This is a genomic window from Pontibacter saemangeumensis, from assembly GCF_039541895.1.
Taxonomy (GTDB): domain Bacteria; phylum Bacteroidota; class Bacteroidia; order Cytophagales; family Hymenobacteraceae; genus Pontibacter; species Pontibacter saemangeumensis.
The window spans coordinates 1-44,820 of the sequence record NZ_BAABHC010000024.1 but is presented as its reverse complement, the minus strand read 5'-3'; the positions used below and the strand labels follow the sequence as shown (position 1 = coordinate 44,820).

The following is a 44,820-nucleotide window of genomic DNA, read 5'->3' as shown; positions in this document are numbered from 1 at the left end:
GCGTCAGAGGCGGTAGCCGCAATGGCAATAGTGGCTGGCGCGGTGAAAGTTGAATTGTTGGCAGGAGAAGAGATAGAAACAGATGGGGCTTGGTTTACCGGAGTTGCCCTAGTGTTAAACACCACATCAACCCAGTAGTTACTGGCCGCAAAGTTATTGTTCGGAAAGGCAGGCGAGTTTGTATAGCGGTAGACGCCGTTCGGGCCATCTGTGCCATTCTGCAGACCTATAAGCGGCCCGTTGGCAACGGCCTGGCTAAACCCATTATCATTTGAAGAGTAATACCCGGCACTACTGTGATAAGAAATAATATAGGTTGTATTTTCTGTTACAGATACGGGAGAAGAAAAATCCACTTGCTGCCAACCTGAGGCTGTTTCATTAGTAAACGTAGCCTGCGCAAGTAAGGTACCGGTACTGTTGTAGAGCTGCCCTATGTGGGTGCCCGTGTTGCCGATCTGCTTGAAGAAGCGAATACCGGTGATAAAGCCGCCAACAGTTGTACGGAACTTCATTCCTAACTGCAACCCTTGTCCGTCATTCTGTAGTGAGCCAGAAGGGGTATCTGATGTTTGGAAAACAGTACAAGGGCATGTAGCTGATGAAGTACCAGAAATACTCACATTCACAGTTATAGGTGAACTGAGATTACCCGAATCATCAAACGCCCGACTTTTTATTGTAGCAAGTCCCTGAGCTGTAGGCGTCCAGTTGATTGTCCAGTTAGTAGTGCCGTTAGCCAAACGCCAAGTATTACCGCCGTCTGTAGATATTTCTACCCCAGCCACCACATTGGCATCTGAGGCTGTTCCATTGATTGTCACATTTGAACCAGCTGACAGATTGGCTCCCTCTGATGGAGATGATATGAATGTGGCGGGCGCTTGTGTATCCGTTGAAGCCGTTGCAGCCACTAATCCGGATTGTATGGTGCCCGGCTGCGCACCCATATCCGCAAACAAGTTAAGAGTGGCTTGCTGCATCGCTGCGCTTGGTGCGGCACTGCCCCGGTCATGGTTGCTATCAAGGCCCCAGGACCACTGCACTGTACCTGCACCAAACACCAAAGCTCCGCTACTGTGCCTGTAGAGGGAGATATTATGAACCTCCCCATTTACCACGGTACGAGAGAGAATCATTCTTCCGTAAGGATAGGAAGACCTGTAAAGCTCCTGCTCAGAATTCCACTCATAACCAATAGTTCCCTGGGTGAAAGTAGCTGTTTGCCCATTTCCTAAAGAAGCAACACTTGTGTTGCGCCAGAATCGAAAATTTTTATAAGTATATGGTACCTGAAGAGCTGAAGTAGCATCTTCCCAACTGATTTGTCCGGTCAGTGCATTTTCCGGGTTGCAGCCATCTACCAGAGGATCGCCTGTTGCGTATTCGCACCCACTGCGCCACAAACCTGTCCATTCCGGGCTGGGGTCGCACTTGCCGCTACAGGTATTTTCTCCCGTTGATCCCTCTTTGTAACACACCAGCGTTCGAAATGGGGTACCGTTAGCGTCTATACTATTTTCCCATCGTGTTTTCCAGTAAACCTCATTCCCACTGAAAAAAGCCAAGTGAGTTCCGGCGTTCCGGGCAGCGGTAACGTTGGCGCGGTGAGCTCCGGACCAATACTCGTCATGCCCAACAGACAGGAACACCTTATGGTTTTTAATAAGACTTCCACGCCTGTCACTGTCTACATTTGTTGTATAGCTTACGTCGTAACCGTTAGACTCAATCCATCGGATCATAGGATATTCCGCATTAAACAGCCAGTCCTCTTCCGGTCCACCTCCTCCACCGCCACTGCGTGTCAGGAAAGGGCGATTATAACTCACTTTTACTGCTTTTCCTCCCGCGCCTGTATACAGGCTTTTACCATTATTGTTGTCTCCGTAAATGTTGTATGCTTGCCAGGTTGCATCCGAAGTTTGAAACAACAGGTCAGAGGTTCCTGCATCATCACGCACTATAAACACTATATGGCTGGCACCACCGGTGTCAGTCCTGGTTAGCTTTGCTATGTATATTCCTGAAACTGCAGTAGAAGGAATAGCCCAGCTACCTGACTCTGACCAGTTACCACAATCTATCAGGCCAGTACCTGAGTTTGTTAAACATACAGGCTGAGATTGGGGCAGAGCTGCTGTTACAGTAGCTGCCCCTTGAAACCTTGCACCATTCCCCTGATAAAAACCAAGACGGTAAATGCGGATAGTATAAGCTCTGGCGCTTGTCTTGATTTTAAATCGTGCCGTTTCTCCCTTGTTATAGCTTATATCTGTTGCAAACCCTTGAATTGACAAATCCCCGGCACCACTAATCTGCCATTCAGAGACCGGACTACCTGGCCTTGCATTTTCGGTAACAATGGCGTTCTGAGCTGTTGTGCTTGAAAGGCTAAAACCAAAGAGAAGGAAAACTATTATAGCAATTTTTAAACAGGGGTGCCATAGTAAAAAGCTGCTTTTACCTTCACTTACACAATAAGATTCGGAGAAAACTTCTCTCAGAGAAGAATCACCAGCCACATGCAGGCATTTGATGTTAAATACATTTTTCATTTGGCTCCCAAGTATTTATTTTTTAATGCTTATCTCTTTATCTTGCATGGATGCTGATGCTGACTTAAGAAGCATGTTAAAATGTGCTACACAATAGATTATATCAGCAGTTATTACCTTTCTGGATAGTTTTCCCTCCCACACACTTACTGCCTTTCAGATGCCTGCATGTGTGTGTGGGAAGGATATCAGTAAAGTGTTTTGATGACTATTTTACTATACCCCCTACTTAGGCTTTTTCAGGATAAAGGGCTTGCCCTGTACGCTACGCTTGTCACTCAGGACGTACACAACCAATCCTCTGATATCATGGGAGAACTTTAGCTCATGGTAAGCACCATTTGTTGAAAAGCTATGCTCCTCTTCCCCTATCTGGACGATAAAATTGCTTGGCACACTATCTTTAACTTCTTTCTTTATAGAAATTTTACTGACACGATTCGGGAAGCTTACATGTTCTGGGATTTTATCGGTCGGAAACTCAGCTCCTTCTATCTTTATTTTGAAGCCTTGAGCGTAGGAAAAGAATGGAAGGGCGATGAATAATATTAACAGGGCTATTCTCATGATCATATTTTATTAATATATAATTTCCTGATTATGGTCTGTATATAAACCAATACAAAGATCAAAGCTTAAGGCGCATCTCGTCATCTATCCAGCACCACCCTTACGGCACTATCCCCGGTAGCAGTTTGCATTCGCAGGAGGTATAATCCTTTGGCTAATTTAGTGCCGTCAACTTCAACGGATCTCCGCTCACCCGCTCTGCTATATCCTTGCTCAAGCACAGCCACACATGCCCCCTTTGCATCGAAAAGGCTAATCGTATAGTCGCCATCTTCTGTCAAGGCAAAACTAACTGTAGCCTTGTTATAGAATGGGTTAGGAAAAATCACAAGACCTTGTTCTCCTTGTGGTTCTGCTTCAAGCGTACTGACAGAACTGCTAGCAAGGTTAGAGGAGGATATCGTAAATTTTGAACTGCTGGTGCTGCTGCCTCCGGCTGTGGTTACCGTGATTTTGACACTTGTTGGCAGCTTACCATTCACTTGAGGTACCAGCGCTATGATATTTCCATCACCATCTACTGAATAGCTTGCACTTGATGGACCAAATTTAACGGAGGTGGCTCCGGCCAGGTTCGTACCACTGATAAGTACCGGATCACCTAATGCACCTCTTGTCGGGCTAAAAGCAGCTATAACAGGGGCGGCTGTGCTTCCGTTTGTAACTGTGAAATCGGAGCTGCTTAAGGTTGTTCCGCCCGGGGTTGTAATACTAATTTTACCAGTAGTAGCGCCTGCCGGAACTGTCAACGTGAGAGAGGAGGGGCTGTTAACTGTAAAGTTGGATACGTTTGTACCGTTGACAGCTACTGCGCTGGCTCCGGTAAAATTACTACCGCTTACTATTACTGCATCACCTACGGCCCCAGTTGCCGGACTGAAACCCGAAATTACAGGAACCGCAGGATTTGAAGAAACAACTGATATGCTCACAACCGCGGAGGTTGTCACAAAGCCAGCATTGTCCGTGGCCCTGGCAGTCAGAGCATAGTCTCCCAACCCCACATTGTTCCAAGTGTATTCATAGGGGCTCAGAACATCCTCCCCTAACTTAGCGGCTCCATTAAAGAATTCTACCTTAGCAATTGTTCCATCTGCGTCAGAGGCTGAGGCGGCAATCGCTATAGATGCAGGCGCATTAAAATTTGCCCCGTCAGCAGGAGATGTGATGGCCACCACAGGTGCCGAACCTGAGTTGGTGGTTATGGTAAAATTATCACTACTCGTAGCTGTTCCGCTTTGGGTGGTTACACTTATTTTACCTGTGGTGGCTCCTGATGGCACTGTTGCTGTGATGGAGGAGGAACTATTTATGGTAAATAAAGCCTGTGTATTATTGAAAGCTACAGTATTGACATTTACAAAATTACTACCCGTAATGAATACCTCAGCCCCCGCGCTGCCACTTGTTGGGCTAAACATAGATATAGCAGGGGCTGGCGGAACAGGTGCATCATTATTAACTGTTACCGTTATGGTTTCACTCATTTGAGCAGCCCCATCTGAGACCCGGAAGTTAATTTTATGATTCCCCAACTGTTTAGTTGTTGGTGTCCAGAAAAACTCACCACTCATAGCATCAAGTGAAGCGCCGGACGGCAACCTGTTTGCTGAGTAATTAAGCGTTTGCAATGGCACATCAGCATCCATTCCCATTAGGGTAAAGCGAAGAGTTCCACCTACCCCTATCACCTTATTACCAACAGTTGCTAGAACTGGTGCCTGATTAACTTCGCTTACCTGAACCTGAATTTGCTCCTCATCGGTTAGAGCCCCGTCTGATACTTTGATCGTAAAAGTATAATTACCAGGACCTTGAATCTCTGTTGGAGTCCAGGAGAAAACGCCGGTACGTGGATCGATTGAGGCTTCTGGAACACCCGTCGTCAATGAGTATCGCAAATTATTATCTGGCAGGCCATCATCCGTGGCAGCGGCAGTAAAGGAAAGCGGAATTAATTCATTAACTGTTTTGTTGCCAATCGCTCCTAACAACGGTGGCTGATTGGTAGGTTGGCCAATCGCCAGCGCGAACTCGTCGCTTGCCGTGCCGCCTCTTCCATCACTAGCTGTCAGTTTAATGTTCAGGCTAGCTGGGCTGCTAGAAGGCGGTGTGCCGCTAAAGGTGCGGTTTGGCCCATCAAAATTCAGCCAGGCGGGTAGCGAGGTGCCATCTGTTAAGCTTGCAATGTAGCTCAACTGGTCATTATCGGGGTCATAGAAAGTAGTTGAAGCGAATATAAAGGTGTAGGCTGTGCCCACCGTGGCGCTTTGATCCACGATAGGATTGCGTACTTCTGGCGGCTGGTTAGCAGGCGGCGTGTCGGTATCAAAAACTACATCTACCCAATAATTAGCGGCAAGAGAACTTTCAGTCGGATAACCTTGGCCATACCTGTAGACACCGTTCGCCCCTGCCTCCCCATGGACCAAGGCACTTAGTGGAGGCCTGTTGAGCGGCTCGTAAAAATATGAATTTGTGGCAGAATAAAAGCCAGAGCCGCTATAATAGGATATCACGTATGTTGTTCCGGCAGTGATGGCCACCGGGTTTGAGAAGGCAACCTCCTGCCAGCCAGAAGCCGTTTCGTTTACAAAGGTAGCCTCCGCCAGCAACGCGCCGGTGCTACTGTAGAGCTGGCCAATATGAGTGCCTGTGTTACCTGCCTGCTTGTAGAAGCGAACGCCAGTGGCGAAACCGTTGTTCTCGGAGCGGAACTTCATGCCCAGTTGCAAGGGCTGGCTGTCACTATACAAGTCATTAACAGGCGCTTCGGCAGGCTGAAAGACGGTGCAGGGGCAAACTGCAGAAACTGTGACTTTGACAGCTGCAGATGTGGTGACAGCCCCTTCATTGTCCGTCGCCTTGGCTGTGATAGAATATACTCCTGCCTCCACACCATTCCAGGCCATAGAATATGGGCTGGATGTAGCTTCTCCCAACTTAGTTTGTCCATTGTAAAATTCTACTTTGGCGACTACGCCGTCTGCATCAGTTGCAGTGGCAGAGATGGCAATAGAAGCTGGAGCTGTGAAAGTGGCACCTGTCGCTGGCGAGGAAATAGCGACTTCCGGGGCAGAATTGGAAGAAGGCGATTCTGTTCCGAACACGACATCGACCCAATAGTTGGTAGACTGAGAAGCCACATTTGGAAAGGCTGGAGAGCTTGAATATTTATATACCCCATTAGCACCATTCTCACCATTTGCTAAACCACGCAGGGGGGGCGCATTCTTTTCTTGGCTAAAATATGAATTTGTGGCAGAATAAAAGCCAGAGCCGCTATGATAGGATATCACGTATGTTGTTCCGGCAGTGATGGCCACCGGGTTCGAGAAGGCAACCTCCTGCCAGCCAGAAGCCGTTTCGTTTACAAAGGTAGCCTCCGCCAGCAACGCGCCGGTGCCACTGAAGAGCTGGCCAATGTGGGTGCCTGTGTTACCTGCCTGCTTGTAGAAGCGAACGCCAGTGGCGAAACCGTCTTCTGCGGAGCGGAACTTCATGCCCAGTTGCAAGGGCTGGCTGTCACTATACAAGTCATTAACAGGCGCTTCGGCAGGCTGAAAGACGGTGCAGGGGCAAACTGCAGAAACTGTGACTTTAACAGCTGCAGATGTGGTGACAGCCCCTTCATTGTCCGTCGCCTTGGTTGTTAATTCATATGTACCAGCTGTTACTCCACTCCACATATAGGCAAAGGGGCTGGTTAAATCTTCTCCTAATTTAGTTGCTCCGTTATAGAACTCAACTTTATCCACCTTCACATCATCCGAGGCAGTGGCCGTGATAGTGATAGCGGCTGGTGCGTCAAAAGAAGCCCCGTTGGTTGGTGAAGTGATGGCAACTGCTGGAGCTTGGTTAGGAGATGCTGTGATATCATATGTAGCTACATAGCTCCCTGTCGCGCCACGGAAGAAGACGTATTCTATGCCCTTGATTATTTCCGTTCTGTGACTTACTGATGTTCCTCCATTAAAAATAAGGTTTACCAAACGTCCTGTTGTCTCTGTTACGGGCAACATTACCTCCAGGCTGTTGGCTCCATTTGCAACGTTTATGTCGAAGCTTAATTGATTACCATTCCAACTCATGGCGTTGAAAGAAGATCCGTTGCGACCATCTAACCATGTAAGTAGCTGCTTGGAGGATATTACCGGCACGTTACGGGACATCGCAGAGGCAATTATTGCATCAGACCCGTTCGAGTAGTCTGCATCAGTGTGCATGTTAGCACAGAACACACCATAATATCCTTCAGCCCCTAATGCCTTATTAAGTAATTGATCGATCGTGTAAGGAAAACTCTGATCAGATTCATCCGTCATCTGCGTAGTAAGCTGATAACAGTCGATGAGGGCACCATCAAGATCAGTGAAGCGCATGGGTATGCCTGACCCCGTAAACATACCGGGCCTGTCCTGTACCCACGGACTTGGCCAGTAATAGTAGTTTGCATCGAGTCTGATGCCTTTGGGGGCCTCTAACTTTGGCTGTGTATTCCAATCACTCCAGGCAATACAGTGTGTTCGGTTGGTAGAAGGTGGCGCAATGCTTGGATATCGTGTTTTAAACTCGGCTAGCTGCGTGATAAGGTCATTTTCCAAAGAAGCGGGAGTGAAGTTGGCACAGTTGGTTGTCAAATGAAGCGCCACCTCGAAACCCTGTTGTTCAAATGCTTTTGCTTCAGCATCTGTTATGGGGGTATTGGGATATATATAGGACGTACCTCGGATAGCCCTCCAGTCGGCCACTGCTTGGGCAGAGTTGTCTTTGCTTAGCTGCATGTATTGATTAAAGCGTGCTTTGGTTCCGCCATTTCCATGGTCATCACCAGTCATTACCACCGCCGCCTTTAGCCCCCTGGGCAGGTACCAAAAACGCGGCAAAGGTTTGCGAGAGCTCAACGTGATGATATTTGCCAAAAGTCGCTGCTGCTCATCTGCCTGCGGAATCATCACTTTACTTAGATCTACCCAGTTTGGATAGTATTGGTCATCCGATCGAATGGGACCCGCCTGGCCGTCCCTCTTTTGACCTGCCCATTCCGGGTTGCCCTGACGAGTATAGACCACTGAGCGAGCCAAGTCGTATGTAAAGGCAACGGCTTTACCCCCCATATCCCCTACGGTTCGCATTGTTACTGCCGGGTAGGTTGTTGCAGTGTTAGCGCCTGAATACAGAGTAGCTAGCGATGTTGCTCCATTCAGAGTATAGTAATCGGCTTCTCCCTGATACTGGATGGTTTGATTGACTATTCCCTTACCAGGGCCTGTTGCTGTATTTACAAGTAGGTATTTATTAGCAAGGGTTCCTCCGGCAGGTACTAACCCTAACAGGGGGCCTAGTTTGGCATCTGGTTTTAAAGCAATTAACGTTCCGCCTGCGTTTGACCAATCACTAAGCATCGCCACCTGGGGATCGGACAGCGGAATATCACCAACTATTACTACATCATAACTGCTTAGTTTTTCTGCAGTTATCGCAGCTACATCTGCCGTTGCAAACTCATTCAGGCCTTCAGCTAAAAGTATTTCAGCTGGATATTGGCTAAAAGGATTTGAAGTCGAACTTATTACTAGTATGGGACCACCCTGCCCTGTTGAAATAGCTGAAAAGGAAGAGGATGCACCTGAAGTTATAAACTTTAAATTCTTTTCAACAAATAACTTATCAGGGTTAGCTTCTGATTTTTTTTCTGAATGCCTATTGTAGTGAATTGTATTATCCAAACTTTTTTGCATAGCTACTACATCAGTCAAACCTGCTACCTTGGTAAACTGAAAATTTGACACAAGCTCAAGTATTGCTACAGGTGTATAGCTTTGAGATAATAGTTGTGCAGCAGCAACATATATGAAGCAAAAGACCATTAAGGGCAAGAGTAGTTGCTTCCACGAAAGTGTAACTGTAGTTGTGTTATTCATAATAAAACTGCTTTAATAGATAGAATTGGGATGGTCACTGCTTCAGGCATCATTGTCATTCGCACGTTTTGTAGCCATACTTCTTCAATGTAAGCTTCAAATCAACGACGACTGTAGAATACGGCTATCAAAATTCTAAAATGACCATAATTTTGATTACCAATAACTAGAAGTCCGCTTAAAAATATATTGCAATAACTTCAAATTTTAATATTTAACATGCATTTCACTTAATTAGTGAAAACAGACAATAAATGATTAAATTTGGAAATTTTTTATTAACATCATACTATTTACAAACAATATAAATGTACGTATTTAATTTTTTATTATACTATTTAAACATATAAATTAATGACAAACATGTTGTTCAAGCTGGTGAAGAGGGCGTTTTTAACTGCAAATAATGTTATCTTATTAGTTAAATTATCACTAAGCTTACCTAAAGTATCTGCATTGACTTCCCCCTTGAAAACCGGACTGTTGTAAAGTAGAGGAAACGGGCAATAATCGTATAGTTTTAAAAGCGAATTGCCATGAAGAAATCAAAGTTCACAGAGGCGCAGATCATCTTCGCCCTCAAGCAGTCAGAGACAGGAGTCTCAGTCGCAGAAGTGTGCCGCAAGATGGGCATCTCGGAGGCCACCTTCTACAACTGGAAGAAAAAATATGGTGGTTTAGGAGTCTCGGAATTGCGCAAACTGCGGCAGTTGGAGGAGGAAAATCGGCAGCTAAAGAAGCTGGTGGCGGACCTGAGCCTGGATAATCAAATGCTGCAGGACGTACTGCGAAAAAAGTTTTGAAGCCAGCCCAGCTAAAAGGGCTGGCCTCAAAGTTGACCGATGATTACCGCGTTTCCATTACCAGAGCCTGCAGGGTAGTGCAGTTCCACCGCTCGGGCTGGTACTACCGCTCCAAGGCAAGAGACAGCTCGGTAATTCGGAAGCGGATGCAGGAGATTGCCCAGGTAAGGGTCCGCTACGGGTTCTGGCGTATTTTTATCCTGCTCAGGCGGGAGGGCTGGAAGGACAACCATAAGCGCGTACATCGCCTCTACAAAGAGGAGGGGCTGAACCTGCGGGCAAAGCGCCCGAGAAGAAACAAGGCCGCTACGCACCGGTTGGAGCGCCCAGAGCTCTCCAGTAACCACGAGTGCTGGAGTATGGATTTTGTTGCTGACCAGCTCTTCGACGGCCGGAAATTTCGCTGCCTGACTGTAGTCGATAACTATAGCCGCCAGTGCCCGGGCATCCATGTTGGGGCTTCACTGAAGGGAGAAGACGTGGTAGCCGCTTTGGAGCGCATCAGGCAGGTCACTAAAAAGCTGCCCAGGCGTATACAGGTGGACAACGGCAGCGAGTTTATCTCCAAGGCCCTGGATAAATGGGCGTATGACAACAAGGTGACGCTGGACTTCTCCAGGACCGGAAAACCCACGGATAACGCCTTTATCGAGTCCTTAAACGGTAGCTTCCGGGATGAGTGCCTGAACGTGAACTGGCTCCTGTCCTTGGAGGATGCCCAGGAGAAAACCGAAGTCTGGCGGCAGGAGTATAATGGCTTCCGGCCCCATAGCTCATTGGGAGACAAGACGCCGGAAGAATGGGTGGAATGTAACATAGTAGAACCCGAATTCTCTACTTTTGACATGTCCTAATTATGGGAGGAGCTCAAGAACCGAATTCTCTACTTCTGACATGTCCTAATTATGGGAGGAGCTCATAACAGCTACTTATTTTAATTCCGTTTTGATTTGCAAAGTTAAGCAAATCGATTGTCCGTAATTATTGAAGCACCTCAAACCCCTTTGAAGTCATAATTGTGCCTCTCAAAGGACTTGACAAAGCAGCTTAGGCGCTCTGGCTCGCTTATCCCTTTGCGTTTGATGGCTATAATATGGCTATAACAAAGATAGAAGTTAGTCTATATGGCTTCAGATAAAATTTATGCTTTTTTTACCACTATTGTGTGGATTTCCGATAAATTCTGTCGCTTTCTTTATAAGGAACATAGAGCATTGAAATTCTCCAGTTTACATTTGAGTGGAACATAATTCTTGTGTAAAACAAGTTTAACGCAAAGGCGTGTAGCTAACTGCAAACTGTACTGCCTGCAGCTTAAATTCCTGGGCCATAAGTCCTTGTGACAGACCTATATGGTTCAGACCTTGCGCAAACCTTGCATCAATGCTTATCTCTTTTGTTATCATATAAGTTAGGCCAGCAACAGCACTAAAGTTTCTTTCTTCTATATCATGCGTGATATCTGTCATATTTCCATCATGCCTCTCTCTCGCTTGCACCAGTATATCAAATTGTGGCCCTGCCACAATAGCAAGTTTAGGTAAAAGTTTGTATTTCAGAAGAACTGGGAGAGATATATAGCTAAGGTTATAGATTGCTCCTGCATCTTTTACTGTACCTTTAAGAATAGCAAATGCATATTCCTGCTGCAAATACAACTTCCTGTACAGCGTAACTTCAAGTATAAGTCCTCCAATAAAACCTGCCTTCCAAATTGTTTCTACTGGTTTAGAAGGCTTAGGATACCCTTGATTAAAATTAGTATTAGATAAAGCTCCTCCAATCCTAAAGCCAAAGTTAGCTTTACAGATATTACAGGTTTCATCAACATCCTTTTTTAATGACGAATCATCCTGTCTCAGAAGGTTAGATGTATCAAACTTTATACTTACACCCAATGTTATAAGCTTACCTGAATTCCCTGCTTCCACAGAAAGCCACATCCAAGTGAACATAAGAGTTATAAAAGCTTTGTTCATCATAAATCCTGTCGTCACAATGTACTATTCAAATTTTGCATAAGCATACCTAAGCCGCACCTGCAGAAAGTAGCGGTTCACGCTCTAAGGAAGCCTTATCTTGATGCTTCAGCACTTCATTTACATATCTCTCCATAATTTTCTCTATTGATAAATGTTCCTTTGCATAGTTACGGGCATTTTCTTTTACTTTATCATAGTTCTCTACTGCAGCTTTCCAAATAGCTTCATTTAAGGCCTGTTGGTTCTCAGGTTCAATAAGAAGGCCTATATTGTGCTGCTCTATGCAAGTAAATAGGCTCGTTCCCTTATGTGCAGTGATTAGCGCCAAGCCACCTACTCCTAGTATAGTGGTAAGTTTAGAAGGCATAACTAAGTCACTGGCATTTGCCTTTTGAAGTATCAAATGTACATCTGCCACATTCAGAAACAGGTTAAAATGTTCAAGAGGCTGAAGTGGGAAAAAAACAACATTATTTAATCCCAATTTCTCTGAAAGCAGACTTAATTTATGTTTGTATGGGCCTGATCCACATATTAAAAATTTAAATTCTTCATGAACTTTAAGGTATTCTGCAGCATACAGTATTGCTTCTAAGCCTTGTTTTTCACCTATTGCACCCGCATACAAAATAATCTTGTCCGATGGACTAAAGCCAAATTTTTCTTTCAATCTACTTTTATTGTGCATTGGGTAAAAATGCTTACAGTCAGTCCAGTTAGCAAAAAGGTATACCTCTTTCTTTGCTTTTTTTCTGATTTTTCGCACCATTCCCTCTGATACACTACTTACTACATCAGAATGGGATAGTATGAAGCTTTCTAAACCAAAGAGAAAGTTTAGAACAGCCTGCGACTTAATCATTTTTAAGTCTCTTGCTGCTTCTATCTGCATATCCTGGATGTGGTATAGCAACGTTGCTTTTCGGAGCCATTTATAAAGCACCCCCAATAAACCAAACTGAAAACACGGCACAACGGTTAAAACGAAATCAAACTTCTTGTGAAATAGCAGTTGTAGCAATTTTAATAAAGCTGTAATAAGAAAGGATAGATCCAGCAACATGCGCTTCAGCCCAGTAGGAACGGATGGCACAAACATAGGGCATCTATGTATTTTAACCTTTACTCCTCCTAGATCCTGATACTCTGTGTAGTACCAGAATTTTCTTTTTGCATAGTGACTCTGCACTTTCCAATGGGGATAATAAGGATAAGAAGTGATCACTTCGCAATCAAAACCTTTTTGTGCAAGCCATGCTATAATCTCGCCACTGTACTTACCGATACCAGTAGACTCTGGATAGTAGTTGTACCCAATCAAAAGGATTCTTTTCTTCATGATGAAAAATCAGAAAACAAAAGGTGAACTAATTGAAGCTAGATATTAGAACATCAACCAGGGGAACAAATACACTCTATTATATTTATTATATCTTAATTTAAAATAAACATAATCATAAGTAAAATTATTTTTACAAAAAAACGGATAATAATAAGCATATTGGCTTAACTAGTTAGTGTAAGTGTAGTAATAGAGGTTTAAAATATGATTGTAATTTTTTGAGGATGCTTAAACTATCATCGAACAGGAAGGTTAACAGAGGCTGATGGTTAAAAGGAACTATAACAATTCGCTCAATGAAAGAAAATCTAATTTTCAAGCGCTTATTTTTTTTCCCTGATCTGGCAATAAACTTGCATAAAGTACGACATCTTGAGGACTGCTACGGCAAAGCCATGAGCACCATCTCTAAAGCCTCCTAAGAAAAAATAGCTACCAAAAAAGAAAGCAGGACCTACAAAAATACTTCGAAATAAACCGTACTTTATACGTTGTTTCCAAGTCCATTGCGAAGAGGCTGTAGGTTCTTTTAAAGAGTTCAGAAACCTTGCAGCTTCCCATGAGGCATACTCATTGTGCTTCCTTATGTAATGAGACATGCAGCGAAAATCCTGATGTTCTATTTTGCTTTTAATACTGCCTGTACTCCCCTGAAGCATAGGGTGCTCGTGCACCTCCATATCCAACGTACTCCACTCCGTCTCATCAACTTGCTCATATTCACCTGCTCCGACTTGGAAAAGCGCCAGCTTGCGAAGAGGATACCCTCCTTTCATTTTCTTTCCAAGAAAATATACAGTAAAGTTCAGCCAATATCCTACTTTATCATCATCGCAAGACAGCCTTTCACGGAGCTCCTTTTTGAAATCTTCTGTCACGTATTCATCAGCATCTAGAAACATGACCCACTTCGTTTCAGGTGTATGATTTCTTAAGAACCAATTCCTTTTTTTTGGAAATTTTCCGTCCCACACAAAATTAACAATCTCAGTCTTAAAGTTCTTTGCTATTTCCCTTGTGCTATCAGTGCTGTTGGAATCAATAACGACAACATGGCGAGCCAAATCAGTCCCTATAGCTGCCAAGCATCTTGACAGGTTTTTTTCTTCGTTTTTGACCGGAATAGCTATTGTTAAATCAAGTGCAGGGGACATAATAAGTATGCTTGTTTTGTCTGTGAGGACTTCCAACTCTTAATAAACAGTATCGCTTGAATCCTGAGGAACAGCTTTACTTTTTCCATTTCCTATCATAATTCTCGCTTTAATGGGTTTGCAGGGATGCCCGGCACAAACCATCCACATGGGCATGTCTTGCGTAACAACGGAACGCGCACCTACTACGCACCCCTCTCCTATTGTGATGCCTGGATGAACAAAGGCCTCTGCAGCAAGCCAGGCATTATTTCCTATAATAATTGGCTGTGTTACCAGCGGGAAGCCAGGAACGGTATAATCATGTGTACCGGCACATAAATGGGCTCCCTGCGAAATAACGGCCTGCCGACCAATAGTAATTTTTCCCATAGAGTAAAGAATCGCCCTATTTGCGACACCACATTCGTCCTTTAGCACAAGATTCCAGGGTGCCCATATTTTTACCTTGGGATAGACATGTACGCCGATTCCAACTTTGGCTCCGAACAACCGGAGGAGAAAGGCCCGCCACTGATGTAATGGCTTTGGGCTAAACTGAAACAGCAGCACGTACACAAAGCCCCATATAGCTCTCCCTAGTCTGTTGCGCAGAGAAAATGAGGCCCCTGTATGTGTGTTGTGGTTGTACATTCTGGCTGTAATAGTTTAAGGCAACACTTCGTTAATCAAGCTAAAACAGCTTTTTTCAAGTCTACGGCTGCCTGCCTGATGGAGAACAAATCTTCATATGCTCTTCTTGCCTGTATACTCATATTAATTTTTCGATCAGGTGGTAACTTCTCCCAGGCCATCAGCATTTTATGTGTGCCACTAAGAGTATCTTCTGCCACGATAGCACCTCCTCTTACTTCTATTTCCCTCCAAATATTAATTTCTTTCGATATCAATATAGGTTTACAGCAAGCCAAAGCTTCAACAACGGCTATTCCAAAATTCTCCTGATGGCTGGGTAGTACAAAAGCATCACAACCATAGAATGCACCCCATTTAGCATTTCCTGTTAACATGCCTGGGAAAAAGACATTTTGCATTAGCACTTGAGATTCACACACTCGCATTTTTATTTCTTTTCCAAAGGCAGTTTCAAGTCCGGGCCCGGCAATTACAAGTTTAGGCAAGTAAGGACTGTGTTGCGCTACCCTCTCAAGTTCTACTAAACCACCACTCTTTCCGATTACATATTCCCCACCTTTCATCAATTCACTAACTGCCTTTTCATATGCATCAATTAAAATATCAACACCCTTCTTTCTGTGAATACGACCTAAAAAAAGAATATAATGCTGGTTATACAGTGCTTCACATTTTTTTAAAAATGCATTTCTCATTGCAAAATCATAAGGAGGAGGATCGGCAACACCATATCCTACATTCACTTCTTGCTTTGGTTTGTAAGGTCGAAAGGGAATTCGAGCTAAGAGAAGTTCACTGTCGCATGTGAACAGAACTCCAGTTGCTTCATTCACGACTTCGCGCTCAATTAACTTCCAGTAAATGATGTTCCGTAATGCCTTCAGCCTTCTTTCAGGTGCTCGTTGAAAGTATGGATCAAGCATACCATGCGGCATAATAAATATTTTAGGCAAAATAGGAGATTGGTATCGCTTTTTGAGTAACCTTATGGCCTTATGGGTTGCATAGCTATGATATTGCCAGAGCCCATGCACAATTACTACATCATATTTGGCAAGATTTCTAAGAAGCCAAGGCATAAGTTTAGAGGCATATTGCCAAGGTCCTTTCCCTGGTCCAAGGGCATATACAGGAAAAGTATCACCTCCTAAGAAAGTAGCTTTGGGATCATCTAAACATACCACTTCATTTTGTACACAAAGCTTTTCCAGTTCCGGAATAGAATTTCTTATGCCCTGGCAAGGCCCACCCGAGGCAGGATTCATGCTATTAATGACACGGAGTATTTTCATAAGGAACCAGATGACAATGAATCAGGTAAGTTTGTTTATGGTTCAGCTCACATCTGAACATTCCCGATGAAATGTTATTTTACCAGGAGATGAGTTGAAAGCTGGTATTTTGATGCAGCTACATGTTTAGTAAGCCAATGGCCAAGCACACACCAAAGCCATACACGCGTCCAGTGAAGGGAACCAGCAACAAATTTCTCTTTCAGACGCAACGGTTCTGCCAGACCGAGTAAGTCTGATGCAGCTAATATTCCCTCATCCATGAATTCAGCCAATGGCCCGCGGATCCACTCTTCCATAGGCAGGGCAAAGCCTTGTTTAGGCCGTTCATATACCTCAGGTGGGAGATCGGTCCTAAACGCATCAACGAGTAATGACTTGACTCCCGATCCTTTTTTAAACCTTTGTGGAATACTTAAAACCTCCTCCACAAGAAGATGATCTAAAAAAGGCACACGTATTTCTAAACCAACTGCCATGCTCATCTGATCGCTATCTCTAAGGAGCATTGGAATCATGTAGCTATACATCTCAGCCCAAGAAATCGCTCCCATGGTGTCTAAACCAGCAGGCATCACAGGTATCGACGGAAAAGTGCCCTCTAAATTCATACCTCTCAGCCGCTTGACAGATGTAAAGCGTCTTCGGGCTGTAGTAAGTTCTGCAGGGGAAAAATCAGGAATGCCGTAAAGTTTTTCTTTCATCTTCCCCGGCATCACCTTAACAAAAACTTGACTTATAGTCTTTGGTAACAACCCCAAGCAGGTTAGAAAAGGAACATTTTTAAAACTTGGATACCCGCCAAACAATTCATCTCCTCCGAGTCCTGACAGTGCTACTTTTAATCCTGTATTTCGAACAGCTTTAGAGACTATATAGGAATTGATAGCGTCTACCGAAGGAAGATCTAGCTTAAGTACTGCTTCCTTCACCCACCCCAAGCATGTATCTTCGCTCACTTCCAGTTCATAATGCTCAGAACCAGCATGTTTAGCTACCTTACTGGCTATTGAGCGCTCATCTAATGTTTTTTGGGGAAAGCCAACAGTAAAAGTTTGCAGTTTCTTTCCTAGTATTTGGCCAGCCACCATCACCACTATACTAGAATCAATTCCACCACTTAAAAAGGCGCCTACCCCCACATCTGAGATCAAATGTTCTTCAATTGCTGTTGTTAGCAGCTCTTTTATTTTATGTTCATGTTCATGACGGTTTTTTAATTGCCGTGCAGTTGAGGTAGCTACTGTCGGATGCCACCAGGTACCCGTTTCAATACCGCTATTGCAACTTACTTTCACCCAGCCTCCGGGTGGCACCTCCCCTATTCCTACAAAGATTTCTCCAGAAAGCGGCATTCTGCCAAAACCAATGAACTCACTCAAAGCTTGTTTTGTGGGAACAAACTCATCAGGTTCAAGTAAGACCCTCACTTCAGAAGCAAAACTGCAAGTTTCATTTTGGTATCGGATCCATAAGGGCTTTATTCCTAGTCTGTCCCGAACAAGTAAAACTGTATTGTCAACGGAATCATGAATCGCAAACGCAAACATACCTTTTAAAAGAGGAAGGGCTTCCAAACCTTTTGTCGCAAATAACTCTAACAGAGTTTCTGTATCGGATGCCCCACGCCAATTAACTGCTGGAACTTTAGAACGAAGTTCGTGATGATTATATATCTCTCCATTGAATGTGATAGTAAAACGCTTTGATGCATCACTCATTGGCTGATGACCAGCAGGCGTTGGCTCTAGTATGGAGAGTCTAGTATGACCAAAATATACATTGCTTGAGGCATTGACCCACTCTCCTCTTCCATCAGGCCCCCTATGATTGAGCAGATCTAGTTGTGGGGGCACGGAGACTTTACCCTTATAACAAATTTTACCTAAGATACCGCACATAATACTACAGCTCCTTTTTAAGTATAAATAATTATTGCTTAATTTACAAGTTTTTACATTAAAAAGTTATTGTAAGTTCTAAGTATTTATAGGCAGTGGCATTACCTGTTGCAGAAAGAGATTGTACAGCTTCTTGGAAGAGCAGGTGCAAGGATCTTTTGTATCCAGCTGCTTGCCCAACTCATCTTCGCTGCTAGTTGCTCGAAATTAGAGAAGACGATATGCTGGAGCTCCCCCTTGTCTGCAACCCAGCCTTTGTGGCTAATTTTAAGTTTTAGCTGCTTCCATATTTTCTCAATCGGGTTCAAATCAGGAGCGTAGGGCAGGTTGTTGACCAGGTAAATCTGCAGCCTTCTTGCCAGGCGCTCGACAGCCCCCGTTTTATGGGCAGGCAAGTTATCCCACAGCAGAACGATTGCCCGGTAATCGGCATTAGCCTGCCTGATGAGCGGCAGCACCCGCAGCATTTCTTGCTCAGAGGAAGTGGCAATCTCCAGGGATATTGACTGCCCCTGCAGTGCGTAAAAGCCAAAGGTGTTTTGTTTTATCTTCTCTGTGTTCACTCTTCTTTTTGCCTTCTTGTGAAAGGACCACAGCCTGGCCGTGTTCGCCTGTAAATAGTTACCCGTTTCATCTGCCAGTCCTATGGCTACTGCCTCCAAGAGGATCTGCTGCAGCAGCAAAGCATCAAAGGTAGCCTTCAGTCGCTGTTGCAACTGCTCTTCAGCCCTTTCACTGCGGCGGTAGTCCACCGGTTGCGGCTTGTAGTGGCACATGCCCATCCCGTGCAGTATCCTCCGCAGTTGCCGCGGGCAATAATGAACACCAAATCTCTCCGCCAGCAGGGAGGTGACCTGCCCCAGCGTCCAAAACTGTTGCTCGCTGGCAAGAACTGCCCTGACCTCTTGCTGTGCAGCGGCATCAAGCCTGCGCCCTGCTCCTCCTTACTGCCTGTTTACAAGCCCGTCTTCTTTTTTTTATTCCAGTCACCTGTCCAGTCATAGATGGTGCGCTCACTGACCCCTGTAAGAGTGGCTACCTGCTGGACATTGCCTATTTGGGAAACTAACCGAAGCACGATGGCTTTGCTGTCTGAATGATAGCTGCTGTAGCTGTTGATAAACTTCTCCAGACGTTCAGGTTCTTCTACCTTGCTGCGCATCTCAAGTAAAGTTTTGTGCTTCTACTTTAACGTGCTGCAGCAGGTTTTGTCACTCACTATAATGCTATTTATAGTGCAGCTTGTCATTAAACACGATATGTTGCTAATATATTAGAGAGAAGTTAGGTGCTACTTAACTTTATGTGATTTTCACAGGTACCTATAAATCAATGCATAAAAAAACCGGTTTATTTTTAATAAACGAATCCATCAACTCTATTGAAATATTTAGAATTTTTAGATATTTTTTTTATACTTCTTGCAGGCACACCTCCATAAAGTGTCCATTCTTCGAAAAATTCTTGATTAAGTAAGGATTTTGCTCCCAAAACTGAATAAGGTGGTAAAACTGCGCCACCCAATACAACCACATTTGTTCCAACAAATGTATATTCACCAATTATAATTGGTGAGCTATGCTGAATATTTTCATGTACATCAATAGAATGAGTTAAAAATTGTGAATTATAACCAGCTATTGTTGAAAATCTTCCTAATTCAATTTTATTAGTACAGTCCAGGTGATGACTTTTTGTAACGGAGGCTGATTCACCTAATCTTAACTCTGCAATACGATCAGACTGATGCTGGAAGTGTAGTGAATTGGTTTTGGTTGGGAACCCTGTAATCCAATTTGAACGTCCTATTGTTGATTTTTCCTCCATTATGAGTAAATCAATATTTATCACTACAGTGAGATGATCTATCTCTGTGTAAGCAGCCATAATGAGCCTCTTTGGAAATACCCAAGCAAAACCTATACGGGCATTAGGATGTATTTCATATTTGAAGCAATACCTCAAAATAAGTCTCTTCAAAGGCCATGGGAGAAAGAGCGTAAAAATCTTAAGCAACATGCATGTCTGTATTATATTTTTTTGATCCATACAAATTCAAATAGGAATCTATCATTTTTCCTGTCTCAAAACGCATTATATTATTGAAACCAAGCTGTATAAGTTTAGTTCGAGTTGAAATAGTTTTCAAAGAAAGAAGAGCAGCTGCAAAATCCTCAGGCTTGTTTGGATCTACATGTAAGGCAGCTCCTCCACTAACTTCAGGCATCGGCTCAATATTACTTGCAATCACGGGTGCACCACAAGCTTGTGCTTCGATAACAGGCCATCCAAACCCTTCTGAAAATGAAGGGAATATAAATGCTTCACAAGAGCTATAAAGTGCTACTAAAGTAGCATGATTAGGTTTTTCTATACAAAAGACACGGTTATTTAACTTAAAAGAGGTAATGTGGTCCAGCAATTCTTTATCGACTGCATCACCAGCATAACAAACGTTGCCTTTCCAGGTTTGCCCAAGTACTACTATCATTTCAAGAAGAAGTTTTCGGTTTTTGCGTGGCAGACCCGAACCCACATGCAAAATAAAGGGAGCTCCAGATTTATAACCTGTCTTATTCACAAGTGATTTTGCTTCTTGTTGTTCCATAGGCTTGAATTCTGCATTAAAACCATTATAAATTACACGCCACCTTTCCTGTTGGTTTTTATTTTCCCTTATAATATTTTTTAATTGTAATAGTGTTTGTTGTGAAACGCATGCCAGTCGATTCACATTATTTATATTCCCAAGAATCCATTTTTGTAGAAGCTTTCCAGCAAAAGAGGCTGTACAGTATGTGTCTTCATCTCCTAATGCACCTCTGATTGCAAGAACATCATGACAGGTTATAGCGGAACGCTCTTGAGGCAAATGCTGCAGATAAGGAGCATTAGAATGATCACATATGTGAAAAAAAACAGATTTGTCATCTAATTGCTTATTTCTTAAACGCCACTTGATTTGCAAGGGAAATAACAACCACTTATCTATATATCCACACCATTTACCTATTCCATAAGTTGTTGATTTAACTACTCTACCAATGATAGCCTTCGGACGCCACACAGAGACATCGTGCCCCTGATTCCTAAATCCCATTTCCAGCATATATGTAAAGCGATCCATGCTCTCTAGCTTATCGGGTTGATAATTTCCAATTAAGATAATATGCATATCATTTAAATTTTAAGTTGGAAATCAGGAATTGGAATCAAACTGCCGAAGAAGAGGATCTTCGCAATGAAGCCATAATCAAACCGCCTATCATGGTAAAATATCCTAATGCGGTTGGCTGCGCCCAGCCACCTTGTGCTATAATCAGCAGCCCAAAACTTAGAAGCATCCAAGGTAAAAAATCATAATGCAACATCTTTCTATAGCAGGCTATTGTAATTTTAATAGTTAGTTCGACACGAAGATATAATATACATAGACCCAGTAATGGACCTAACTCTCCAACCACCCTACCCCACTCACCTTCAGATATTAAAAAAGTTTTTGTCCCTGAAAGTAAAACGCTTCCAACGTTTGTTCCCATACCAAGGCCAAATCCCCAAAAAGGTAAATCAGAAGCTCCGGTAAGTGCCCCCAAGAGCCCCCCTAAAAAGCGATCTAAAAACACCCCTTCGATTCCTCCTTCTACTTCATTCGCACTTTCATACCTATTAGTAAATACATCTGCAGCTGTATTAAAAAAACTCATCTGCCCTAAGATAACGAGTACAACAACTCCACTCATAATCGCAAACAACATGCGCCACAGGTACCACGGGTTCCGTGAAATAGCGATGACTAAAAATAAAAGAGAAATTACTACTTGAAACAGCAACGTGCGGCTAATTGAAAGCGGAATGGCAATCAATAAAGCTATAGTGGCACAAATAAGTATAAGCTTATTGATGGATTTACCATCTATCCAAAAAAACAAAATAAATGGAGCAACAAAACAAAAGTATGACGCGCTTCCATTTGTAAATGAAAATGTACCTGAAGGACGAAAATAACCCATCGCTCCACTAAAACCTGCACCTCCTATGTCACCACCAATACCGCGGTTTATCCAAGCTGATTGAGGTGAATAAAACTGAAAGGCTATCAATACAGCCATGGGAATAGCGATTAAGACTGCAATTTTCCCAATCTTAAGAACGTCATCCCTGGAAAAAATTCTCCCGATAACAAACATTAACGGAAAGTGAATAAGTAAAATTCGTGCGCCGAATAAAGCAACAGGTAAATTACCATGCCCAAGTAACGTGGCAGTAAAAATGCTGATCACCCCGACACAAGTTGTACCTACTATATATCGATTTAAAGGTAAAAGTCCTTGCTGCCAAACACTCACTACTAACCATAAAGCTAATGGATCTCTTATCAATATCAACGGTGTTGCCAAACCTGGCAACACCCACTTCCGTAACGCACCCTCAAATATTAACAGAAGAAAATAAGCCCATATACATTGTTTAGCAAGCCGAATTGAAACATTAGTAACGTGTGTGGCCTCTATCAACAACTGTTTGTTTGACAATTCGCCAGTCTCCCTCCCAACCACGTGTACATAGTTTAATAAGCTCATAAATACTTAATGTATAAGCATAATTATATACCCAATTTTAATTAGATCGTTCACACACCTTCAGCCTTTTTATATCTGATACTTAAAACACAACATTATTAATAACAACTACATTTATACAACCGTATATAAGTGTTTTTCTATTGCCATCGCCAACTCCTGTCCATAGAGTTCCCAAGGCCGCCGACCTGCTGTATCCATGGCTAACTTCCCAACTTCTGAAATTACTGAAGGCCTTAAAATTAGTTCCTCTATTGTAGCCTGAAGGGCTTGGGCTGAACCTGCTTCTACTAACCAACCGTTTCGGCCATGTTCGATTAAATCAGGCCCGGCAGTTCGATCAGTAGTTATTACAGGAGTTCCTTGAGACATAGACTCTGTAATTACAAGACCAAATCCTTCAAAAAGTGATGGAAAAACTAATACATCTTGTACCTGCATAAGGCTCAAAATATCAGCATGCGACATACTAGGTATCCATTTATGCTTTGCCAAGGCAGTGTCAAGAGCAGGACAATTACAGCATTCGGGTTTAAGACCTACTATGGTTAACTCAACATGGTTCCTCAAGGCTTCGACTGCGGCAAAAAGATCAGCAATACCTTTTCTCTGAGATAAGCCACCAACAAAAAGTAGCTTTAAAGGCCGGCGTTTAGAAAAAAAAGTGTAATCTTTTCCAGTAGAGACAGGAGGAAATCCATAAGGAATTACCTCGACGGGGCAAAGTGTACCAGGAAACTCTCTAAGAGTACTTGCAGTAAAATTACTGGCAACAAATATTCGGTCAGCAAAACGCAATTCTTCATCTTTATTCGCAAGTTTTAAATCCGAATCCATAAAGCTTACCAAAGTGGGAGCCCATTCTGGTTTAAGAAAACGTTCTTTTTCCAACAATCGCTTTGCTGCTCTCCAGTAACCAATTGGAAGATCATAGAAGCATTCCAAATTCAACCGCTTCGCCTCCTTAAATGAATAATATGCCCCATCTTCGTAAGCGTATATGGCATTTGTGCCTATTCTTGCTCTTTTTTGTAGATTTCTTGCAACTCTTCTATCAAGACTTTGATAAACAGCATCAATACAAAAGGATCCTGTCTCATGCTGTACTAATTTGGATAAACCTGCTTTAGAAGCAATAAGCCGGCCTGCCTCCCGCCATGGCCACATCTTAGTTAAACTCTTTAACCTTGGATCAAAGCTGCGGCGACTAACCTCTGAAAAAAGACTTAATGTACTTATCCGATGAAGGCTATCTCCAGGAAAGGTAGAAATAGAAGTATAAAAGTTCCCTAACAGACTCTTGTCTAAAAGCCCAATTGCAGCTGCTCTTACATTTGCGTTACCAGTAGGATGTGAAAATATTATCATGCTTCAGCAGGAAAAGTTAAACCTTAAAACTTATCAAAAAGGCCTTCATGCATGTTTTGGAAAATGTGATGCATTTTGAGTAAAATACCAAAAAATCCCCAAATCCATTAGAGTAAAGCCATGAAAACCATTTCAAAGAGGTTGAAGAAGATAGAGTTTTTAAAGCTTCCATCAACTCAGCTTTTTCTTTTGCTGTATAAATATCCCAAGCTAAACAATCAGCTTGGCGGCAGGCAAAAGCTGATCGTTTCTTTTTTAAAATAGTTAGGTCCCAACCTCTTTGTTGATAGGCGGGCTCCAGTATTTCGTCCATTACTTTCTGAAGCCCCTTTATTTCCATAAGCTTACGCCGCTGTCTAACGTTACCTGCGTCTACCCAGACTCTGTAATAGGACAGGGTCTCATTTAAATAAATATTACCGAAGCCAGCTGCCGCAAGAGCAGCAGACAAGTGATAGTCTTCTACGTAGTCAGGCCTTTCAGTTACATAGCCTACTTTGACCAAAGCTGATCGTCTAAACATAATAATGTTAGCGGCAACTCTATACCCGTCTTTAGCTGAACGTAATGCATCTATACCAGATTGAAACCCTGAGCTTCGAAATAAAATCCTTTTATTTAATAGCTTTCCTTCCTGATCTATCTCTTGTACTGCGGCGTGCGCATAACCGGCATCAGGATATTGTAACAATAACTCACCTAACTTTTTAACATAATTTGGAGACAAATAATCATCCGAATCAAGCCTTATAACAAAATCTCCAGTTGCTAAACGAAGACAATAATCTGTATTACCAGAAATTCCAAGATTGAACGGTTGTCTAACTATTTTTAAATCAGAGACCTCCTTAGCGAGATTAGTCAAAACCTCGTAAGTCTCATCTGTACTACAATCATCTGACACAATAACTTCATAGGGTGCCACTGTTTGTTTGAAGGCGCTGCGAACTGCCTGAGAAACAAATTGAGCTTGATTGTATGTAGGAATACAGACAGAAACTTTCATAAATGTTTCTAAATAACCATTAAATAAATTTTAAAAACTTATTGCATTAGTATGTCACTATAGCAAACTGGCTTTGATAGTGTACCTATAAATTGATCTGTTACTTCAAACACTTTATTTCTTATAGGAGGCATCTTATTTAATGAGAAACACTCTTCTATATTTCCAGCAGTATATGCTATTATACCTGGGGGTTCTTTTGTACAAGCTATTTCATCGGGCTGCCACTGTTTAGATACACAAATCACAGGAAGCCCATGTTCTAACATGGCTGCAACTGTACCACTTTTCTCTATCAGAGTAACCGGATTAGTAGTTATCCCAATTGAAGCCTTAAATAAAACTTCCGAAATTTGCTCTGCGGGTAATTCGCCTAATGCGTTAACTTCTAATCCTTGTAACCTCCAAAGCGTTGCCCAACGCTCCCGCTCCTTGCCGCCTATTCCTAAAATAGTAAGACAAACTTTAACCCTTTTATGCTTCGAATATAAAGCAGCCTCCTCACAAAAGCGTTTTATAGGAGCTCCAGGATGTATGGCTCCAAAAATAACCAATGATATAGTATGCTTCTTTAATCCAGGAGCTGACCGTAAAAAATTCACATCCATCCTATCGTTGCTGATCAAAGGAATGTTAGAGAATAAAGGAAGATAGGCGGCTTTAAAACCAAGTTTTAAGAGTTGAAGTTGATAAAGCTTGGTTTGCGTATGCACTACAGATGGCTTTAAATTATCAAGCAACAATTTTATCAACCAACGCTGAAGTCGCCCCCATAAAAAATGTTTCAGATCTGAACTTATTTCCATCCCGACCCATAATTCATGGAACATTATATGCCAGCTTCTCCCTTTTCCTAATGTCTTTAAATTTTTGTTTAGACTATATGTTATTCCCTTATTGTGAAATGCGAAAGGGACAAATTGCAGACTAAGCCATTCTGGATCAAATTTATCAATCCAAACTTTTGCGCGTTTATAACGAATTCTATTTGGCCATACAGCCGGAACTCTTAATGTAGGCAGAACAATACCTTCAAAAAATTGATTAGCTATAGTCTCTTCATATACGAAGCAATCATTAAGAGCTACAGCGGCTGCTTCATTTCCTCCATTAATCAACCCTGCTGCAAGTCGGCGAATATAATCACCAACACCATCTCGACCGATTTCAAGTGAGCCGCAAATGAAAATAATTCTCACTTGAACCCTTGTTTAGTGGTTTGTAATTTTAACACACATTTATCAATAATATGAAAACATTTACTTACGACTTCTCTCAGAAGTGGGTAAGGTGGTTTTATCAATGTTTTTGGAACACATACATAACTTTGTTCATCTGTCTGCATCTGGAAATTTTCCCAATCAAATTTCCAAACATCATCAAACATAAAGCGGAAGGTACCATATCTCTCAAATAGCTTTAAGCATTCATAGTCGTACCAGTAATGTTCTGAATGATTAACTTCATGCATATCAATACCTTGTTCCTCCCAGTTTTTAAACCAAGCATGATTTGACGCTTCATGTCTACTTCCCTCCTTAGAGAAATCCATGTTTGAATTATAGTGCCGTAGTCTGAGTCTCAAACTTTTTGTCTGGTTTATATTCTCCAACATACTGTACATTCGCTGCTTAGAGGCTTGCGCATCTAACCGTATCAATGCGTAGTGAAGGAATTTTATGTCTTCCAAATAAATTTTGTTGGCATGCAAAGGTGTAGGTATTCTTGTGCTATGAATGACTGAAGGCTTATGTTCTGCGCCATCATCCACATAGCCTAGAGGCCAGCCTCCAGAAAAGTACCGAATGACTAAAGATGTATTTTTATAGAACGTTGGTTTTTCGAAATACAGAACTGTACCAGGGCTTGCGCTAAGCATTCTTGTCCAATCCTTAGATAGCATGGCATCAGCTGCTAAAATTTCATCTGCATCTATTGCTATCAGAATGTTATTAATTCCAAACTTAGTCCTTGCTGTGTTCAAAAGTAACAACTGCCTCTCAGCTTCATCGTATTGAGGGTTGTTATTTAAGATAAGGGTAACCTTTGGATATTTAGGATATATTTCAAGCGATCCATCAGTTGAGTTTTGATCAGCAATAATGATATGATCAGCAAAAGCACTACATACTTGCAGAAAGCGATCAAGTATCCAAGCCTCATTTTTAACAGGTGTAAGTACGATTATTTTAGTCATAAAAAAACTTCATTTGAATGTCTCACATCTTATCCTCTGCTGTAAAAACGACTAATAAATTTCGCAAGCGATATACTAAAGAGTTTAAAGGAGATATAAGCCGTACTATGATTATTTAAAGGACTGGAAGCATAATTCCAAAACATTCTATCGGCTATTGTGGGTGGTTGACCTTTTAATGCAGATAATATGAAATTTTTTCTCCATGGCTTTGAGGAACCTACAGCATGAGACATTGTCCATCCACCTTGAACAAAATCCATACCTTCCGGTCCGATCTCGCTAATAGACACATCTGCACACATAGCCGCAACATTCAGTGCATCTTGATCAAGAAAACAAAAAGGATATGTCTTATCAAATGACCAAATTCGCTTCGGATCTACTTGATAATCATTTATAGCTACATTGATAAAATGTGCCCACAATATTAAAAAGCTTTTATTTTCCAATGTAGTTCCACAAAACCCTCCATTGATATATGAAAAAATTTGTCTTCTAGTCCTGAAATGGTTCTTAATAATAATATTTTCCCACTCCATCCTAATAGGATGAGTTGGAGGCTTGTCATTATGTACCTCCTCGTGCACCAAAGCGACGCCATATTTTATCCATTTCTCATAAAAGTCCCATCTACACTTTACAACAATGTCAGGATCAAAGTAAAATATGCCATTTGAATGTTTTCCTAAACCATTAATAAGGCGGAGCATAAATTCTGGCTTGTAGTTTGTGAGATGAAAATCTGTATCTATTGGAAGGAAGTGTAGATTTAGTCCCTCACAAACGTTTAATGTTCTACTGCCAGGCCACTGTAGTTGAAAGTCTATTTCTGCCAAGGAGGCCCAATTAGGTAGTCCCCCCCGATAACCAGCATATATCGAGCCCCGAAAGCCATTTTGATACAAAGAGTTTGCTAAGGCTGCTACACCATAATGATAGTGATTCTCAAAAAGTGTGCATATGATTGAATGCATGAGCTATTTTATGATTTATTATATTATCAAATTTTATCTATAGTGAATATTTTTAGAATACAATAAGTACCATTAATTAGCACTTGTACAGTATTGATGAATATAGTAAACATCAATGCTCCTTTAAGAGTCGACACATCCACTGCTATTATACCTAACACTATTGCCAGCAGACTGATTGGAATAGAGATCAGTGGATTTATTGCCCAGCCCCTGCTTGTAAAAGCGCTAAAGAATGTACCAGCTATCAATCCAAGGCAGCTTCCAATTATTGTCAAGAAAAGCTCAAACTTCAGATTTAGATATTTTTCTCCTAATACCCACAGCATCTTTGAAGGAAAAAGCAATACGCCACTCAAGATTAAAGCGCTTACAAGCACAACAACTCCAGTTATCTGAACGATACGCTTTAAGAGCAAAGTGGAACTAGCAGTTAGTCGAGCAAAACGAGGTATGAAAAGAGTGTTTATTAAAATACTGATCAAACTTAACATAACAGCCAATCGGCCAAGTGCTCCAACTTGTGCAATAGCAGCAGTAGACCCAAAAACAGAGAGAAGCCATATTGTAATTTGGCCAGACAAGCAATAGTAAATTGTACTAGGTAATATTAATTTAACAAACGATAATATTTCTCTTCGCATCAAAGGACTACTGCTTTGGTTCCAGTCTGCGTATCTTTTAGATAGGTTAAGCAGCTTAAGGTTTCCCCCTATTTGTGGTAGACCAGCAGCAAGTAGAGCTACAAAAGCCCAAGGAAAAGCAAAAAGAGTAAGTGCCAGAAGTAAAAAGCGTCCAATATTTATACCCACTTGAATTTTCTGAAGAGAGAATATATCCTGCCACAGCTTTGGGGCGACTTCTAACAAATTTCCAGAAAGTGTTGAAAAAAAAGCAGGAACCAGTGAAGCTACTATAAGTAGAGACATCAGCCAGCTCGCACCATGTCTACTTAGCAAGTAAAATAGAATAGGTGTTGCAGCAACTAAACTGATGGTTGCAAAATTTCTCCTTAACTCAAGACCTGTTATCAGCACTGTTCCTAATTTTTCATTGTTCTTCCAAACTTTTCCACCCTGCGACATTACTCCTGTGGAAACTCCACCGTCAGCCAGAACAGTCATAGTACCAAGCATAGCGTTAGCTAAGGTGTATAAGGCATATTCCTCTGTTGGCAATAGCCTGATGATTAAAATACCGCAAGTGAACCCAATAGATTGTACTATCACTTGAGCTGACCCTGTTATAGTGATCAACTTTCCCCATTCTCGGGCCCTGGCGTAACTGGTGCTGGAGTATACTTGCTGACCTAATACCTTCATTACAATACCGCTTTGGATAATCGGCTCAAGCGCTTCTTAGCTTATCGAGGATATCATTTTTTTATCAATCGATTTGCCATAGCCATACCCATAACCATAGTTGTTACTATTGCCCTTTTTTGCGGCATTCATTACTATCATCGGGCGGCTTAGTTCTCTTTTCTTATATATATCATCAATAATTTTAATTTGCCATTTGAGTGTGTAATTATATCTTACAATATAAATAGTTGAATCAACAAAGGCGTTTAAACTATAAGCATCGGCAACTTGGCCAACGGGAGCACTGTCTATGATAATATGATCAAAGTTTTCTTTCAACTCATTTATCATATTTGCCAGCTTTGGGGATAACATAAGTTCAGCCGGATCAGGAGGGACTGGGCCCGAACTTATAACATATAAGCCTCTGTACTCTTTCAAAGGCTTAATTATTTCGTTAATAGCTATTTCACTAGAAATAAGATAATTTGATATTCCTAATCCTGCAGTTAAACCCAATTGTTCTGATAACTTAGGATTTCTCAGATCTAATTCTATTATCACAACCTTTTTTCCTGTTAATGCCAGACTTGCTCCAATATTGATACTGAAGAAAGTTTTCCCCTCACCGCTCATACTAGATGTTATCAATATCGTTTTGTTTGCTCTGTCTACTGCTGCAAAATTTAACTTAGTTCTGATAAGTCTAAACATTTCAACAATCGGATACCGACTACCCTGTGTTACGATAAGGCCATCGTAATCACTGTGTATAAGTTCTCCTAGTATAGGGGTAACAGTAAGCTGCTCTACGTCTCGTTGAACCTGTACTTTGTCGTTCAACAAATCCTTAATGAATATCCCAGCGAAAGGAATTCCCAGACCGAGTAACAAGGACATCAAATAAATAGTCTGCTTGTTTGGGCTTATAGGATAATCCGTCGCCAATGCCGGATCAATTATCCTTGAGTTAGAAATGTTTGCTGCAAGGGATAAGGCAGACTCTTCCCGCTTTTGGAGCAGATAAAGATATAGATTTTGCTTAATCGCCTGTTGCCGGTTTATTTCCAGTAGTTCCCTCTCCATAGAGGGAACTTTACTTATCTTAGTTTTATACTGACCTGAGCTTGCTCTGAGGCTGTTACTAGTGATAGTCAACCCTTTCTTAATGTTGCGGAGGTTTTCAATTATGTTTTCCCGTAGGTCTTGCAACTGCTCATTTATATTTTGCACTAAAGGATTGTTAGGGAATGCATTTCTAAGAATTCGTTCACGCTCCAATTGCAACTCATTAAACTTTTCTATCAAACCAGTTAAGGTTGGGTCTTGAATAGTAAGCGTACTGGGCACCATTTTATACTGGTTCTGGCTACTCCTCATGTAATCTTCAATTGACTCCAATATATCTATCTGTATAGCCCAATCTGATAGCTTACTGTTATAATCATTAGCTTGAGACAGATATTGAGTAGCCTGCATACTTACATCTGTCAATTCATTATTACGCTTATACCGCTCTACATCTTTCTCCACTTCTGATAACTCAGTAGTTATGTATTCTAAGCGATCGTCAAGAAAATCGATCGTACTTGCAGCTTTCAGGTTTTTATCCTCAATTGCTTCCTTATTATATACTTCAATTAATTTATTTATAATGTGTTTCCCTTTTTCTGGCAAAGCATCTACCAAGCTTATACTTAGAACACTTGCATCTTCCCTTTTCGGGTAGATCATGAGCCCATTGTTATAATGCTGCGCCACACTTTTTACATCTTGAAAACCAACTATAATTTTTTTCCCTAAAGGTACATCTGCAGAAGACATCCCTGTTGCAGTCACTACCGTGAACTTAGCATAAGGAGTGTTGATCTGCTGTCCGAATTTATGCTTTGACAGTGTACCATTTTCGTCTTCAAGTTCATATAAATTTGCAGATCGAATATAGATAGCAACTGATTTACCAAAAGCAGTTGAGTCTGACTCACTTATTATCAGTTTGATTGGCACGTCTTTTCCATAAATTTCCAAATCATTTACACGTCCCTCAACATAATAACTTGTCGACAGCCCTAATTCACTTACCACTCGATGCATTAGACTGATGGATGATAAAACCTCTATTTCATTGTTGATGTTTTTTGAGGAATTTATAGCACCTATCTCCCCTAGGCCACCTGCATCAGAATCATTTTTTTCATCTTTTAAAAGTATTGTACTACTAATGCTGTACTGAGGGGTAGTATAGTACAGGCAGTACAAATAGGCAGCGCTAAGACCTAATATGCCCCCTAAAAGAAACAAATACCAGTACTGCAAATACCTGCTCAGGATTTCCTTGATGTTCTTAGCTTCAGGCTGCTCTGATTTCAGCGGAAATAGTTCTCTCTCACTCATAGCATGTAAAAAAATTAAAACACCTGAGTAACTAACAATGTCACCACTGATACCAAAGCAAGTCCTATTGATAACCCGTATTGCACATTACTTCTACCTGGGCTAACTTGAACTGCTTTTACTTTATCCGGCTCGACATATATTATATCGTTTTGCTGTAAATAGAAATAAGGAGAACTTAGGACCTCTTTGCTGTTTAGGTTTACACGGGTAGTAATCCGCTGCCCTTCTTGCTCCCTGATGATTAATACATTTTCTCTTTTCCCATAGGGTGTCATATCACCAGCAAGCCCTAATGCTTCTAATATATTTATCTTTTCGCTGGGGACACTGAAAGTAGAAGGGTTATTAACCTCGCCAATAACTGTAATTTTAAAATTTTGGAATTTTATAATTACGATAGGATCTTTGGCATACTTCCCTATTACTGAAGATAGTTTTTCTGTGGCCTCTTCTTTGGTCAATCCTGCTAAGTATATTTTACCTAAAATTGGGTAGGTCACATAACCCTTGTTATCCACTAAATACCCTTCACTCTTTGTAGATGCCAGACCACTATTTGTACCTCCTCCCGTTTGAATAACTCCTCTATTAAACAGGATGTTTGACTCTGCGCTCAAACTTGTAACAGTAATGTCTAAGAGGTCATTTGGTTGAATTCTGGGCTCGATGTTATTTGTTATATCCTCCGTGTTAGTCTTTTGTTCCTGCAAGTCACTTAGGTAGGTTAAGTTTCGTTGGGAACAAGAGGCAAAAATGATAATACAGAATAAGAACAGGGCTCTGATTGTCATAGAATGTGGTGTTGCAGCCGTTTTGGCTTATATAAGGAGTCATGAACTGTATTTACGTAATAAAGTAGAAAAACACACGCTTTTAGTATAATTTAATTTTAACAATTTTAATCTGCACTAAATACATACGAATTAATTCACACCTTAGATAATATTTTTTAAATAAAATTTTTTATTGTCAAAACAATATAATATATAACAGATTCCTATTGTTCTGTAAATGCCATGAATAGATGGGAAGATAAAATCGGTAATAAAGGCTTAGCGGTTTAACTATGTTTTTGTAGACGAGAGTATTTCAGATATTAATATATCTTATTTATTTTTTACCTGTTCATCATGTGTTATGTTGCCAAAAAAACTTTTACAACCTTGAGACTTGCACGACTTTAGTTACCTTTAGTTAAACCAGTACTCCGGATCTTGAAAGAATTAAAGCACTAAAGCTTTCGGGGTAAGCATACCCAAGAATGTGTCTATTACATAAGTTACTTCTTCCCGCCCCATGGGAACATATAATGGCAGAATAATAGAATTATCCTGAAGATCTTCAGAAATTGGCAAGCTTGTATTCTCCTGAAATTTTCTATAGGCAGTTTCCCTGTGAGAGGTCATGATGCCTCTTCTGGTTGCAATGCCCTTATCCAGCAGTTCCTGCATAAGGGTGTTTCTCTCGACAGGGCAGTTCTTTCTGAGATATACACAAAAAGACTGGTAGTTACTATAATTCCCTTCGCTCTCCAGTGGCAGGCTGATAAAATCTATATCTTTAAAAGCTTCATGATAAGCTGCGGCTATTTTTCTACGCTCGGCCACAATCCAATCCAGTTTCTCCAGTTGCTTTATGCCTACAGCAGCCTGTATGTCTGTCATGCGGTAGTTGTAGCCTACTTCTACATGATCTTCGAAGATTATTTTACTGGCTTCATGCCTTACTCTATCATTGATAGACATGCCGTGTTGCCGCAAAAGCCTTAACCGCTTATAGTAGTCTTCTCTATTCGTTGTGATCATACCGCCATCACCAGTTGATATCACTTTTCTGGGGTGGAAAGAAAAGCAAACTAATTCTGAATGAGCCCCTATCTTTTTATTTTTGTAGACCGAGCCGACCGCACAGGCGGCATCCTCAATCAACTTCAGGTTGTACTTCTCGCACAGTTCTTGGAAAGCATCAATGTTGCCAGGCATGCCTATTTGGTGCACAATTAAAATAGCCTTGGTTCTATCTGTAATTCGTTTCTCAGTATCAACAGGATCAAGGTTATAGGTTTCCGGCTTCACTTCAGCAAAAACCGGGGTTGCTCCAACGTATTTGATTGCATTAGCTGTAGCAATGTAGCTCATAGATGGACAGATAACTTCATCGCCTGTACCTATGCCTGCAACAATCATAGAGAGGTGCAAAGCTGTTGTACAATTAGAAACCGCAACCGCATATTTCGCACCTGTATACTTCGCAAATTTCTCCTCAAATTCCTGCACTTTAGGCCCTTGTGTTATCCAGCCCGTCAGGATGGTGTCATAAGCAGCCTGTGCTTCTTCCTCTGTTAAATATGGTTTGGCGATAGGTATCATATGCTTAGGGCTATTGTTTTTTTCTTTTTGAAATACCATTGACTTAATTCTTTTAGCCCTTCTTCTATATTCACTGTTGGCTCGAAATGTAGAAGCTCCTTTGCTTTGGAATTATCTGCTAGTCTTCTGCTTACCGGGTTAATTGAGTTTTCCTCTCTGTATTCTGGCTCAAGAGCTGAATTATTTACCTTGAGCATGGCTTGAAGCAACTGTTTTAAGCTGGTTTCTTCACAATTGCCCACGTTGAATGCCTGGTCCGTCACATCCGAAACCAAAGCGACTATATTAGCCTTTGCAACATCACGTACATAAACGAAATCCATAGTAGTGCTCCCGTCTCCGTAGATTAAAGGTGCCTTTCCTTCATGAATACAGTCCAACCACCTGATCATCACCTCCGTATACTTGCCATCTGTGTCCATGCGGGCACCATATACATTGAAATAACGAAGCGCCACATAGTCCAGGTTGTACATGAACTTAAAGCTCCTGAGCAATTGCTCCCCCCACATTTTTGCGCCTCCATAGAAGGTCTGGTTATCGTAGGGGTTATCTGTCTCTGGTGTTGGGAAGTGCTGCGCCAACCCGTACACGGACGCGCTGGAGCTATAAATCACCTTTTTTACTCTATGCTTTGCACACAACTCAGCTAAGTCAAAAGTAGCTTTAAGCATCACTTCAAAACCATCCCTGGGGTTAGCTGCGCATGCATTTATGCGTAGGGCTGCCATATGAAAAACATAATCAACCCCTGTAACACACTTCTCCAGAAGCACAGTGTCTCTTATATCCCCCCCTACAAATTCTACTATCGGGTTTTGAATAAAAGAAGCCATGTTATCGAAGCTGCCACGAATCAGGTTGTCGAGAATAACGATTTTTGCAGGTTGGCTTTTTAGTAACTCTTCCACTACATAGGAACCGATGAAGCCAGCCCCCCCGGTAATTAAAATGTGGCTGTTCTGTATCTTGTTATGCATGTGCTTGGTTGTTTATACTCAGAATAATGATTCCACTGATGATGAGCAGGAAGCCTATAAACGAATACAAGGATAACCTGTCCTGAAAAAGATAGTACCCGACGCCGATCGTCAACATGAAGTTAACACCAGTTGCAATAGGTATGATCAATGAAAAACTGTTTGTCGACAGTGCCTTGAAGAATGCCAGCGCTGAAAGGATGATTAAGAGGAAAGCCAAAATAAAAGGTAGATTGAGCATAAGCTTTAGCCACTCATTAAGAGATTCCAGGCTTTTACCTTTCAGCTGCCACTTAATCAACGCTGCTCCCGAAACATTGAAAGCCGCATAAAGCAGGATGTATAATATCGTTTTAGTCATTTATATGGCATCTACAAGTAACCTATTGCCTGGTTTTGCTTCTAATGTTTCCTCCACAATTTCATCAATCACAAATACAGGTCTTTTTCTACTTGCATCAAGGGTACGCCAGAGGTATTCTGCAATGATTCCAAGAGATATGTTTGTAATTCCAAATCCAACCATCAGAATTGATAACAATGCTGGCCAGCCACTCGCTAAATCGTCAAACATGATTTTCCTGAACACTATATACCCTGTCCACAAAACCCCTAATAGAAAGAACATTATACCAACGAAAGAAACCAAGCGAATAGGGGCAAATGAGAACGCTACGAAAGAGTCTATGAGCAACTTTATTTTTTTGGAGAAGGTCCACTTTGATTTACCAACTAATCTTACGCGCTTATCGTAGGTTATGCCGGCCTGTTTAAAACCTAAATTAAGGATTTGAATAAATATAGAAGAATTGTTTTCAACGTTGGTGTCTAAACAGGCCTTAACTTTCTTACTAAACATAACAACGTCAAACCCCTTTTTTGGAAAATTAGGAACAGCATACTTTCGCATCAATGTGGCATAGGCTAAAGAGAAAACTTTTTCGGCTTTGGATACAGCAGTAGAATTTCTAAAGGCCCATGTAATGTCCACTCTTTTACTATCTATCTCTTCGAACAATTGACTGACTAAGGAGAGCGGGTCCTGAAGATCAGCGTACATGAAGGTAATATAGTCTCCTTTTGCTCTCAATATACCTGCTCTTAGTGCAGCATGGGAACCGAAATTTCTGGAAAAGCTGATTATCTTATAGGAGTAGGAAAGGTGTGGTGCTTTCTTGAGTCTATGCATAGTGTCATCTGAAGAACCATCATTCACAAAAATAATCTCTGTAGAGAACCTCGTCTCACGCTGAAAGTATGCGTTTAGCTCAAGCACCAAATGATTGATAGTTTCTTCTTCGTTAAATACCGGGATAATAACAGATACCATTGACATAGCTGAATATTTTAAAGCACCTCATGATTAATATGTGCATTCAGATCTCTAGCAGGATTGCCTACCATTTTCGCACTGCCTGCAACATTTTTAAGTATGTTACTTCCTAAGCCTATCAGTGACGAATCGCCTATGCTTATACCGTTGATGATATTCGTGCCGCTCCCGATGTAGCAGTTTCTGCCAATTGAAGTTCCTCCGGCCACAACTACATTGCTTCCGATGAGTGTATATTCGTCCACTACTGTATCGTGGTGTATAACTGAATTAGGCAGCACACAAACATGGTCGTTGAGTCGGGCATTACTGGTAAGTACAACACCAGCCATTATGAGGCAATTAACCCCTATTTTTACATTCCTGCCGATGGAGGCGCTAGGGTGTATGGCTTTTATATACCTGTTAGTATCTATACCTAATGAACTGATAATGTCATTTCTTCTCCGGAAGGAAGAGGGGCTCCCGGGAACCGCAAGCACATAAAGATCATTGTATTGATGTAGTATTTCCCTAGTATAGATGTCGTACAGGTTTGATTTCTTCGATGGATCATCATCTACAAAGCCAACAAGTTCATACTCATCAAAGCTGATGCAGTCCAACGCCTCAATTCCATTGCCATTGAAAGGAAATATGACCAGCTTTTTTTTAGGCATTCCTATACGCGTTTAGTACTCCTATTACATAGCTAACTTCCTCTTCCGCTAACTCGGCGTACATAGGTAAAGAAAGACAATGGCTTGCCAGATATTCTGCATGAGGGCAAGCCCCCTCTTTGTATCCAAGATGCGCATAAGCCTTTTGCAGGTGACAAGGAACGGGATAATGCAGGCCAGGGAAGATGTTGTTCCTATGAAGGTAATCTGCAAATCCATCTCTGTCTTCAGTTGTGACCACAAACAGATGGTATATCGAATCAGACCACTCCGGCTGACTCTGTAGCTGGAGGTGTTGATTTTGTATTTCCCGCTGATACCGCTTCGCTATTTCTTTTCTGCGGTTATTCCAGCCTTCCAGGTACTTTAGTTTCACATTCAATGAAGCTCCTTCCAGCCCTCCCATTCGCATATTAAAACCAACCTCATCATGGTAGTACCGCACCGTGGAGCCATGGTTTCTTAGGCTTAGCAGATGCTTATAGTATGATTCATTTTGGGTTGTGATTCCTCCAGCTTCCCCACACGCTCCAAGATTTTTACCAGGGTAGAAGCTAAAACAAGCCATTTCTCCAAAGCTGCCCACCGGCTTCCCCCTGTACCTGGCCCCCTGTGCCTGAGCAGCGTCTTCTAATAAGTACAGGTTATATTTCTGGCAAACCGCCTGCAAACCCTCAACATCAAAAGGTTGACCATACAAATGAACTCCGATAATAGCCTTTGTCCGAGGTGTTATTTTATCTTGAACTTTAGCGGCATCTATCTGCCAGGTATCAGAGGTACAATCCACGAACACAGGTACGGCTCCAGTATAAGTCACACCCCAGGCTGTGGCAATAAACGTATTAGCCGGAACAATCACCTCATCACCTGCTCCTATCCCTAAAGCAAGCATAGCCAGTTGTAAGGCAGAAGTACCGTTGTTCACACCTACTGCATATCTTGTTCCGCAGAAAGCTGCGAAGCTCTTCTCGAACTCCTCCACAAATGAGCCGCCCGAAAATGCAGTTGCCTCATACACCCTCTCAAAAGCTTCGAATATCTCCTTTTTAACTTGTTGATGCTGCCCCTTTAGGTCGAGGCAGGGTATTTTCTCCTGTGTTGCAAGTGCTTCCATTTTATAAAGGGATTTAATCAGCGTATTTCATTATTCTGGCAGGATTGCCAGCTACAATAGCATTTTCAGGCACATCTTTGGTAACCACTGACCCAGCCCCTATGATAGCTTTTTTCCCGATCCGTAAACCGCAAAGAACAGTAACACTGGAGCCTATAGATGCCCCCTCCTCAACAATTGTTTCAACGCAGTTCCAATCCGATTCCGACTGCAGCGAACCGTCTTCGTTGGTTGCACGGGGAAATTTATCATTAATGAAGGTAACATTGTGGCCTACAAATACATTGTCCGCAATGTGTACTCCTTCACAGATGAAAGTATGACTCGATATTTTGCAGTTCTTGCCGATAGTAGCTCCCTTCTGTATTTCTACAAAGGTGCCTATTTTCGTACCGTCGTCTATACTGCATCCATAGGCGTTAACGAAGCTATAGATTTTCACATCCTTACCTAATCTTACATTTTGTAAGCTTTGTTTGTCATTGTTTATTGTAACTAAATCCATATAATTAGATTAAAACTTCAACCACACGATCCGTAAAAGGCACGGAAGAGTTTGTTAATACTACCTCTCGGCCACAATTTTTGATCGACTTATTTGAAGCCTCCAGTATCCTGACTACATCCAATCCGAGGTGATAGGATGATATGGGCTCCCTCTTATTCTGAATACACGATATAAAATCATTTGCCATACCAAGAAGTGCCTCGGTAGTTTCAAGCTTGGGAACATGTATATCCCCTGTTCTATAATCAACTAAAACTCGTTTCTTTTCCTCATCGGTTGAGTAGCTATACCCGGTATCGTATACTTTTATTTTCTCTGTAATCTCTAAATCGTTGTATAAAATCATCTTCTGATCTCCTCCTATCAGCATCATTCTCACCTTAACAGGGCTTGTCCAGGAGCAGTTAAAATGGGCTATGAATCCGGAGGCATAGTTTACTGTGAGGTAGGCAATGTTTTCTATGTTGTTATTAGTGTGAGTGATTCCAGTAGCGTTTACACTGTAGGGGCGTTCATCTACAATATAATTAAGAATTGATATGTCGTGAGGGGCTAGATCCCAAAGTACGTTGATATCAGATTGAAATAAGCCTAGGTTGATCCTTGTAGAATCTATATACTTGATATTTCCCAGCTCCTGGCTATCCACTAGTTGCCTCATCTTCTTAACGGCACCAGTATATAGAAAGGTGTGGTCTACCATCAGAAGCACGCCCTTCTGCTCAGCCAGATTTATAAGTAATTCAGCCTCCTCTACAGAAGATGTCATCGGCTTTTCGAGCAGAACATGCTTCCCCTCCGCAAGTGCTTTTCGGCCTAAGGTAAAATGAGTGGAAACAGGGGTTGCAATAACCACAGCATCAATGTCTGGATCATATATTATCTCCCTTGCATCTTTCACCCCCCTGATGGATGGGAAGAACTTCTCGAGTTGCTGCAACCGTTCAGGGCGTGCATCTGCCACTGCTTTTACACAGCAATCATTTGCGGCGTAAAAATTCCTTACCAGATTAGGCCCCCAGTACCCATAGCCTATTATTCCAACATTTACCATAGTTTGTACTTTTTATAATTTGAAACCATGTTCAATGAACAATAAAGAAGTTTTGCGAAGAGTAATTCTTTATTACAAGCGAGTTTTCAAGTTTCTATACTGTTCCATTGTTATTATTTCAAATGGATATTTCCTGATTTTTAAACGGCATTAAGTTATCGTTCCACCACCTATTGTGTCTCTTCTGTTAAAGTGGATATGCGTTTATTCCTTACAAAAAGTCTATATGGCCCATAAGGCTTTCGAAAGATGGAATAAAGGTTACGAATTCTTGATTCATTAGTAGTTTTGCCATCAAAAGCTTCAGAGGGCTTATCATAGAGATAAATGGTTCCTTTATCAAGCCATCCTTCCTCTAACATTACCCATTCAAATTCCCCCATAGGTTGTCTCATTATAGCATAATCCACACGTGTTAAGATCTTTTTTAACATATCTGTATTAAATGGGTTGTTATACGCTATGTATGCTCTATACATCTTCCACCCTAAAGAGCGTCCGGAATAGTAAAATTCATAAGGTATGAGAACCCGATGTTCTCCTGAACCTATCATGGATAAAGCTGCCTGATGAACTAACTCTCTCTTTCTCTCTTGCTGAGTATCGAAAGCCAAATAGGTACGAACCCCAAGAGAGAGGCCAACTGACCAGAAAAGAAGAGCTGCCAAACTTCCCATTCTCAGCCATTGAGAAGAAGACTCAATATTCTTTTGATGGTATAGGCTTCCAATATAAGCTAAGAAATAGGGCAACAAGTACTGTACACGGTTTATATAAACAAGCGTACTTATCATTAAGATGAGTACAGTCAGGATGGCAAGAGTAAGACTCATTTGCCTAAACTTAAAGAAAACTAACAAAGCTATTAGCACCATTACAGGAGTGTACTTCAAAACTCTTAGTAACTCCACGGCGTTATTCAAAATAGTTAATTTTTCTTGCGACGACCCTCCGTGTGTGTTAGCCTTTAACCCTTCTAAGGCATTTTTGTATTGAGACAAAAGTTGCGAAATTATAGGTAATAGCAACAACAAAGTAACTACGACTCCTCCTGCTATAAAATATAGCACCGGCCTATATGATTTCTGAAAACTGTAACCACCGTTAACATTCTTTTTCAAGACATCAAACAACTCAAGGGCGATGAGAGGGAATAAAAACACGGCAGAAGGCCATGTAAAAAAGGCTATAGTTGCCAGTCCTCCTGCAGATAGCAACCGAACATGCAAAAGACTAAGTTTTGATAAGTAGTTGCCGGAGTCGCGGAGAATCCAGCAACTACTTAGGCATAAAGCCATAGGCCAGCCATCTATTCTACCTATGGTGAATGCCTGCACAAAAAGGGGGTCTAGTAAAAAGATTAGGCCAAGCAGGATTGCTACATTTGGGGAAGTCCTTCTGGCTATTAGCCAGCCTAACAAGGCAGTGGCAGCTGCAAGCGCCCCAATTAACCCTGATACCCGCGGGCCATACTGTCCGCCAAACTCAAAGGAAAGTTCTTGTAAAACAGTGCCAACATAAGAAAATAAGTATACTGGCTTTTGCTGATCAAGCATCCAAGCTATGGACCAATCTGTTTTCGGATCTAAGATAACTCTACCAAGGTCCAGGTTCATAAATTCATCTGAATGAAGATAAGGACCTGTACCCATTGTTAACAAGAAAAAAGGAGAGATAATACCTATCACTAATAACCATATCCACCAAAACCAACGGCTCAACTTAACATCTGTCGGCAGGGTTACAACTGACGTACCATATGATGTAGCTAAATTCTCTCTTGCTGGTATCATAAAAAAATATATGCTAAGTCAGTGGCAAGCCACATTCAAGACAACAAAGCTGTAAACACAATTTTTTGATTAATTAGTACAAGTAATTTGCTTTAAATATTTTTAATAAACAATTTTAAATTGGTATAAGTATATAAAAACCATGTAAAGGTTTCGTTTGGCAATGATGATGACTAATACAATAGGAGTTACGCATAGTTTTGAATGAACTCTCTCTGCACTTTCAGGAACAGCTTTCTCTGCAGGGCGTAGACATTCTCGATGATTTGGTCCTGGCTCATCCACACCAGCCTTTGAAATGCCCTGAGCACGCAGAAGATGTGGTTCTTGATGGCCTGTGTGTCCCTGACAAAGAAGTGCTGTGCGTGGCACTCCTGCTTTAGAGTCCGGAAGAACTCCTCCACATGCCAGTGCTGCGCCTTCACCTGCTCAAAGACCTCCCTGCTTAGTTGCCTGCACTTCTCCCTGTCGGGCAGGTACATGGCATAGTGTCTCACGCGGCCTTCTTTGTCTACTGTCCGAAACACTTTCACGAAATCAAAGCCTTTCAGATGCGTCAAGAGCCCTTGCTCAGGGAAAGCCTCTATTTGCCTCACCTGCTCATGGCTGCCGGGCAGGGAGGAGACGATGCGGTTGGCCTCGAGCCCGATGAGAAAACCCACTTCCTTGTCTCTAAGGAACTTCAGGTTCTCCAGGGAGGCGTACCAGCTGTCGGCGCTCACCCAGGCAGGGCGCAGGCCCCATTCATAGCATTCCTTCACCATCTGCTGGAAATAGTCATGCTTGCTTTTCCCCTCCCGGTGCCGGTACAACCGGAAGTTGACCGGAAACCTCAGACCCGATGGGTCGGTGTAGAAAAGGGCGATCAGGTTGATGCCCTTCACCGTCCTGTGATGCCTGCCTGACCAGAAAAAGCCCACCAGCTCTGTAGACTGCAATTCCGAGAAAGGCTTGTCGAGCACCGAGTCATCGGCCGACAAAGTGCCGCCCTCCAGGCACAAACCCGCCTTTACGGCCTCGAAGAGCTCTTTCCCTGTAAAGTCGTTGCTCAGCAGAAAGCGGTTTGTCCCGTCATGCGACACCTCCAACACCTCACTGGCCTTCACGCAACTTACCTTGCGGGGCTCACTCAACAGATAGGAAATATAGTGGGCGGCTTCCATGGCGTTTTAAACATATCTTACGAATTAATAGAACTTTGCGTAACTCCTAATTAATTCTTATAACAACAATTTATAGAGAGCGACAAAACTTATCTGAAAACCATACGGTGATGGTACAAAACGCATCAAGTTAGTTAAGAGCCCTATAAGCCAACTTCCATATAGCCATAAAACGCAGAGAGATAGGCGAGCCAGAGCGCCTGAGTCGCTTTGTCAAGTCCTTTGAGAGCCACAGCCAGGACTTCAGAGGGTTAACCCTAAAGCTGCTCGAGTCAGGGCAAACGATAGAGCAGGTGAGTTTGCTTACCGGCGTGAGCCCCTCCACCCTTTATGAGTGGATAGCGCACTGGAATGCAAAAAAGAAGTTGGCTTAGTTAACCGCCAGGGCCAGGGAGGCGGCGCTAAGCCACGCTTAAGCAAAGAGCAGAGGCAGCAGTTCAAGCACTTGCTCCAAAGCCAGGGAGGCTTCTACACCATTGGCCGCATGCGCCAGCTGGCCCTGGAGTGTTTCGGGGCAGGCTACGGCAGGCGGCAGCTGCAGCGCCTGGCCATGGAGCTGAACATGTACTGCTACAAGCCCCAGCCACGGGACTACCGGCAGAGCGGCGGAGCCTGTTGCAGGCTCAAAGACAGAGTACAGGCTGTGGCGGACGTACTGCGTATGAGAGGCAGGGACTTAAGCAGGCTGTGTATTAGTTTTGCCGACGAGAGCTCGCAGCAGCTCTACGGCAATACGGCCAGGCTGTGGTCCTTTGAAAGGGGGCTTGTCAAGCAGGTGAACACGAACAGGAAGAAACTCCATTGCTTTGGCTTCTATGCCCTGAAGGGCAGGAGCGTGCATCGCTCCATCGGCAGGGGGAACCAGCGGACAATGCGGCAGATGCTCGAGGCCATACGAGCCGCCAACCAGAAAGCAGAAGCGATCGTGGTGGTGTGGGATAATCACCGGAGATATCTTTGCTGGAAGAAAAAAAGTTAGGTTGTGGTCGCTGAAAGGCGCTATAGGCAAGCTTTTGGGTAACACGGCCACAGACCCTTGTTCCCACTATCAGCGTCTGAAGCGGTGGCTGTGGTCGGGCAAGAAAGACAAAAGCCTGTGGGTGGGCCTGCTGCAGGCGGCGCTGGGCCTGCTGGAGAAAAGGAGCCGGTTGCTCATCCTGGACGGCAGTAGCTGGAAGTGGGGAGTCAGGAAGTATTACTTCCTCACCCTGAGCGTGCTCTACCAAGGAGTGAGCATCCCGCTCTGGTGGCAGGAGCTGGCGAAGCTGGGTACCTCCAGCCAGTGGCAGCGGTAAGTGATGCTACGGGTGGTTCTAAAAGTATTCCGGCTGATGGGCAAAGTGCTGCTGGCAGACAGGGAATATATCGGCACCAGGTGGTTTGATGCGCTGCACAGAGCCGGCATAGGCTTTGTCATCCGCCTGCGCAAGGGCAATTACCAGCAGCAGATAGAGCTAAAGGGAAAGACGGTGGGCAAGTTGGAGAATAAAGCCAAAGCGCAGGTAAGCAAGCTGGTATGGAATAAGCTCACGCTGCAGGGGCACGGCTACTGCTATGTGCTCAAAGCCTACAGAACCAGAAGCGGCAAGCTGGCTTTTCTGCGCCTGATCACCACCCTTACACCAGCCAGGGCCATGGAGAGCTACGGCTGCAGGCACAGGATAGAGAGCATGTTCCGCCACCTCAAAAGCAACGGCTTTGACCTGGAGAGCCTGCATGTGAAGAAGGAGTATAAAGTAAACCTGATGATGGCCCCCTAATACAGGCTTACTGAGGTGTGTCGAAAATGACGGACAGTAAACTTGCTTAGCGGTTATAAATATAATGGTTCTTTTCATAGTTCATCGGGCTCT

35 protein-coding genes and 1 pseudogene are annotated in these 44,820 nt (G+C 42.4%); 4 read left to right on the top strand and 32 right to left on the bottom strand.

The genetic code is table 11. The features are described from left to right. From ABD920_RS18265 to ABD920_RS18255, 3 genes are all read right to left on the bottom strand, one after another. Positions 1–2,558, bottom strand: a 2,558-nt coding sequence (locus ABD920_RS18265) for a N,N-dimethylformamidase beta subunit family domain-containing protein (protein ID WP_345160964.1), incomplete at its 3' end; no start/stop codon positions are given. Positions 2,559–2,783: 225 nt separating this feature from the next. After that, positions 2,784–3,125, bottom strand: a complete 342-nt coding sequence (locus ABD920_RS18260) for a hypothetical protein (protein WP_345160963.1) — start codon at positions 3,123–3,125, stop codon at positions 2,784–2,786. Positions 3,126–3,208: 83 nt separating this feature from the next. Beyond that, positions 3,209–9,052, bottom strand: a complete 5,844-nt coding sequence (locus ABD920_RS18255; protein WP_345160962.1) for a DUF4082 domain-containing protein — start codon at positions 9,050–9,052, stop codon at positions 3,209–3,211. Between the two features lie 536 nt (positions 9,053–9,588). Here ABD920_RS18255 and ABD920_RS18250 point away from each other — a divergent pair. Then, positions 9,589–10,709, top strand: a protein-coding gene (locus ABD920_RS18250; protein ID WP_345160960.1) for an IS3 family transposase whose coding sequence is annotated in 2 segments (ribosomal slippage) — positions 9,589–9,841 and positions 9,841–10,709 — 1,122 coding nt in all. Because the reading frame shifts where the segments join, the coding sequence is not laid out codon by codon here. 414 nt (positions 10,710–11,123) lie between these two features. Here ABD920_RS18250 and ABD920_RS18245 read toward each other — a convergent pair. The 29 genes and pseudogenes from ABD920_RS18245 to ABD920_RS18105 form a co-directional block, all read right to left on the bottom strand. After that, the gene (locus ABD920_RS18245) at positions 11,124–11,837 is read right to left on the bottom strand and encodes an outer membrane beta-barrel protein (protein ID WP_345160958.1); all 714 of its coding nucleotides are present in this window, start codon (positions 11,835–11,837) and stop codon (positions 11,124–11,126) included. Positions 11,838–11,883: 46 nt separating this feature from the next. Continuing rightward, positions 11,884–13,176, bottom strand: coding sequence for a WcaI family glycosyltransferase (locus tag ABD920_RS18240; protein ID WP_345160957.1), 1,293 nt, complete (start codon positions 13,174–13,176; stop codon positions 11,884–11,886). Positions 13,177–13,502: 326 nt separating this feature from the next. Continuing rightward, complete coding sequence (locus tag ABD920_RS18235) at positions 13,503–14,333, bottom strand: glycosyltransferase family 2 protein (protein WP_345160956.1); 831 nt, start codon at positions 14,331–14,333, stop codon at positions 13,503–13,505. Positions 14,334–14,372: 39 nt separating this feature from the next. Further along, positions 14,373–14,966: a WcaF family extracellular polysaccharide biosynthesis acetyltransferase gene (locus ABD920_RS18230; protein ID WP_345160954.1), complete on the bottom strand. Its 594-nt coding sequence runs from the start codon at positions 14,964–14,966 to the stop codon at positions 14,373–14,375. 35 nt (positions 14,967–15,001) lie between these two features. Continuing rightward, positions 15,002–16,261 (bottom strand): glycosyltransferase, encoded by a 1,260-nt coding sequence (locus ABD920_RS18225; protein WP_345160953.1) that lies wholly within the window; start codon positions 16,259–16,261, stop codon positions 15,002–15,004. Positions 16,262–16,335: 74 nt separating this feature from the next. Continuing rightward, complete coding sequence (asnB, locus tag ABD920_RS18220; protein ID WP_345160952.1) at positions 16,336–18,162, bottom strand: asparagine synthase (glutamine-hydrolyzing); 1,827 nt, start codon at positions 18,160–18,162, stop codon at positions 16,336–16,338. Positions 18,163–18,263: 101 nt separating this feature from the next. Next, positions 18,264–19,091 (bottom strand): annotated as a pseudogene (locus ABD920_RS18215) (IS630 family transposase); the annotation flags it as partial. A gap of 26 nt (positions 19,092–19,117) precedes the next feature. Next, the gene (locus tag ABD920_RS18210; protein WP_345160951.1) at positions 19,118–19,324 is read right to left on the bottom strand and encodes a helix-turn-helix domain-containing protein; all 207 of its coding nucleotides are present in this window, start codon (positions 19,322–19,324) and stop codon (positions 19,118–19,120) included. Positions 19,325–19,518: 194 nt separating this feature from the next. Beyond that, a complete protein-coding gene (locus ABD920_RS18205) occupies positions 19,519–20,049 on the bottom strand; it encodes an acyltransferase (RefSeq protein ID WP_345160950.1) in 531 nt (176 codons plus the stop codon). 121 nt (positions 20,050–20,170) lie between these two features. Then, a complete protein-coding gene (locus ABD920_RS18200; protein ID WP_345160949.1) occupies positions 20,171–21,289 on the bottom strand; it encodes a glycosyltransferase family 4 protein in 1,119 nt (372 codons plus the stop codon). A gap of 85 nt (positions 21,290–21,374) precedes the next feature. Further along, entirely contained in the window at positions 21,375–22,742 is a 1,368-nt protein-coding gene (locus ABD920_RS18195) for a hypothetical protein (RefSeq protein WP_345160948.1), read from the bottom strand. A 114-nt stretch (positions 22,743–22,856) separates the two neighbouring features. Further along, a complete protein-coding gene (locus ABD920_RS18190; protein ID WP_345160947.1) occupies positions 22,857–24,110 on the bottom strand; it encodes a glycosyltransferase family 4 protein in 1,254 nt (417 codons plus the stop codon). 16 nt (positions 24,111–24,126) lie between these two features. Beyond that, the gene (locus ABD920_RS18185) at positions 24,127–25,116 is read right to left on the bottom strand and encodes a glycosyltransferase family 2 protein (protein ID WP_345160946.1); all 990 of its coding nucleotides are present in this window, start codon (positions 25,114–25,116) and stop codon (positions 24,127–24,129) included. 38 nt (positions 25,117–25,154) lie between these two features. Then, positions 25,155–26,315, bottom strand: a complete 1,161-nt coding sequence (locus tag ABD920_RS18180; RefSeq protein WP_345160945.1) for a glycosyltransferase family protein — start codon at positions 26,313–26,315, stop codon at positions 25,155–25,157. After that, complete coding sequence (locus tag ABD920_RS18175; RefSeq protein ID WP_345160944.1) at positions 26,312–27,313, bottom strand: glycosyltransferase family 2 protein; 1,002 nt, start codon at positions 27,311–27,313, stop codon at positions 26,312–26,314. The genes ABD920_RS18180 and ABD920_RS18175 overlap by 4 nt, the downstream gene beginning before the upstream one ends. A gap of 29 nt (positions 27,314–27,342) precedes the next feature. Further along, a complete protein-coding gene (locus tag ABD920_RS18170; protein WP_345160943.1) occupies positions 27,343–28,290 on the bottom strand; it encodes a hypothetical protein in 948 nt (315 codons plus the stop codon). Between the two features lie 26 nt (positions 28,291–28,316). Then, positions 28,317–29,612, bottom strand: a complete 1,296-nt coding sequence (locus ABD920_RS18165) for an MATE family efflux transporter (RefSeq protein WP_345160942.1) — start codon at positions 29,610–29,612, stop codon at positions 28,317–28,319. A 36-nt stretch (positions 29,613–29,648) separates the two neighbouring features. Then, positions 29,649–31,988 (bottom strand): GumC family protein, encoded by a 2,340-nt coding sequence (locus ABD920_RS18160; RefSeq protein ID WP_345160941.1) that lies wholly within the window; start codon positions 31,986–31,988, stop codon positions 29,649–29,651. A gap of 14 nt (positions 31,989–32,002) precedes the next feature. Next, positions 32,003–32,782, bottom strand: coding sequence for a polysaccharide biosynthesis/export family protein (locus ABD920_RS18155; protein ID WP_345160940.1), 780 nt, complete (start codon positions 32,780–32,782; stop codon positions 32,003–32,005). 432 nt (positions 32,783–33,214) lie between these two features. Next, positions 33,215–34,399, bottom strand: a complete 1,185-nt coding sequence (locus tag ABD920_RS18150) for a DegT/DnrJ/EryC1/StrS family aminotransferase (protein WP_345160939.1) — start codon at positions 34,397–34,399, stop codon at positions 33,215–33,217. Then, a complete protein-coding gene (locus tag ABD920_RS18145) occupies positions 34,357–35,340 on the bottom strand; it encodes an NAD-dependent epimerase/dehydratase family protein (protein ID WP_345160938.1) in 984 nt (327 codons plus the stop codon). The genes ABD920_RS18150 and ABD920_RS18145 overlap by 43 nt, the downstream gene beginning before the upstream one ends. Beyond that, positions 35,333–35,701, bottom strand: coding sequence for a hypothetical protein (locus ABD920_RS18140; RefSeq protein WP_345160937.1), 369 nt, complete (start codon positions 35,699–35,701; stop codon positions 35,333–35,335). The genes ABD920_RS18145 and ABD920_RS18140 overlap by 8 nt, the downstream gene beginning before the upstream one ends. Next, positions 35,702–36,676 carry a glycosyltransferase gene (locus tag ABD920_RS18135; RefSeq protein ID WP_345160936.1) on the bottom strand — a complete coding sequence of 325 codons (975 nt, stop codon included), beginning with the start codon at positions 36,674–36,676 and terminating at the stop codon, positions 35,702–35,704. It lies immediately after the preceding gene. 11 nt (positions 36,677–36,687) lie between these two features. Next, positions 36,688–37,332, bottom strand: coding sequence for a DapH/DapD/GlmU-related protein (locus ABD920_RS18130; protein WP_345160935.1), 645 nt, complete (start codon positions 37,330–37,332; stop codon positions 36,688–36,690). After that, entirely contained in the window at positions 37,325–38,449 is a 1,125-nt protein-coding gene (locus tag ABD920_RS18125; RefSeq protein ID WP_345160934.1) for a DegT/DnrJ/EryC1/StrS family aminotransferase, read from the bottom strand. Before ABD920_RS18125 ends, ABD920_RS18130 begins: the two co-directional genes overlap by 8 nt. A 13-nt stretch (positions 38,450–38,462) precedes the next feature. Continuing rightward, positions 38,463–38,954, bottom strand: a complete 492-nt coding sequence (locus ABD920_RS18120; protein WP_345160933.1) for an acyltransferase — start codon at positions 38,952–38,954, stop codon at positions 38,463–38,465. A gap of 4 nt (positions 38,955–38,958) precedes the next feature. Further along, positions 38,959–40,011: a Gfo/Idh/MocA family protein gene (locus tag ABD920_RS18115; RefSeq protein WP_345160932.1), complete on the bottom strand. Its 1,053-nt coding sequence runs from the start codon at positions 40,009–40,011 to the stop codon at positions 38,959–38,961. A 170-nt stretch (positions 40,012–40,181) separates the two neighbouring features. After that, positions 40,182–41,804 (bottom strand): hypothetical protein, encoded by a 1,623-nt coding sequence (locus ABD920_RS18110; RefSeq protein WP_345160931.1) that lies wholly within the window; start codon positions 41,802–41,804, stop codon positions 40,182–40,184. 188 nt (positions 41,805–41,992) lie between these two features. After that, positions 41,993–42,967 carry an IS701 family transposase gene (locus ABD920_RS18105; protein ID WP_345160930.1) on the bottom strand — a complete coding sequence of 325 codons (975 nt, stop codon included), beginning with the start codon at positions 42,965–42,967 and terminating at the stop codon, positions 41,993–41,995. 334 nt (positions 42,968–43,301) lie between these two features. Here ABD920_RS18105 and ABD920_RS18100 point away from each other — a divergent pair, with 334 nt between their 5' ends. The 3 genes from ABD920_RS18100 to ABD920_RS18090 are packed head-to-tail and all read left to right on the top strand — an operon-like array spanning position 43,302 to position 44,727. Then, the gene (locus ABD920_RS18100; RefSeq protein ID WP_345160929.1) at positions 43,302–43,946 is read left to right on the top strand and encodes a hypothetical protein; all 645 of its coding nucleotides are present in this window, start codon (positions 43,302–43,304) and stop codon (positions 43,944–43,946) included. A gap of 1 nt (position 43,947) precedes the next feature. Next, the gene (locus ABD920_RS18095) at positions 43,948–44,262 is read left to right on the top strand and encodes a hypothetical protein (protein WP_345160928.1); all 315 of its coding nucleotides are present in this window, start codon (positions 43,948–43,950) and stop codon (positions 44,260–44,262) included. A gap of 3 nt (positions 44,263–44,265) precedes the next feature. Next, the gene (locus tag ABD920_RS18090) at positions 44,266–44,727 is read left to right on the top strand and encodes a transposase (protein ID WP_345160927.1); all 462 of its coding nucleotides are present in this window, start codon (positions 44,266–44,268) and stop codon (positions 44,725–44,727) included. Positions 44,728–44,820: the final 93 nt, after the last annotated feature.

Excerpts from the sequence above, each read along its gene's own strand:
- ABD920_RS18170 (WP_345160943.1), bottom strand. The coding sequence starts at position 28,290 with ATGCATTCAATCATATGCACACTTTTTGAGAATCACTATCATTATGGT.
- ABD920_RS18130 (WP_345160935.1), bottom strand. The coding sequence starts at position 37,332 with ATGCCTAAAAAAAAGCTGGTCATATTTCCTTTCAATGGCAATGGAATT.
- ABD920_RS18260 (WP_345160963.1), bottom strand. The coding sequence starts at position 3,125 with ATGAGAATAGCCCTGTTAATATTATTCATCGCCCTTCCATTCTTTTCC.
- ABD920_RS18155 (WP_345160940.1), bottom strand. The coding sequence starts at position 32,782 with ATGACAATCAGAGCCCTGTTCTTATTCTGTATTATCATTTTTGCCTCT.
- ABD920_RS18150 (WP_345160939.1), bottom strand. The coding sequence starts at position 34,399 with ATGGTATTTCAAAAAGAAAAAAACAATAGCCCTAAGCATATGATACCT.
- ABD920_RS18235 (WP_345160956.1), bottom strand. The coding sequence starts at position 14,333 with ATGTCCCCTGCACTTGATTTAACAATAGCTATTCCGGTCAAAAACGAA.
- ABD920_RS18245 (WP_345160958.1), bottom strand. The coding sequence starts at position 11,837 with ATGATGAACAAAGCTTTTATAACTCTTATGTTCACTTGGATGTGGCTT.
- ABD920_RS18255 (WP_345160962.1), bottom strand. The coding sequence starts at position 9,052 with ATGAATAACACAACTACAGTTACACTTTCGTGGAAGCAACTACTCTTG.
- asnB (WP_345160952.1), bottom strand. The coding sequence starts at position 18,162 with ATGTGCGGTATCTTAGGTAAAATTTGTTATAAGGGTAAAGTCTCCGTG.
- ABD920_RS18230 (WP_345160954.1), bottom strand. The coding sequence starts at position 14,966 with ATGTACAACCACAACACACATACAGGGGCCTCATTTTCTCTGCGCAAC.
- ABD920_RS18090 (WP_345160927.1), top strand. The coding sequence starts at position 44,266 with ATGCTACGGGTGGTTCTAAAAGTATTCCGGCTGATGGGCAAAGTGCTG.
- ABD920_RS18185 (WP_345160946.1), bottom strand. The coding sequence starts at position 25,116 with ATGAAAGTTTCTGTCTGTATTCCTACATACAATCAAGCTCAATTTGTT.
- ABD920_RS18110 (WP_345160931.1), bottom strand. The coding sequence starts at position 41,804 with ATGATACCAGCAAGAGAGAATTTAGCTACATCATATGGTACGTCAGTT.
- ABD920_RS18125 (WP_345160934.1), bottom strand. The coding sequence starts at position 38,449 with ATGGAAGCACTTGCAACACAGGAGAAAATACCCTGCCTCGACCTAAAG.
- ABD920_RS18205 (WP_345160950.1), bottom strand. The coding sequence starts at position 20,049 with ATGGCTGCTTACACAGAGATAGATCATCTCACTGTAGTGATAAATATT.
- ABD920_RS18195 (WP_345160948.1), bottom strand. The coding sequence starts at position 22,742 with ATGAGCTTATTAAACTATGTACACGTGGTTGGGAGGGAGACTGGCGAA.
- ABD920_RS18145 (WP_345160938.1), bottom strand. The coding sequence starts at position 35,340 with ATGCATAACAAGATACAGAACAGCCACATTTTAATTACCGGGGGGGCT.
- ABD920_RS18115 (WP_345160932.1), bottom strand. The coding sequence starts at position 40,011 with ATGGTAAATGTTGGAATAATAGGCTATGGGTACTGGGGGCCTAATCTG.
- ABD920_RS18120 (WP_345160933.1), bottom strand. The coding sequence starts at position 38,954 with ATGGATTTAGTTACAATAAACAATGACAAACAAAGCTTACAAAATGTA.
- ABD920_RS18190 (WP_345160947.1), bottom strand. The coding sequence starts at position 24,110 with ATGATAATATTTTCACATCCTACTGGTAACGCAAATGTAAGAGCAGCT.
- ABD920_RS18165 (WP_345160942.1), bottom strand. The coding sequence starts at position 29,612 with ATGAAGGTATTAGGTCAGCAAGTATACTCCAGCACCAGTTACGCCAGG.
- ABD920_RS18135 (WP_345160936.1), bottom strand. The coding sequence starts at position 36,676 with ATGTCAATGGTATCTGTTATTATCCCGGTATTTAACGAAGAAGAAACT.
- ABD920_RS18200 (WP_345160949.1), bottom strand. The coding sequence starts at position 21,289 with ATGGATCGCTTTACATATATGCTGGAAATGGGATTTAGGAATCAGGGG.
- ABD920_RS18240 (WP_345160957.1), bottom strand. The coding sequence starts at position 13,176 with ATGAAGAAAAGAATCCTTTTGATTGGGTACAACTACTATCCAGAGTCT.
- ABD920_RS18140 (WP_345160937.1), bottom strand. The coding sequence starts at position 35,701 with ATGACTAAAACGATATTATACATCCTGCTTTATGCGGCTTTCAATGTT.
- ABD920_RS18210 (WP_345160951.1), bottom strand. The coding sequence starts at position 19,324 with ATGCGCAGCAAGGTAGAAGAACCTGAACGTCTGGAGAAGTTTATCAAC.
- ABD920_RS18105 (WP_345160930.1), bottom strand. The coding sequence starts at position 42,967 with ATGGAAGCCGCCCACTATATTTCCTATCTGTTGAGTGAGCCCCGCAAG.
- ABD920_RS18225 (WP_345160953.1), bottom strand. The coding sequence starts at position 16,261 with ATGAAAATACTCCGTGTCATTAATAGCATGAATCCTGCCTCGGGTGGG.
- ABD920_RS18160 (WP_345160941.1), bottom strand. The coding sequence starts at position 31,988 with ATGAGTGAGAGAGAACTATTTCCGCTGAAATCAGAGCAGCCTGAAGCT.
- ABD920_RS18175 (WP_345160944.1), bottom strand. The coding sequence starts at position 27,313 with ATGACTAAAATAATCGTACTTACACCTGTTAAAAATGAGGCTTGGATA.